Origin of the sequence: Pseudarthrobacter sp. PvP004 (genome assembly GCF_017876035.1) — a bacterium.
Lineage (GTDB): Bacteria > Actinomycetota > Actinomycetes > Actinomycetales > Micrococcaceae > Arthrobacter > Arthrobacter aurescens_A.
This window is the reverse complement of record NZ_JAGINL010000001.1, coordinates 3270855-3328525: the sequence shown is the minus strand read 5'-3', so window position 1 is coordinate 3328525 and position 57671 is coordinate 3270855. Positions and strand designations below refer to the sequence as shown.

The 57671-nt window shown below is 63.0% G+C and carries 51 protein-coding genes, 1 tRNA gene, 1 other RNA gene and 1 pseudogene (2 of these 54 cut by a window edge); 22 read left to right on the top strand and 32 right to left on the bottom strand.

What is annotated here, in order from left to right; genetic code table 11:
• The 3 genes from J3A64_RS14915 to J3A64_RS14905 form a co-directional block, all read right to left on the bottom strand.
• Positions 1–2485: the 5' portion of a DNA polymerase III subunit gamma and tau gene (locus J3A64_RS14915; protein ID WP_083773620.1), read on the bottom strand. It extends 689 nt beyond the left edge of the window; the window shows 2485 of its 3174 coding nt (coding positions 1–2485); the start codon lies at positions 2483–2485; the stop codon falls past the left edge of the window.
• A gap of 33 nt (positions 2486–2518) precedes the next feature.
• Positions 2519–2615: signal recognition particle sRNA small type (ffs, locus tag J3A64_RS14910), an RNA gene on the bottom strand.
• 206 nt (positions 2616–2821) lie between these two features.
• Positions 2822–3145, bottom strand: coding sequence for a hypothetical protein (locus J3A64_RS14905; protein WP_014920704.1), 324 nt, complete (start codon positions 3143–3145; stop codon positions 2822–2824).
• Between the two features lie 305 nt (positions 3146–3450).
• Here J3A64_RS14905 and J3A64_RS14900 point away from each other — a divergent pair.
• Positions 3451–3535: transfer RNA gene (locus tag J3A64_RS14900), tRNA-Ser, on the top strand.
• Between the two features lie 190 nt (positions 3536–3725).
• Positions 3726–4769: an acyltransferase family protein gene (locus J3A64_RS14895; RefSeq protein ID WP_286140247.1), complete on the top strand. Its 1044-nt coding sequence runs from the start codon at positions 3726–3728 to the stop codon at positions 4767–4769.
• Here the strand turns inward: J3A64_RS14895 and J3A64_RS14890 are convergent.
• Complete coding sequence (locus J3A64_RS14890; RefSeq protein WP_210064702.1) at positions 4766–5692, bottom strand: LysR family transcriptional regulator; 927 nt, start codon at positions 5690–5692, stop codon at positions 4766–4768. The genes J3A64_RS14895 and J3A64_RS14890 overlap by 4 nt on opposite strands.
• 123 nt (positions 5693–5815) lie before the next feature.
• On the opposite strand from J3A64_RS14890, the gene J3A64_RS14885 reads away from it, so the two are divergent.
• On the top strand, positions 5816–9289 hold the full coding sequence (locus J3A64_RS14885) for a bifunctional proline dehydrogenase/L-glutamate gamma-semialdehyde dehydrogenase (RefSeq protein WP_210064701.1): 3474 nt from the start codon (positions 5816–5818) through the stop codon (positions 9287–9289).
• An 80-nt stretch (positions 9290–9369) separates the two neighbouring features.
• Here J3A64_RS14885 and J3A64_RS14880 read toward each other — a convergent pair whose 3' ends face one another.
• A complete protein-coding gene (locus J3A64_RS14880) occupies positions 9370–10290 on the bottom strand; it encodes an oxygenase MpaB family protein (protein ID WP_014920708.1) in 921 nt (306 codons plus the stop codon).
• A 45-nt stretch (positions 10291–10335) separates the two neighbouring features.
• Positions 10336–11778, bottom strand: coding sequence for an MFS transporter (locus tag J3A64_RS14875; RefSeq protein ID WP_014920709.1), 1443 nt, complete (start codon positions 11776–11778; stop codon positions 10336–10338).
• A gap of 97 nt (positions 11779–11875) precedes the next feature.
• Between J3A64_RS14875 and J3A64_RS14870 the strand changes: the two genes are divergently transcribed.
• From J3A64_RS14870 to J3A64_RS14855, 4 genes are all read left to right on the top strand, one after another.
• A complete protein-coding gene (locus J3A64_RS14870; RefSeq protein ID WP_011773425.1) occupies positions 11876–12271 on the top strand; it encodes a MarR family winged helix-turn-helix transcriptional regulator in 396 nt (131 codons plus the stop codon).
• Between the two features lie 155 nt (positions 12272–12426).
• Positions 12427–14037, top strand: a complete 1611-nt coding sequence (locus tag J3A64_RS14865) for a M23 family metallopeptidase (RefSeq protein WP_210064700.1) — start codon at positions 12427–12429, stop codon at positions 14035–14037.
• Between the two features lie 77 nt (positions 14038–14114).
• The gene (locus tag J3A64_RS14860; RefSeq protein WP_210064698.1) at positions 14115–14597 is read left to right on the top strand and encodes a glutathione peroxidase; all 483 of its coding nucleotides are present in this window, start codon (positions 14115–14117) and stop codon (positions 14595–14597) included.
• A gap of 142 nt (positions 14598–14739) precedes the next feature.
• A complete protein-coding gene (locus tag J3A64_RS14855; RefSeq protein ID WP_011773428.1) occupies positions 14740–15723 on the top strand; it encodes a phosphodiesterase in 984 nt (327 codons plus the stop codon).
• Here J3A64_RS14855 and J3A64_RS14850 read toward each other — a convergent pair.
• Together J3A64_RS14850 and J3A64_RS14845 are read right to left on the bottom strand one after the other, a co-directional pair.
• Positions 15701–17290, bottom strand: a complete 1590-nt coding sequence (locus J3A64_RS14850; protein ID WP_374100565.1) for a stealth family protein — start codon at positions 17288–17290, stop codon at positions 15701–15703. The genes J3A64_RS14855 and J3A64_RS14850 overlap by 23 nt on opposite strands.
• A gap of 67 nt (positions 17291–17357) precedes the next feature.
• The gene (locus J3A64_RS14845) at positions 17358–18278 is read right to left on the bottom strand and encodes a hypothetical protein (RefSeq protein ID WP_210064697.1); all 921 of its coding nucleotides are present in this window, start codon (positions 18276–18278) and stop codon (positions 17358–17360) included.
• A gap of 265 nt (positions 18279–18543) precedes the next feature.
• Here J3A64_RS14845 and J3A64_RS14840 point away from each other — a divergent pair, with 265 nt between their 5' ends.
• From J3A64_RS14840 to J3A64_RS14830, 3 genes are all read left to right on the top strand, one after another.
• On the top strand, positions 18544–19218 hold the full coding sequence (locus J3A64_RS14840; protein ID WP_238324499.1) for a hypothetical protein: 675 nt from the start codon (positions 18544–18546) through the stop codon (positions 19216–19218).
• Between the two features lie 161 nt (positions 19219–19379).
• Entirely contained in the window at positions 19380–19679 is a 300-nt protein-coding gene (locus tag J3A64_RS14835; protein WP_011773432.1) for a type II toxin-antitoxin system VapB family antitoxin, read from the top strand.
• A 22-nt stretch (positions 19680–19701) separates the two neighbouring features.
• Entirely contained in the window at positions 19702–20349 is a 648-nt protein-coding gene (locus J3A64_RS14830; protein WP_011773433.1) for a LytR C-terminal domain-containing protein, read from the top strand.
• Between the two features lie 126 nt (positions 20350–20475).
• Here J3A64_RS14830 and J3A64_RS14825 read toward each other — a convergent pair whose 3' ends face one another.
• Positions 20476–21162, bottom strand: a complete 687-nt coding sequence (locus tag J3A64_RS14825; RefSeq protein ID WP_014920713.1) for a TetR/AcrR family transcriptional regulator — start codon at positions 21160–21162, stop codon at positions 20476–20478.
• A gap of 107 nt (positions 21163–21269) precedes the next feature.
• Here J3A64_RS14825 and J3A64_RS14820 point away from each other — a divergent pair, with 107 nt between their 5' ends.
• The 5 genes and pseudogenes from J3A64_RS14820 (at position 21270) to J3A64_RS14800 (ending at position 27240) form a co-directional block, all read left to right on the top strand.
• A complete protein-coding gene (locus J3A64_RS14820; protein ID WP_011773435.1) occupies positions 21270–22271 on the top strand; it encodes a LacI family DNA-binding transcriptional regulator in 1002 nt (333 codons plus the stop codon).
• Between the two features lie 185 nt (positions 22272–22456).
• A pseudogene (locus J3A64_RS14815) lies at positions 22457–23790 on the top strand (extracellular solute-binding protein).
• A gap of 36 nt (positions 23791–23826) precedes the next feature.
• Positions 23827–24747 (top strand): carbohydrate ABC transporter permease, encoded by a 921-nt coding sequence (locus J3A64_RS14810; protein ID WP_011773437.1) that lies wholly within the window; start codon positions 23827–23829, stop codon positions 24745–24747.
• A gap of 2 nt (positions 24748–24749) precedes the next feature.
• Complete coding sequence (locus tag J3A64_RS14805) at positions 24750–25652, top strand: carbohydrate ABC transporter permease (RefSeq protein ID WP_011773438.1); 903 nt, start codon at positions 24750–24752, stop codon at positions 25650–25652.
• Between the two features lie 49 nt (positions 25653–25701).
• Positions 25702–27240 carry an alpha-N-arabinofuranosidase gene (locus J3A64_RS14800; RefSeq protein WP_210064695.1) on the top strand — a complete coding sequence of 513 codons (1539 nt, stop codon included), beginning with the start codon at positions 25702–25704 and terminating at the stop codon, positions 27238–27240.
• Positions 27241–27337: 97 nt separating this feature from the next.
• Here the strand turns inward: J3A64_RS14800 and J3A64_RS14795 are convergent, their stop codons facing one another.
• On the bottom strand, positions 27338–28036 hold the full coding sequence (locus J3A64_RS14795; protein ID WP_210064693.1) for a DsbA family oxidoreductase: 699 nt from the start codon (positions 28034–28036) through the stop codon (positions 27338–27340).
• Positions 28037–28183: 147 nt separating this feature from the next.
• Between J3A64_RS14795 and J3A64_RS14790 the strand changes: the two genes are divergently transcribed.
• Complete coding sequence (locus J3A64_RS14790) at positions 28184–29239, top strand: glycosyltransferase family 4 protein (protein WP_011773441.1); 1056 nt, start codon at positions 28184–28186, stop codon at positions 29237–29239.
• Positions 29236–31371, top strand: coding sequence for an amylo-alpha-1,6-glucosidase (locus J3A64_RS14785; RefSeq protein WP_210064691.1), 2136 nt, complete (start codon positions 29236–29238; stop codon positions 31369–31371). Before J3A64_RS14790 ends, J3A64_RS14785 begins: the two co-directional genes overlap by 4 nt.
• Positions 31372–31379: 8 nt before the next feature.
• Here the strand turns inward: J3A64_RS14785 and J3A64_RS14780 are convergent, their stop codons facing one another.
• From J3A64_RS14780 to J3A64_RS14745, 8 genes are all read right to left on the bottom strand, one after another.
• A complete protein-coding gene (locus tag J3A64_RS14780; protein ID WP_011773443.1) occupies positions 31380–31910 on the bottom strand; it encodes a GNAT family N-acetyltransferase in 531 nt (176 codons plus the stop codon).
• A 5-nt stretch (positions 31911–31915) separates the two neighbouring features.
• Positions 31916–33418 carry a glycoside hydrolase family 32 protein gene (locus J3A64_RS14775; protein ID WP_210064689.1) on the bottom strand — a complete coding sequence of 501 codons (1503 nt, stop codon included), beginning with the start codon at positions 33416–33418 and terminating at the stop codon, positions 31916–31918.
• Positions 33411–34364: a carbohydrate kinase gene (locus tag J3A64_RS14770; protein ID WP_210064688.1), complete on the bottom strand. Its 954-nt coding sequence runs from the start codon at positions 34362–34364 to the stop codon at positions 33411–33413. Before J3A64_RS14770 ends, J3A64_RS14775 begins: the two co-directional genes overlap by 8 nt.
• Positions 34365–34410: 46 nt before the next feature.
• Entirely contained in the window at positions 34411–35499 is a 1089-nt protein-coding gene (locus J3A64_RS14765) for a LacI family DNA-binding transcriptional regulator (RefSeq protein WP_210064686.1), read from the bottom strand.
• A 69-nt stretch (positions 35500–35568) separates the two neighbouring features.
• Positions 35569–36966 (bottom strand): NosD domain-containing protein, encoded by a 1398-nt coding sequence (locus J3A64_RS14760; protein WP_210064685.1) that lies wholly within the window; start codon positions 36964–36966, stop codon positions 35569–35571.
• Between the two features lie 10 nt (positions 36967–36976).
• Positions 36977–37942, bottom strand: a complete 966-nt coding sequence (locus J3A64_RS14755; RefSeq protein WP_210064684.1) for a carbohydrate ABC transporter permease — start codon at positions 37940–37942, stop codon at positions 36977–36979.
• Entirely contained in the window at positions 37942–38829 is an 888-nt protein-coding gene (locus J3A64_RS14750) for a carbohydrate ABC transporter permease (RefSeq protein ID WP_011773449.1), read from the bottom strand. The genes J3A64_RS14755 and J3A64_RS14750 overlap by 1 nt, the downstream gene beginning before the upstream one ends.
• A gap of 72 nt (positions 38830–38901) precedes the next feature.
• Positions 38902–40179 carry an ABC transporter substrate-binding protein gene (locus J3A64_RS14745; RefSeq protein ID WP_210064683.1) on the bottom strand — a complete coding sequence of 426 codons (1278 nt, stop codon included), beginning with the start codon at positions 40177–40179 and terminating at the stop codon, positions 38902–38904.
• Between the two features lie 334 nt (positions 40180–40513).
• Between J3A64_RS14745 and J3A64_RS14740 the strand changes: the two genes are divergently transcribed.
• Complete coding sequence (locus J3A64_RS14740) at positions 40514–41866, top strand: NosD domain-containing protein (RefSeq protein ID WP_210064682.1); 1353 nt, start codon at positions 40514–40516, stop codon at positions 41864–41866.
• 68 nt (positions 41867–41934) lie between these two features.
• Here J3A64_RS14740 and J3A64_RS14735 read toward each other — a convergent pair whose 3' ends face one another.
• Genes J3A64_RS14735 through J3A64_RS14720 form a run of 4 tightly spaced genes read right to left on the bottom strand, consistent with a single transcriptional unit; the run spans position 41935 to position 45493 of the window.
• Entirely contained in the window at positions 41935–42327 is a 393-nt protein-coding gene (locus J3A64_RS14735) for a universal stress protein (protein WP_011773451.1), read from the bottom strand.
• A gap of 57 nt (positions 42328–42384) precedes the next feature.
• Positions 42385–43986, bottom strand: coding sequence for a tripartite tricarboxylate transporter permease (locus J3A64_RS14730; RefSeq protein ID WP_210064681.1), 1602 nt, complete (start codon positions 43984–43986; stop codon positions 42385–42387).
• Positions 43986–44489 carry a tripartite tricarboxylate transporter TctB family protein gene (locus J3A64_RS14725; RefSeq protein ID WP_011773453.1) on the bottom strand — a complete coding sequence of 168 codons (504 nt, stop codon included), beginning with the start codon at positions 44487–44489 and terminating at the stop codon, positions 43986–43988. Before J3A64_RS14725 ends, J3A64_RS14730 begins: the two co-directional genes overlap by 1 nt.
• The gene (locus tag J3A64_RS14720; RefSeq protein ID WP_011773454.1) at positions 44486–45493 is read right to left on the bottom strand and encodes a tripartite tricarboxylate transporter substrate binding protein; all 1008 of its coding nucleotides are present in this window, start codon (positions 45491–45493) and stop codon (positions 44486–44488) included. The genes J3A64_RS14725 and J3A64_RS14720 overlap by 4 nt, the downstream gene beginning before the upstream one ends.
• Positions 45494–45784: 291 nt before the next feature.
• Between J3A64_RS14720 and J3A64_RS14715 the strand changes: the two genes are divergently transcribed.
• Positions 45785–47362 carry a sensor histidine kinase gene (locus J3A64_RS14715; RefSeq protein WP_210066174.1) on the top strand — a complete coding sequence of 526 codons (1578 nt, stop codon included), beginning with the start codon at positions 45785–45787 and terminating at the stop codon, positions 47360–47362.
• Positions 47359–48027 (top strand): response regulator, encoded by a 669-nt coding sequence (locus J3A64_RS14710; RefSeq protein ID WP_014920724.1) that lies wholly within the window; start codon positions 47359–47361, stop codon positions 48025–48027. Before J3A64_RS14715 ends, J3A64_RS14710 begins: the two co-directional genes overlap by 4 nt.
• A 13-nt stretch (positions 48028–48040) precedes the next feature.
• Here the strand turns inward: J3A64_RS14710 and J3A64_RS14705 are convergent, their stop codons facing one another.
• The 10 genes from J3A64_RS14705 to J3A64_RS14660 form a co-directional block, all read right to left on the bottom strand.
• A complete protein-coding gene (locus tag J3A64_RS14705) occupies positions 48041–48301 on the bottom strand; it encodes a type II toxin-antitoxin system RelE/ParE family toxin (RefSeq protein ID WP_210064680.1) in 261 nt (86 codons plus the stop codon).
• Positions 48298–48564, bottom strand: a complete 267-nt coding sequence (locus J3A64_RS14700) for a type II toxin-antitoxin system Phd/YefM family antitoxin (RefSeq protein ID WP_011773458.1) — start codon at positions 48562–48564, stop codon at positions 48298–48300. The genes J3A64_RS14705 and J3A64_RS14700 overlap by 4 nt, the downstream gene beginning before the upstream one ends.
• A gap of 54 nt (positions 48565–48618) precedes the next feature.
• Positions 48619–49650 (bottom strand): LLM class flavin-dependent oxidoreductase, encoded by a 1032-nt coding sequence (locus J3A64_RS14695; RefSeq protein WP_210064679.1) that lies wholly within the window; start codon positions 49648–49650, stop codon positions 48619–48621.
• A 128-nt stretch (positions 49651–49778) separates the two neighbouring features.
• Positions 49779–50273, bottom strand: coding sequence for a heme-degrading domain-containing protein (locus tag J3A64_RS14690; RefSeq protein WP_210064677.1), 495 nt, complete (start codon positions 50271–50273; stop codon positions 49779–49781).
• Positions 50274–50276: 3 nt separating this feature from the next.
• Positions 50277–51299: a Gfo/Idh/MocA family protein gene (locus J3A64_RS14685; protein WP_210064675.1), complete on the bottom strand. Its 1023-nt coding sequence runs from the start codon at positions 51297–51299 to the stop codon at positions 50277–50279.
• A 20-nt stretch (positions 51300–51319) separates the two neighbouring features.
• Positions 51320–52039: a PD40 domain-containing protein gene (locus J3A64_RS14680; RefSeq protein WP_210064674.1), complete on the bottom strand. Its 720-nt coding sequence runs from the start codon at positions 52037–52039 to the stop codon at positions 51320–51322.
• Positions 52040–52050: 11 nt separating this feature from the next.
• Positions 52051–53052: a sugar phosphate isomerase/epimerase gene (locus J3A64_RS14675; protein WP_210064673.1), complete on the bottom strand. Its 1002-nt coding sequence runs from the start codon at positions 53050–53052 to the stop codon at positions 52051–52053.
• A 1-nt stretch (position 53053) separates the two neighbouring features.
• The gene (locus J3A64_RS14670; RefSeq protein WP_014920730.1) at positions 53054–54229 is read right to left on the bottom strand and encodes a Gfo/Idh/MocA family protein; all 1176 of its coding nucleotides are present in this window, start codon (positions 54227–54229) and stop codon (positions 53054–53056) included.
• A gap of 17 nt (positions 54230–54246) precedes the next feature.
• Positions 54247–55368: a Gfo/Idh/MocA family protein gene (locus J3A64_RS14665; RefSeq protein ID WP_210064672.1), complete on the bottom strand. Its 1122-nt coding sequence runs from the start codon at positions 55366–55368 to the stop codon at positions 54247–54249.
• Positions 55365–56141 carry a sugar phosphate isomerase/epimerase gene (locus J3A64_RS14660; protein WP_011773468.1) on the bottom strand — a complete coding sequence of 259 codons (777 nt, stop codon included), beginning with the start codon at positions 56139–56141 and terminating at the stop codon, positions 55365–55367. The genes J3A64_RS14665 and J3A64_RS14660 overlap by 4 nt, the downstream gene beginning before the upstream one ends.
• A gap of 174 nt (positions 56142–56315) precedes the next feature.
• Here J3A64_RS14660 and J3A64_RS14655 point away from each other — a divergent pair, with 174 nt between their 5' ends.
• Both J3A64_RS14655 and J3A64_RS14650 read left to right on the top strand, forming a co-directional pair.
• Positions 56316–57521, top strand: a complete 1206-nt coding sequence (locus tag J3A64_RS14655; RefSeq protein ID WP_210064671.1) for an ROK family transcriptional regulator — start codon at positions 56316–56318, stop codon at positions 57519–57521.
• A gap of 82 nt (positions 57522–57603) precedes the next feature.
• Positions 57604–57671, top strand: the start of a protein-coding gene (locus tag J3A64_RS14650; protein ID WP_210064670.1) for a CynX/NimT family MFS transporter. It continues 1126 nt past the right edge of the window; only the first 68 of its 1194 coding nucleotides appear in the window; the start codon lies at positions 57604–57606; the stop codon falls past the right edge of the window.

Below are 57671 nucleotides of genomic sequence, written 5' to 3'. Positions count from 1 at the left end.
CCGCTGTGGAAGCGGTGGCAGAAGGGACGGCCTGGGCCGGCGCTGCTGATGCTCGCGGCGCCGTCGGTGACGGGCTCGAGGAAGGTGATCCGCTTGCCGGGGACTGGGCGGGGGCCGGCGTAGCCGGCTGTGAGCCCGTGCGGCCGTATCCCGACGGGGGTTCCCAATCCGCCGGAGGCTCTTCATCCAAAGGCGGGGCATCCTCGTCGAGCGGCGGACCCCAATCGTCGTCAGGGTACGAGTAATCCGTGGATGGCTCGGCGGGTGCCGAAGTGGCTGGCGCGGGGGCGGCGGGTGCGGGTGCTGCCGGCGATGCTGCCGCCGGGGCGGGTGCTGGCGCGGCCGGCGTCGGGGCAGCCGGGACTTCTGGCGCGGGTACTGCTGCTGGAGCTGGCGATGCTGCTGCCGCTGGTGCCAGCCCCCACGCAGAGTCGACCGCTGATACCGGGGCTGGTGCAGGAGCTGATTCAACAGGCGGCGAAGTGGGGTTCGCGGGGGTGCCTGCTGACGATGCAGCAGCCGGAGTTTCCCGGCTAGTAGGTGCTTTTGGGTTTGGCTCAGAGCTCGCTGAGCTGTTGCCGCCAGCCACGGCGACGATCTGGCAGTCGATGCCGATGGTCTTGTGGATCGCCTGGCGAAGGTTCTCGGAATGATCCGCGCGTCCAAACGCCCCTGCAAGGCCGCCTGTTGTGAAAGCCAAAGTCAGCACTTGGCCATCGAACTGGGCAACTTGGGCATTCGGTTCCACCAGTGCCCAGGTGCTGCGCTTGATCTTGGTCAAGGTCTGCAGGACGTCAGGCCATGCGCGACGCAGGGCCTCTACGTCGCCGCTGCCACCGGAAACCGAAGCTGCAGCAGCAGGCTGCGGAGTGGGGGCAGGTGGCTGCTGGGCTGCCTGCACCGGGGCTGTCGGCTGAACCTGCGGGGCAGCCTCCTGCGAGGGAGGAGGCGTAGGAGCTTGAACAGGCTGGGTTTGCTGTGGTGATGCCGACCCCGGCTGCGGCTGGCTTGAAGCAGCGTGGGATGCGGCAGCCTGGGGGGAGCGGCCGGCAGCCGGACGGTCCTCGACGGGCCAATCGTTGGTGGAGACTCGCGGTGCCGTGATGGCGTCGCGTGATCCTGCTTCAGCGGACGGCTCGGAAACCGCCGGAGCCGAAGCGGGCGTTGGCTGGGCATCGGCCGACGCAACAACAGCGGCCGCAGGCGCAGGCGCAGGGGCGGCAGCGGGCGTCGTCGGGGCTACCGGCGAAGCCGTTGGCGTAGTAGCTGCAGCCGCCGGTGGGGCGGCAGCAACAGCCGGAGCACCGCCGTCGCCCGTGTAATTCAGGCGACGTTCCACGCGGTCGATGCGGGCAGCGATGCCACGCTCCGTCTGTTCGGCGCTGGGCAGGAGGATGCGGGCACACAACAGCTCGAGGTGGAGACGCGGGGACGTGGCCCCGGTCATCTCGGTGAGCGCGGTATTTGTGACGTCGGCTGCCCGGGACAGCTCGGCTGCGCCCAAGTTGGTTGCCTGGTTGCGCATCCGAGCGATCTGATCGGCCGGCATGCCGCGAAGGATGGCCTGCGCGCTCTCGGGCATGGCCTGGACGATGATGAGGTCGCGGAAGCGTTCCAACAGGTCTTCGACGAAGCGCCGGGGGTCGTGACCGGTCTGGATGACTCGGTCCACCGCGCGGAATACGGTGGCAGCATCCGCGGCAGCCACGGCATCCACGATGTCGTCCAGCAAGGAAGCGTGCGTGTAACCGAGCAGCGCAACAGCGAGCTCGTAGTCCAAGCCGTTGGGTCCCGCGCCAGCCATGAGCTGGTCCAGGACGGACAGGGTGTCACGAACAGAACCGCCACCCGCGCGGATGACCAACGAAAGTACGCCGGGAGCGACAGGAACATTCTCCTGCTGGCAGAGCAGCTCAAGGTATTGCATCAGCGGCTCGGGCGGCACCAACCGGAAGGGATAGTGGTGCGTCCGCGAGCGGATGGTCCCAATGACCTTGTCCGGCTCGGTTGTGGCAAAGATGAACTTGATGTGTTCCGGCGGCTCTTCAACAATCTTGAGCAGCGCGTTGAAGCCGGCAGACGTGACCATGTGGGCCTCGTCAATGATGAAGATCTTGTAGCGGTCACGCACCGGGGCGAACGTTGCGCGCTCGCGGAGATCGCGGGCGTCGTCCACGCCACCGTGGCTGGCGGCGTCGATCTCTATGACATCAAGCGAGCCGGAGCCGCCGCGTGCAAGTTCGATGCAACTGGGGCATTTTCCGCAGGGGGTGTCAGTGGGGCCCTCGGCGCAGTTAAGGCAGCGGGCCAGAATGCGCGCAGAGGTGGTTTTGCCGCAACCGCGGGGGCCGGAGAAGAGGTAGGCGTGGTTCACACGGTTCTTGCGGAGCGCCGTCATCAGCGGCTCCGTGACGTGTTCCTGCCCGATAACGTCCGCGAAAGAGTCCGGGCGATACCTTCGATACAGGGCAGTTGTAACAGTCACAAGTGAAACCTACCTATAGAGACTGACATTTAAATAAGTGACCCCTCATGCACCCGCCAGAGCCCATCTACCCTTGCTACCTTCCGGTCCTGGGGGAGTTCAACAGGATGACGCCACATGAGGGGCCGTCGACAAGCTTACCCGAACTTGGGTTGGGGTTCGAATCGGCTCGAAGGGCTGTGGATAAGGCTCGACGGCGTTTGGCTGGCCTTCTCATTTTGTCGGGGCTGGCTGGTAATCGTCGTACTGCAGGAGAGGTTCGTCGGAACGGGTGTGGCTATGGTGCGGGATGGGTAGTGGGGAGTGGGTGGGGTTCGTGTCCTGGCGGTCTCCCCGTCACCGCCAGCCATTCACCGGCCATGTCATGAAAGCCGGCTCCTCGTATGGGTGCGCGGCCCGCAGAGCCAGCACAACGCCGTCGAGCATGTCCTCCTGAACAACGCACTCAACCCGGGTTTCGGGCACCTGCTCCTCGATCCCCACCTCACCGATAGCTGGCCGTGCTCCCGGTAGAGGCGTGAAGCGGCCGGTGCCTGGTGAAGTAAAGGCGCAGTGGGAGTAGTCGCCGATTCTCCCGGCGCCTGCGTCGCCAATGGCCAGGAGGACTTCCTCGATATGCGTCTCAGGAACGTAGACAACGAGGGCATGCAGCTGAGCCATAAGGACATCCTGTCAATAAACTTCGGCTACAAACAGGTCTCAACCATTGCAAAACGAGGGACTGCAGCGGACCATGGGTATGTACACCGATTGGGGCAATCTCAAGGTTGTGAGCTGCGGGGCCTGGGAGCGAGGGGCCGGACCCGGCAGCTCAACGGTGATACCGCAAGAATGGGCGCGTTGGGGGCGTCCATTTTTCCGTTAACGACCGCTTCTCCGAGGGTGCTTCGGCGTGGCAAATCAGCCCGATTACACGATGCCGAAATTCTCAGGTACAGTAGTATCTGCTTTCGAATCGGAAGCAAGGAGAATTCGCCTAGCGGCCTATGGCGCACGCCTGGAACGCGTGTTGGGTTAACGCCCTCGGGGGTTCAAATCCCCCATTCTCCGCCGAAAAAGGCTCCGGGATCCAGCTGATCCCGGAGCCTTTCTCTTTGCCCGAAACCCGAGTCCGGCCATGACGGTTTCCCGCATCACGTCCCGCTCATTCCCAGCGCACCATTTGTCCTATGACGTGCTTGGCCGGACCTTTATGCCCTCCTAGGATTGCTTGGACTTGCTCGCAACCAGAGGGGATCCGGTGTCGGACTTCAGTGTAGGAAGAGTCCGGGGCAGGCACCTTGCAGTCCCGCCGAACCGGCACAGCGCGGCCCCGTCGAACCGGCACAGTGCGGCCCCGTCGAACCGGGCTCGGGCGGCGGATCTGGACGCCATCAGGCTTACCGGTATCGCAGCCGTAGTGGTTGGTCATGTCTGGACATCCGGGCCGTTCACCGATGCCCTGTTTGCGTGGCATGTCCCCGTATTTTTCATCCTGACGGGCTATCTGTGGAAGTCGGGCCGGACGGTGCGGGATGAGATCACCCGCCGCTCCAAGACGCTCCTGGTCCCGTACGTTGCGTGGCTGGCCGTCCTCAGTGTCGCGTTCGCTTCCGTGGAGTATCTGCGTGGCGGATCCCTGCCCGTCGAAGCACTCCGAAATGCGGTCTATGGCGGAGCGTTCGCGGTGCGCCCGTATTCGGCGTTCTGGTTTGTGCCGGTCCTCTTTTTCACGGCCGTGCTGTTCCGCTGGCTGGAGCGATTTCCGCCCTGGATGGCGTGGATCATCGCTGGACTTGGGCTGGCAGCAAGCGTTTTTGCCGGGGAGGTGATGGCAAAGACGCCCTTAGGAATAGCCTTGGCGGTGCCGTGCCTGGTGTTCGTTCTCGTCGGACGCGCTTTGCCTGCCATGGTCCATCGCGTCCGGTACAAGACGGCCGTGGGCGTGGGTCTGGTACTTGCTGGCGTTGCCCTGACGGTCGGCGGTGTGGTTCAGCCGCTGAACATGAAGGACGGCGACTTCGGCACAGTCGCGCTGAGCGTGGTCAACGCCTCTGCAATTAGCCTGGGACTGATCCTCGTCTTCGCAGCGCTGTACCGCATGGTCAGCCCGGCGGTGAATCGCCTGACGATCCAGCTGGCCTCCGCCGGGCTGGTGGTGGTTCTCACCCACGCGTTCTTCCTCTACCTGCTCAACACGCCTGCGTCGGGATCGATCTTTGACGCCGTTGTAGCTTTGGCGGTGCCCTTTGCTCTCGCATTGCTGGTGCTCCGGTCGCCGCTCCGGCGCTGGCTGGTGGGTTAGCCGTCAGCCCGCTGCTCGGTATCTTTCTGCTGAGCGGCAGCCACGCGTTCCAGCACTTCCCGGCAGGCCAGAATTGCCGGGTGGATCCGGCCGGCCGTTCTGGTGGATGTGAACACGGTTCGCTCCGGGAGACCGGGAAGGTCCAGGAGTTGGACCGTGCGGGTGCGCCCGGTCCATACGAGGTCCGGCATGAGTGCCACGGCGTTCCCGGATTCAATGAGCCGGATCTGGGCTTGGAGGTCGGCTGTTTCGTAGCGCACGTCCGGTTCGAAGCCCGCGGACCGGCAGGCCTGCTCCGCCCAGTGCCGGGATGCTGCGCCGCGGGGTTCCATGACCCACGGCATTGAGGCGGTGTCCGCGAGGGTGGCTACGGTTTCGCCGCCAAGTCCTACGGGGGGAGTGGCCAGCCGGATGGCGTCGCTGGTGAGGGTTACCCGGTCCAGCCCGCTGTGGTGCGGGGCCGCGTGGCCTGGGTATTGCTCGGCCACCACAAGGTCGAAGTCCCGCGCCCACGTTTCGTAGAGTGCAGTCTCGGGCTCGCGCTGCGTCATCTCCACGCGGACCTCTGGATACTCCTGGCGCATGATGCTGAGGAAATCGGGCAGCAAAGCCAGTGCCGCGGATTGGAACACGGCCAAGCGCACGGTTCCGGTCACCATGGAGAGCGACGCCGCGAGCTCGGTTTCCGCGCGCTCCAAGGTCTCCAGCAGCGCCGCGGTGTGGGCCACGAGGATCTCCGCTTGCGGAGTCAGTTGCACCCGACGCCCCGCTTTTCGCAGCAGCTCCACCCCGGCTTCCTTCTCCAGCAACGTGAGCTGCTGTGAAACTGATGAGGGGCTGTATTGCATCGCATCGGCCACCTCGGCGAGGGTTCCGCGGATCTTTAACTCGTGCAGCAAACGCAGCCTGCGGACGTCCAGCAAGACGACCTCCAAAGGTTCGGGATGGGTAATCAATATTCGTCAGAAAAGATCGCTTTTCCTAACGTGATTGTAGATCCATACTGATGGAAACAAACAAACTTCTCCGTCTCAGAAGGAGCCCCCATGACCAGCACCCTCCCGGATGCCACCGCCCCGCGCACCCAGGATTCCGGGCAGTTCGATGCTTTGGCTCAGGAAGCCATCGCCTTGGTCCGCCACTGGCTTACCGAAGCCAGCAAGATCCCCGTGGATGTGTCCGCGCAGCGTCTCGCCGGTGTCCTGAAGGACCCGAACGGCCTTGACTTCACTGTCGGATTCGTCGACGGCGTCATCCGCCCCGAGGACCTGTCGGTCGCCGGCCGCAAGCTCGCAGAGCTCGCTCCCAAGGTGCCCAAGTTCCTCCCGTGGTACATGCGCAGCGCTGTGCGCGTGGGTGGCGTCATGGCTCCGATTGTCCCGCAGGTTGTCATCCCGATCGCCCGCCGCGTGCTCCGCGAAATGGTGGGCCACCTGATTGTGGACGCCACCGACGCCAAGCTCGGCCCGGCCATCGCCAAGATCCGCCAGGACGGTGTGCACCTGAACGTCAACCTCCTCGGCGAAGCAGTCCTGGGCGAGCACGAAGCCCAGCGCCGCCTGGAAGGCACGTTGAAGCTCCTTGCCCGCGATGACGTGGACTACGTGTCCATCAAGGAATCCTCCACCGTGGCACCTCACTCCCCGTGGGCCTTCGACGAAGCCGTCGACCACGTGGTGGAGAAGCTCACCCCGCTCTACCGCCTTGCCGCGTCCTTCCCCAAGCCCAAGTTCATCAACCTGGACATGGAGGAATACAAGGACCTCAGCATGACCATTGCGGTGTTCAAGCGCATCCTTGACATGCCCGAATTCAAGAACCTTGAGGCCGGCATCGTCCTCCAGGCCTACCTCCCGGACGCCCTCGGCGCCATGCAGGAACTGCAGGAGTGGGCCTCGGCACGCCGCGCCCAGGGTGGCGCACCCATCAAGGTCCGCGTGGTCAAGGGCGCCAACCTTCCCATGGAACAGGTTGAAGCCTCGCTGCATGACTGGCCGCTGGCTACGTGGGGCACCAAGCAGGACTCGGACACCAGCTACAAGAACGTCATCAACTACGCCCTCACCCCGGAGCGCATTGACGCAGTCCGCATCGGCGTGGCAGGCCACAACCTGTTCGATGTCGCTTTCGCCTGGCTGCTGGCGAAGCAGCGGGGCATTGCCCAGCAGGGACAGGGAGCGATTGAATTCGAGATGCTCCTGGGCATGGCAACCGGTCAGGCCACCGCAGTCCGCAAGGACGTGGGCAGCCTCCTCCTGTACACACCGGTGGTCCACCCGGGCGAGTTCGACGTCGCCATCGCCTACCTGATCCGCCGCCTCGAAGAAGGCGCCAGCCAGGAAAACTTCATGTCCGCAGTGTTTGAGCTGAGCGAAAACGAAGCCCTGTTCAAGCGCGAGCAGCAGCGCTTCCTGGACTCCCTGGCAGGCATGACGGACACGGTTCCCGGCCCCAACCGCCAGCAGGACCGCCGCCTCCCCGCCGAGCCTGCCCCGCTTGAAGGCTTCGCCAACACCCCGGACACCGACCCGGCCCTCCCGGCAAACCGAGCCTGGGGCCGTGACATCCTCAAGCGCATCCCCGGTTCCACCGCCGGCAACAAGATCGTGGAGTCCACCAAGGTTTCCGACGCTGCCCAGCTGGATCGCATCATCGCCACCGCCGTAGACCACGGCAAGGCCTGGGGCGCCCGCCCCGCCGCCGAGCGTGCAGCCATCCTGCACCGCGCCGGCGAGGTCCTCGAAGCCCGCCGCGCGGAACTCCTGGAGGTCATGGCTTCCGAGACCGGTAAGACCATCGACCAAGGCGACCCCGAAGTCAGCGAAGCGATCGACTTCGCGCATTACTACGCCGAGCGTGCCAAGGACCTGGAAACGGTCGACGGCGCCACGTTCGTCCCAGCCAACCTCACCGTGGTGACCCCGCCGTGGAACTTCCCGGTGGCGATTCCCGCAGGCTCAACGCTCGCAGCGCTCGCCTCAGGTTCCGCCGTCGTGATCAAGCCTGCAAAGCAGGCCCGCCGCTCCGGTTCGGTCATGGTGGATGCCCTGTGGGAAGCCGGTGTGCCGCGCGAAGTGCTGGCACTGGTGCAGCTTGAAGAGCGTGAGCTCGGCACCCAGCTGGTTTCGCACCCCAGCGTTGACCGCGTGATCCTTACCGGTGGTTACGAAACCGCTGAGCTGTTCCGTTCCTTCCGCCAGGACCTGCCGCTGCTGGCGGAGACCTCCGGTAAGAACGCCATCATCGTCACCCCGAGTGCCGACCTGGACCTCGCCGCGAAGGACGTGGTGTATTCGGCATTCGGCCACGCAGGCCAGAAGTGCTCGGCTGCCTCGCTGGTGATCCTGGTGGGCTCGGTGGCCAAGAGCGCACGCTTCCACAACCAGCTGATCGACGCCGCACGCTCACTGACCGTGGGCTACCCGGAGAACGCCACCACGCAGATGGGGCCGATCATCGAGCCGGCCAACGGCAAGCTCCTCAACGCCCTCACCACCCTGGGCGACGGCGAAACGTGGGCCATCAAGCCCGAGCGCCTCGACGAAACCGGCCGTTTGTGGGCTCCGGGCATCCGCTCCGGCGTCAAGCGTGGCTCCTACTTCCACCTGACCGAGTTCTTCGGTCCGGTCCTGGGTGTTATGACCGCGGAGACCCTCGAGGAAGCCATCGCCATCCAGAACGAGATCGAGTACGGCCTCACCGCCGGCCTCCACTCACTGGACTCCGCTGAAATGGGCGTCTGGTTGGACACTATCCAGGCCGGAAACCTGTACGTCAACCGCGGCATCACCGGTGCGATCGTCCAGCGCCAGCCGTTCGGTGGATGGAAGAAGTCGGCCGTGGGCGCCGGAACCAAGGCCGGTGGACCGAACTACCTGATCGGCCTGGGCAGCTGGCTTCCCGCCGAGGCCAAGGCCAAGCGCGGCACCGTACTTCAGGGCGCTGCCGCACAAATCCTCACCGCCGCCAAGTCTGCGGACGTGACCGCCGAGGAACTCCAGACCCTCCAGCAGTCGCTCTTCAGCGATGCCGCAGCGTGGGAATCCGAGTTCGGCACCCGCAAGGACGTCTCCGCCCTTTCCGCAGAGCGCAACGTCTTCCGTTACCGTTCCCTCCCCGTCACGGTCCGCCTCTCCGAAGGCGAGCGGCTCGCTGAGCTGCTGCGCGTTGTAGCAGCCGGCGCAGTGGCAGGTTCGGCGCTCAAGGTGAGCTCCGCCGTCGTACTTCCTGACGCTGTGGTTACCGTGTTCGCGAACCTGGGCGTCAGCGTCCGTATCGAGGACGACGCCGCGTGGCTGGCCCGTGCAGCCAAGTTCGACGCCGGACGGATCCGCCTGATCGGGGGCGACTTCGCCGCGCTGAGCGCAGCCATGGGTGGTCGTCCGGATGTCGCGGTTTACCACGGTGCTGTGACCCAGGCCGGCCGGATCGAGATGCTGCCGTTCCTCCGCGAGCAGGCCGTGTCCATCACTGCCCACCGCTTCGGCACCCCGAACCACCTGTCGGATCACCTGATCTAGGACCGTTCGCCGAGGGGTTAGCTTTCGGCGTTACTACCCCGCGAAAGGGGTGAGAGCTCACCCCTCGGCGAAGGCCACGCTCAGGCCGCGTACCCGAGCCTCTGCAACCTCCGCCGGGCAGCCTGCTCGCTGGGCCCGTGGGAGCCCAGGGCAAACCGGACCATGCCCAGGACGGCCCGGGCGGCTGTGATCACGGGCAAAGGAAGCGGACCCAAGCCGGCGCGGCGAATACCCAGCATCTCGCGATACCTGGGTTCGAGGCTTGCGACGGCGGCCGCGAACAGGATGCTGTAACCCGGCTTGAGCAGCGGGCTGAGAGGTGGATAGCGGATAAAGGACACCGTCTCGGCAAGTCGCTCATCAGCCCGAAGTATCCCGGAGGCGTACCACTGCTCAAGTTCTTGGTGGACCTGGGCCTCGGTGAGGGGCGGGTTCTCAACTCCCATCAGCCGCCCTGCTGCTGCCCACTCGCGAACGTAGGCATCGGGCCCGCCGGGGATGGGCCGGCCCCAAATACGGTTGGCGGTAATGAAGGAGTCGGCGTAGGTGACGTGAACCCAGCGCAGGAGTTCCGGATCATTGGCGGCGTACTCGCGCGTGACACCGTTGCCGTCCACGTACGTCCCCCGCACGCGCTCGTGGATCTTCCGCACACGGGCGGTGGCTGCTTCGGCTGCCTCCGTGGAACCGTACGTCACCGTAAAAATCCATCGGACCGTGTTCGCCAGGCGGCCGAGCGGGTCTTTCTGGAAACCGGAGTGCTCGTAGACCCCTGCCAGCGCGCCGGGGTGCAGGGCCTGCATCAACAGGACCCTGATCCCCGCCACGATGGTGGCCACGTGGCCGTGAACCGCCCAGACGGCCGACCCCGGAAGGTGATAGCCGGCGTCGTTCCCCTCTGCGAGGCGCGGCACCCACTCCGGAGGCGTGCCCGACGTTCCTGTGAAGGTGCGCTGCAGTTCGTGCCTGTACTCCGTGAGGTAATTCCTCATAAATCCCATGAGACCTCGCAATTGCGCCGGTGTACAGGGGAAAAACGTGCGGGGTCAGGTGCGGACTCGTCGCCGGGATGGTGCTGCGGCCACCAGCAGGGCGGCGATGGCGACGGCGGCACTCAGGATGAGGCCCGGACGGTACTGTTCCAGCATGGCTTGGGCGCTGACGGTTCCGGCTGCCTGGCCGTGACCGCTCACCAGCGCCGTAGTGACCGCCAAAACCAAGGCGGCTCCTACCTGTGTGCTGGTCTGGATCAACCCGGCAGCCAGCCCCTGCTCCGAATCCTTGATCCCGGCCGTCGCCTGAACGTTGATGGACGGGAAAGCCAGAGCGAATCCGATGCCCAGCAGGACCACCGACGGCAGGATGTCCAGCACGTAATTGGGTGTGGTGCCCACGCGGAGGAACAGGACATAGCCGAGACCAAGGGCCGTGAGCCCTGTCAGAATCAGCTGCGTGGCGCCGAACTTTTCAATGAGCCGGTCCGCGAACGGCGCGCTTGTGGCCACCAACAGACCTGCCGGCAGCAGCGCTAGGGCCATTCCCAGCGGCGTCCAACCCAGCACGGACTGCAGGTACATGGTGACGATGAACTGGAAACTGAGGTAGGAGCCGAAGAGCCCCACCGCGCTGAGATTGGCCCGTGCAACCCAGCCTTCTTTGAGGATGCTGAAGCGGATCAGCGGATGCTTGACCTTGTTCTCAATTACCGCGAAGGCTGCCAGCACGGCGATGGAAACTGCGAATCCGGCGATTGTTGCCACAGATCCCCAGCCCTGCTCCGGTGCTGAAACCAAGGTGTATACCAGGCCGAGCATGCCCAGTGCGAGGGTCACGGCGCCCCAGATATCGTGCCCGCTGTTCTCCGCTGACGGCTTGTCCTTGGGAATGAACTTCATGCCCAGGAAGACAACGACGACGGCGATGGGCACCGAAACCAGGAACGTCCAACGCCAGCTCAGGCTGGTCATCAGGCCGCCCACCACCAGGCCCAGCGAGAAACCGCTGGCGCCGAACGTGGTGAAGATGGACAGCGCTTTGTTGCGCTCGCGGCCTTCCGCGAAGTTGGTGGTGATGATGGAGAAGCCAGTGGGTGCGGTGAACGCGGCGGCCAGTCCCTTGATGAACCGTGTGGCGATCAGGATGGCGGGGTCGTCCACCAGCCCGCCTAGCAGCGAGGCGGCGGCGAAGACGGATAACGCAATGAGGAAGATTCGACGCCGGCCCAACAGATCGGCGAGACGGCCACCAAGGAGCAGGAGGCTCCCGTAGCCCAGAACGTATGCGGAAACGATCCACTGCAGGGAATCCGTTCCGAGGTTGAGCTCCTGTCCGATGGACGGCAAGGCAACGCCGACCATGGAGACGTCCAGCCCGTCCAAAGCCAGGACGGTGCACACAACCATGAGCAGCAGCCACTGGGCCCGTGTCCAGTGAACGGCTGAAACCAAAGGCGGCTCAGTTGAGGTTTTGAGGGTGGTGGGTGATGTCATGGATTCGAATGTACATGACGCGTCATTCAATGACAAGGAATATGATGCGTCATCTTATGACGTGGATTCTAACGCCGTGATGAACTAGAATCGGACCATGGCAACGACGCGTGACCGTCAACTGCATGACCGCCAATTGGTGGAACAGTGGCGCAGCATCCAGAACTCCTACTTCCGCACCGCAGGAGCGATCGACCGCGCCCTCGAAGCCAAGTTCGACATTGGCCTCAACGAGTTCGAAATCCTGGACCTCGTGGCCGAGAGCGAAGAGTCCGCGTGCCGCATGAAGGCCTTGGGGGAGCGCACCCCCATGACCCAGAGTGCTGTGTCAAAGGTGGTGGATCGGCTGGAAAAAGCAGGGCTGGTGTCACGCGAAACCTGCGCCGACGATCGCCGTTCCCTCTTCCTGGAATTGACTGAGGCGGGCCGCGCACTTCACGCCAATGCCGCCGTCGAACACCGTGCCCTGCTGAAGGAAAACCTCGGCTCTTAACCTGCGGACGCAAAGCTCAAGATTCTTGAGCCAAAACTGAGCCAACCTTTCGTTGGATGGCACCCGGTAAGCCTTTATTTTCGCTTCCATTCCCGCAACAATGGTGCTTGCACGCCAGGCTGGGGTTTGGTGCCGCTGGCTTTGGGGAGTGTTTTGTGGGCAAGCATCATGAATCAGACCGGGCAGTAGACCTGATCCGCACCGTAGGCTTCCATCGCGTTCTGATCGCGGGAAGCCTGGCCGTCCTGGCTTTCTTTGCGTTTGGGTTCCAACCTCTAAGTTCCGTCTCCAGCAGCTCCGTTGGTGGAGCACTGGCGCAGGGGGTGGTTGAACCAACGGCCCTAGGCACCTTGGTGCCGCCGGAGGCCGAAACGCTGGTGATCGACACCATGCCCGAACCCCCGGAACAAGTCCCCGGCACGCCCATGGTCTACTTCGACCGCGCCTTGGTCCGTACCGTCAGCAAGGACGGCTCCACGGGCCTTACCGTCGCCTCCGCAGGCCTGTCGCGACCACCCGCAGGGAGCCTGTACTCACCGCTTGAGGTCCTCAACAAGAGCTCCTCCTACGGCTACCGCTACAGCCCCTTGACGGGCCTTGCCGGAGAATTCCACTGGGGCCAGGACTACGCAGCAGCCTGCGGCACCCGCGTCTACGCAGCCGACGCCGGTGTAGTGCGGGCCGTCGGGTGGCATGTATGGGGCGGTGGCAACCGTGTTGAAATCGAGCATGGCAACGGCCTGGTCACCACGTACAACCACCTCCAGGCAATAGGAGTCACGCAAGGCCAGTCGGTGCGGGTGGGCGAGGTCATCGCAGAGGTTGGCACCACGGGCTGGTCCACTGGCTGCCACCTGCACTTTGAGACGATCGTGAACGGGTTGCACACTGACCCCGCCAACTGGTCGTTGTTGCCCATCCGGCAGGTTGATGCGCTGCAAACCATCGCCATGGTGAACTACCAGCCCGGCGTTGGCACCGGCACCTCGGCCACACCGCAGTGGGCCGTTCCCGTATCGGATGGCACCACCCGGGCCGTCATCGGTGGAGAGCACGAACACGACGAACCGCTTCCTGTTCCACCCGCGGCACCGTCCGGCACCACTCCGCCGGCAGCTAACCCCCCGAGCAGCCCTGGCGGCACCCAGACCACTCCGCCAGCAACTACGACGCCGGTTCAAACCACGACGCCGACGCCCTCACCTTCCGTGACGGCAACGCCGACGCCGACGGTCACGGCTCCGCCGACGGTCACGCCGACACCGACGACCACTGTGACGCCAACCCCGACGACCACTGTGACGCCGACTCCGACGGACAGCACGACTCCACCGCCGTCGACGACCACCGCCCCGGAAACCAGTACCGTCCCTCCGGCAGTTGTTGAACCGGCACCGGTTGCTCCGGCCGTTGTTGAGCCTGCCCCGGTTGTGGTGGCTCCTGCACCCGTTGCGCCTGCCGTTGTGGAGCCGGCCCCGGTTGTGGTTGCCCCAGCCCCCGTTGCTCCGGCCCTTGTGGAGCCGGCCCCGGTTGTGGTTGCCCCGGCACCGGTCATCGTGGAGCAGGCTCCGGTAGTGACCCAGACCGTGGTTCCGGCAGCTCCTGCCCCTCCGGTCGCTCCGGCGCCCGCACCGGTTGCTGTCCTCCCGACGTCGCTGCCGGCAGTGGTCCTTCCGCCCGGATACATCCTGATCGCACCAGACCTGGTGCAGCGGCCGGACGGCGTGATCGTGCCGTTGTCCTCGCTCATCATTCCGACGCCCTAGGTTTCTCTACCTGAGTCAGCTCCCGTAAGCTCGATGGCGGCAATCCCGCCAGACGACGTCGTCAGGAAGCGAATCCCATGACCAGCCTGTACAGCATTCCCCTCACCTTCAACGATGGCACCGAAGCGGACTTCGGCCGGTTCGAGGGCAAAGCGGTGCTGGTGGTGAACGTCGCTTCCGAATGTGGCTATACGCGCCAGTACGCGGGCCTGGAAGAGCTGTATGGCAAGTATCGGGCGCAGGGTTTGGAAATCCTCGGCGTGCCCTGCAACCAGTTCGGCGGGCAGGAGCCCGGCGCTGATGACGTGATCGCCGAGTTCTGTGAACGCAATTTTGGTGTGACCTTCCCGCTCACCAGCAAAGCCAACGTCCTTGGCAAGCAGCAGCATCCCTTGTTCGCGGAGCTGACCCGGGACGAGGACGGGCAGCCGGCCAAGGTGAAGTGGAACTTCGAGAAGTTCGTCATAAATCGCGGGGGTGAACTCGTAGCAAGGTTCCCATCCGCAGTGGAGCCTGACTCCGAAGACCTTATGGAAGCAGTGGAAAAGGCGCTGTTGTAAGCCGCCGATTCCGAAAGGAGGAAAAGTAATTTTCCAACATTCCGCCGGAAGTTAGCCGGTTGTTGGCTTGTTGTCTGGTTGGATTGGGACTACTGGATTGATACGGGAGGCGCCGTCTCCCACCAAACGCTAAGGCGAAGCTATGGAGCTCATCGAGGCCGAATACCCCAAACCAGGTCATGTGCTTTTGCACCTGAGCGATCTTCACCTGGTAGGTGGTCCGGGCACGCTCCACGGCTCGGTGGACAGCGCAGCCAGGCTACAGGAGATCTGCGAGCAGATCGTGGCCTCCAGGATCAGGCCCGCGGCCATCATCTTCACCGGAGACCTCGCGGACAAGGGCGAGCTTGAAGCCTACGAGAGTCTCCGCGAGATGATCGAACCTCTTTGCGACTCACTGGGTGCCAAGGCCATCTGGGCCATGGGCAACCACGACAACCGCGCAAATTTCCGGTCCGCGTTCGCTGACGCCTCCGAGGCCAGCAAGCCGCAGGACCCGGTAGACCGCAGCTACTTTGTCAACGGACTCCGCATCATCACCTTGGACACCACGGTTCCGGGGCATCACCACGGTGAGTTGTCGGAATCCCAGCTGGACTGGCTGGCCTCCGAATTAGCCACACCGGCCCCGGACGGCACCATCCTGGCACTGCACCACCCGCCTGTCCCGTGCGTGCAGGACCTCGCCGTGTTGGTGGAGTTGCGCGGCCAAGCCGCACTGGCCGCCGTCGTGCGTAATACGGACGTCCGCACTATCCTGGGTGGCCACCTGCATTACTCGACGACGGCGAGCTTCGCCGGCATCCCGGTTTCGGTTGCCTCCGCCACGTGTTACACCCAGGACCTGGCGGTGCGCGCAGGTGGACAGCGAGGGCGCGACGGAGCGCAGTCCTACAACATGATCCACGTTTACGAACACACGATTGTGCATTCGATAGTGCCGATGTCCGGTGGTGTGACCGTGGGTGAGCCGGTGGACGCAGCAGAGGTACAGCGGCGACTGGCCGAGGCCGGCATCCGCATTCCGCACGAGTCCAGGGTGGGGGCCCACACCTCACCGGGCACGCACACCTCGTCGCTCCCGCTTGTTTCGCCCGGAGCTTTTACTTCTCCCAAGGCGCCTTGACGGGGAAGTACTTCTCCAGGAAGTCGGTCACCAGGTCGGCGCGCTCGTTGGCTTCAACCTCCGGGAAACTGCCGTCATTCAGGCAGAAGAAATCCATGTGGCGCTTTGCCAGAAGCTTGGGCAGGTAGTGGAGCCCGGCCCACATGGTGGAGTCCACGTATCTGACTTTGGCGCTGGTCTGGGTGACGGCACGGCCGGTGAGCAAGGCGTAGTAGTGGTAGAACGAGTTGGTCACCGAGATGTTGTCCGCGGCCCGGAAGCGACTGCCGGCGGTCTTCGCGAACTCGGCCGGGAATTCCTTCTCCATGCGGGCCACGACGCTGCGGCGCAGCGGCGCCGCGGTGTGCTCAAGGTGCCTGGTGGTGATCCTGCCGAAGCGCTCCCATAGGAGCCTGCGGTTCACCCGGGCGGCGTTCTCAAAGCCGCTGCGTTCGGCGTCATTCTCGCCCAGCCCAATGCGGGTGTCCGCTTCGATGAACTTGGTGATGCCGCCGGGCGTGAAGAACATGTCCGGGCCCACGGGACGGCCGAAGAACATGTCGTCATTGGAGTACAGGAAGTGCTCTGAGAGGCCCTTGATGTGGTGCAGCTGGCATTCCACGGCCTGCGAATTATGGGTGGGCAGCACGGAGGGGTCGGCGAAGAATTCCTCGCTGCGCACAATGGTCACCGACGGGTGGTCGGCCAGCCATTCCGGTGCAGGGGAGTCCGTGGCGATGAAGATCCTCCGGATCCACGGCGCGAACATGTGCACCGAACGCAACGCATATTTCAGCTCGTTGATCTGCCGGAAGCGTGCCTCATGATCGTCGCCCTCGCCGAGGACAGCCTCGGCCTGCTGCGCGCGCCTCCTGGCGATGTACTCGGGGTCGCTGCCGTCCACCCACGAGAAGACGATGTCGATGTCAAAGTCGATGTCGCTGGCGTGATCAGCGAACATGTTCTCGATGGTGGGCCAGGTCAGTCCGTGCCGCTGAACTGTGCCGCGCACCGCGTCCTGGCGCAGCATGGTGCGGCGGGTCAGGGAGTTCTCTACGGGCAGTTCCAAGTGATCGCCTTCGAACCGCCACAGCTCCAGCTGCACGCCCAAGGCCGGGCCGTACCAGAGACCGCCACCGATCTCGACGCGCGGCCGATAGAGGCGGAAGATGCGGGCCTTCCGGTTAGCCGTGAGATCGCCGTCGGCCACCAACATGGAGGTCTTCTTCTTGGCGTCCACGGTCATGGAATAGAAGGGCTCATTCCGGAACGCCGTGACCAGTGCCTCACGGACGTCCTTCCGCGACTCCCAGTCAACCGCAATAACAGGCCGCTCATCATTGCCACGCACCAGGATGAAGTCCACACCAGCGGCGTCCAAGGCGGCCCGGACAGCCAGAAGATCGGACACCATGGCCTGTTGCGGGGTCAGGTCGCCGTTGACCAGGGCGTACCGCCCGCGGTGACGGACGACGTCGGACCTGTGCTTAAGATGCGCGACGACGGCAGGCGAGATTGCCTCGGCAATCGTGTCCTCTTCGATGGACGGGCTGCCGTGGTAAATCGGATCGACCTGTGCTTGTGTGATGGCTGTATCTCCGGGATCGTTGCGGTGCGGGTTGCTCTGAAACTCTAAAACTATGTTGCGCTGGAACTTAGATGGAAAGTGCCTCACGCCAGCTGCGGAGGAAAGCGCCGCCGGCGTCGTCGTGGATAACGTCGTCCGTCAGCTCCAGGTCAGCGGCCGTCAGGATGGTGTAAGGCTTCACCGGTACGCCATCTGCGGGCCGGACGTCCACGTGCTTCACATCGTGATCGTTGTGGTGAAGCCAGTCTGCCATGGCGTAGTCCGTACGGGAATCACCCACTGTCCTCCAGGAGAGCGGGGTGATGCCCTGCGCTGCCAGGAGTTCAACGGCGCGGCTGGCTCCGAGGTCCTTGCCCAGGCGGACGGATTCGATGTCCGTGGAGATGATGGTGGGGTCCAGGCGGTAATCCGCGGTGTCATCGGACCCAGGTGCGTGGTGGTCCAGGATGGCGGCGTTGAGGCCATGGCGTCCCATGATGTCCAGGGCATCGGCGTCGAAGAGTTTCTGTTCGGCCAGGTAATCCTCGCTGGCCACGTCCACGTGCTGCTCCACGGAGACCATGGCGCGCTTTGTCTCATCGAAGAACATATGCGCGGAGTAGTCCTCGGCAACGAGCCTGCGGATGTCATCCCCGTATGCCTTGGGCACGGCGAGTTCGTGGTCCACGTGGATGGGGCCAGGGCCGGCCGCGGTGTAGCTGAACCAGACGGCGCCCTTTTCGCAGATGGCGTGGATGACGGTATCAGCCGGCATTCCGGCCTCGATCATCGGCCCCATGACCTGTTCGCTGATGAAGGCATCCGAGCGGCCCGTGTTGAAAATGACGGGGATGCCGGCCGAGGCAAGGGCCACCATGTCCGCAATGATGTCCGGCTTGACGTCGCGCGTCACAGGGCTGGCGATAGGGCCATCGACATCCAGCAGCAACGCCAAAGCTGGCGTGGCGCGGGCAGCGGTCCGGTCAGTACCTTGCAGCGGTTGAGTCATGACCCCATTCTGTCAGTCCCGGAGGTTCGCTTCACAGCTGTGACGTCTGTGACGCCTGTGGAGGAGATTCTTCGGTGACGGCATGCTTACGGTGTGGCACGTTCAGTCGAAGCCGAGATTCAAGCCTTTACAGCGCGCCAACCTTTTCATCGCCGTGCCAGAGATACGGCCCTCTGGTCAGCGGGCGTGTGACAAAGGGCTGTCGTATCCGGCCCGTAGTCTCTGGAGAGACCTTCCAACGATGATGTACGAGAGAGACCGGACTATGGCCCACGAATTCGCCCAGCAGCCCCACGCTACGCCACCCAACTATCCCAAGCGCGAGGCTGACGACGGACAGGAAGAGGGGCCGTTTTTCTTCCCCGACCTAGAGGGCGCCGCGTTCAGGTCCAAAGCCACAACCTTTGCCGTCATCGGGATTTTCTTCTTCGGCGTCATCTTTGGTCCCCTGGCGATCAGGAATGCCGCCAAGGCCGAGGCCCTGGGGGTGCGGGCTCCATTCGGGAGAATCTGTGGCTGGATTGTCCTTATTCTGAACGGCCTGAACATTTGCCTGCTCATGCTCGGAGCCGTTCTCGCCCTGTCAGGAGCCTTCAACGGTTCATCCCCATCGGTCGAGAGCACAGTTAAGTCCGTTGTCGAGAAAGCGCGCGATCTTCAGGGAGAGCTCCCGATGCAAGTGGACTCCGTCACCTCCTTGACTGGAATCGAGGCCGAAGGCGATGCGATCCGTTACGACCTCGTCCTCTCGTCCAGCGTCGACCCGTCCACACTCAGCGCAGAGTCCGTACGCGGCATGGTCCTTCCGACCGTATGTGCAGCCACATCGACGAAAGAAATTCTTGATGCCGGTATCAAGATGAAGTACGTGTACACATTCGAGGGAAGCGCCAAGAGTGTGGACTTCACCGTCACCAAGGCGGCGTGCGCAGCTCTTTGAGCAAGCGCGGGGGGGTAGGTCCTCGCGCGGGACGATGGGAACCGCGTCAGTAGAGTGAGCCCATGGTTGGAGCAGAAGCTGATAGTCACCTTTTGGCTACAACGTGCCTGTGCTGCCGGTCACAAGTTCCGTTCGGGCGGCTTCTTCCATAGGCTTGCAGAGTGATCTTCAAAGCTGTGGGCGAGGGACGCCCGTACCCTGACCATGGATACTCTGCGCCGCGGGACTGGGCTGCCCTTCCCCCGCGCCCTATCCGCCTGGATGAACTGGTTACCACCAAACGGACCCTGGATTTGGAGGCACTGTTGGCTGAGGACTCAACCTTCTTTGGTGATTTGTTCCCGCACGTCGTCCAGTATCAAGGCGTCATGTATCTCGAAGACGGGCTTCACAGGGCGGTTCGCACGGCTCTCCACCAGAGGACGGCCATTCACGCACGTGTATTGGTGATCGATGGCTAGTAAGCGCAGGCGTCCCAAGGATGTGACGCAGCTCCACGGTCACCGCGTGGTGACAGGCCCGGAGCTTCGGGCAACCTTTGCCGAGGACGCCCAGGCGCACAAGGGCCGCTTCGGGCGGCGACTGTTCCATGGGATCGTCCTGGTCCTCCTGGTTGGCGTCATAGCGGCCGGTGCCGTGGGTGCGTGGGCGATCATGAACGGGGTGGTCAAGGTTCCAAGCTCCATTGCCAGCAAAGCGCCCACCAGTCTCTGTCCCACCACCCAGTTCGACTACGTCCCGAACGAGACCGTGACACTCAATGTCTTCAACGCCACGTCACGCGGAGGACTGGCCGGCACGGTGGCAGACCAGTTCACGGCCCGTGGCTACAAGGTGGCGTCGGTGGACAACAGCGATACCGCGTACTCGGGCATCGGCGTGGTGGTCTCCGGAGTCAAGGGCCAGGCGGCGGCGTTCAACGTCCAGCGGAACCTTGCCGGTACGGATTACTTCGAGGACAACCGCGAGGACGAGTCGGTGGACGTCATTCTCACGCCTGGCTTCGAGGGATTGGTGGAAGCCCAGCTGGTGGACCAGACCCCGGGCACACTGCAGTGCCCGCGTGAGGACCTGCGGATCGCGGACAACTCCAAGTGGCCCATTATCCCCACGCTTCCAGCCGCACAGTAGCTAGCCGGGCTTGATGAGTGCTTGATGAGCTTGCCCGTTTCGATGGGTAGCTGCGCCTCGTGCCGTGCGAACGGCATCGTGTGCAGTTAGCCCACGAATCGGAAGGTGTCCGTTGTAACGGGTTGCTCAACCCGCCAGGGCGTCGTGGGTCGGCTCTTCCAGGCGCAATGGCCGGCCGGCTTCGTCGAAGCGGGCCCCTGCGCCCAACTGGATGAACCGCACTGTCTGCGCTGTGCGGGCTTCGACGTCGGAGGTCGGGGCTGGCGGGGGAGTGTCGCCGTCGGGCGTTCGGTTGCGTCGTGCGGCGCTGGCGGACAGTGTCCCGTGAATGAGTCGCGCCAACTGGGCGACGTCGATGTCTGGAAGGTATCCCTGCCGGACCCCGTCCTGGAGGATGTCCTGAAGCAGGACGTTGAGATCGCCCACATGGTCTGCGAGCTTCGCGAAGGACCCGGGGGAGAGGACCGCGGCCATGGCCGGACCCGGAGGCAAGTGGCGGCGGCTGAGATCCTCCACCTGGGCGCGAACATACAGCGCAAGCCTGTCCACGGGGTTTTCCAGGGCGGCCAGCGAATCCCGGAGGTCCACGATGAAACGCTCGGTCTCGTCCAAGGCGTACGCGATGAGCAGTTGTTCCATGTCCGCGTAATAGTTGTAGACCGCGGTGCGTCCAACGCCTGCGTGTCGGGCGACGTCCGTCATGGTGAGCCCGGGGAGGCCATGGGTGAAGAGGAGCTCTCCAAAAGCGGTCAGAATCCGACGTTGGGTCTCGGCACGTTGGGCAGCATTCGTGGCGGCCGTGATCCTGGGCATATAGACACTTTACAGTGATCTGTCAGCAAACGGGTGCCCGACGCGGTGACTGACGAGGCGGGCGGTAACATCGTCAGCAAACGCATAACAAGCATCTAGGGGGCGTCTTGCGCGCAACGGTTAAGGACGTCGCGCGCCGTGCAGGGGTCTCGCCTAAGACGGTATCGAACGTGATGAACGGGATCGTGCCCGTTAGTGGCCCCACGCGGCTCAGGGTAGAGCAGGCCATGGCGGAGCTGGACTACGTCCCCAATCTTTCGGCCCGCGGACTGCGGAACGGCCGCTCAGGTGTCATTGGACTGGCGTTGCCGGATCTGGCTACCCCCTTCTCTGCGGAGATTGCCCAAAGCATTGTGGAGGTTGCCCACGAGCAAGGCTTCAGCGTGCAGATCGAGGAAACCGGCTCTGACCCGCAGCGTGAGCACGAGTTGATGACACGTGCGCGTGCCAACCTCATCGACGGACTGATCCTCAACCCCGTTGTGCTCAAGGAGAGCGCCGTCCAAGTGGGTGTCGCGCTCCCTCCAGTGGTCCTCCTGGGGGAAGTTAAGCAGCAGTTGGCCGACCGTGTCTTCGTGGACAGCTTCGCGGCGGCGCGGGACATGACCCTGGCTCTGGCCAGACCCGGGCGAACGCGTATTGCGGTTCTGGGTGTCAATCGCGGAAGGCAATCCGCCACGGCGATCCAGCGGGCGGGCGGCTACGAAGCCGCACTCCAGATGCTGGGTATTGCCAAGGATGAGTCGTTGCTGATCTCTTGCGACAGTTGGACGCCCGCGTCATCCGCTTCAGCACTGGCAGAGTATCTGGACGCGAATCCCCTGCCCGAGGCTCTGTTCTGTTTCACCGACTCCATGGCTCTGGGCGCCCTGAATACCTTGTGGAAGAGGGGAGTGCGCGTTCCGGATGACATCGCGGTAGCCGGTTTCGACGACGTGATCGACGGGCGCTTTGCGGTACCTTCCTTGACCACGGTGTCCTTCGACAAACGGGCTATTGCCACGGAAGCCCTGCGCCTGCTGACCGAACGCATGTCCGACAGGTCCCACGGTCAGCGCTTGGTGGAGATCGATTACAGCATCGTGGAACGGGACAGCAGCAAGGGCTGAAACGATAGCCCCGCATTAAATTGTGCGCGCTAACAATTTTCCCTTGCCCTGCCTATTACATCGATGTAATGTGAGACCTGCGTCACCCCCGGGCCAACCTTTACCCGAGCGTGGGGACGCAACGGAGCCGGACTTTGAGCAGTAGAGCAGTGACCTTTCAGCGGACCCATCCAAAGGAGTGACGGGTGAAGCAGTTTGAATCTTTGACCGGGAAACAGTTGTCCCGGAGACAGTTATTGACAGGATCGGCCCTTCTGGGCGGCGGCCTCCTGGCCACAGGCCTCACCGGCTGCGGAGGCGCAGCCCAGGCCGCCGCAGTGCAGGACATCGGGTTTTGGCACCTCCTTTCCGGCGGTGATGGCATCAAGATGCAGGCCATGATCAACAGCGCCAACCAGGCCAATGCCGGTTTCAAGGTGCACCCCACAGTGCTTGCATGGGGTCCGCCGTACTACACCAAACTGGCCATGGCCTCCGCTGGCGGGCGTCCTCCAGAGGTAGCCATCATGCATGCCAGCCGGGTTCCCGGGTATGCGCCAGGTGGACTCATTGAGCCGTGGGACCTGGACCTGCTTGCAGAGAATGGCGTCACGGCCTCCGACTTCGCTCCCAGGATCTGGGAGAAGAGCCAACACAACGGCAAGGTCTTCTCCATAGCCCTGGACTCCCACCCATTCGTCATGTTCTATAACACCGACGTAGCCGGCAAAGCGGGACTCTTGGGCAGCAACGGCCAGCTCCAGGAAGTGCGCTCGCCGGAAGAGTTCAAAGCCATGGCGCTGGAAATGCAGAAGGTGACCAAGGCCCACGGCCTATCCTTCGGCTACCTGGGCAGCGGCTCGCAGATGTGGCGCCTGTTCTACACCCTCTACAAGCAGCACGGCGTGGACATGGAACTGACACCGGGCCAGCCCATGAAGGTGGACCGGGACGCGGCCATCGAATCGCTGGAGTTCATGGCCTCCCTCTTTGATGACACCATCGCAGCCCAGGCCGGAGACATCAGCACAGGCATCGCGGAGTTTGCCCGCGGCGGCTCCGGAATGCTGTTCAGTGGCGTATGGGAACTGCCCACCATGAAGAAAGCCGGAATACCCGTTGATGCGGCCACCATTCCCACTCTTTACGGGACCCCGGCCTCCTATGCGGACTCGCACTCCTTTGTCCTCCCGCGCCAATTAAACCTCAACGAGGACAAGCGCAGAGACGTTACAAGTTCGTCACGGACGTCCTCAAGGGTTCGCTGTCCTGGGCAGAAGCGGGACACATCCCCGGCTACCAGCCAGTGGTCCAATCACAGGCCTACCGTGAGCTCACGCCCCAGATCCACTACGCCAACGCGGCGGACATCATCGCCTACGACCCCGAGTCCTGGTTCAGCGGCTCCGGCTCGGACTGGCAGACCTACTTCGCGGAGAACGTGCAGAACGTCCTCCTTGGAAGGGACAAGGCAGCCGCAGGATGGGATGCCTTCGAGCAACGCACCAACACCCTCCTCTCCCGTCCCAACCCGGTCTGACCGGCCCACGTACCGAGCGACCAAAGGAGTTCTTCAATGAGTACCTCTACGCTGTCCCGGCCGAGGCCGGAGAGCCTGCGCAAACCCGGAAGCCGCACCCGAAGCAATCTGAGCGGCTGGGGATTCGCCACCCCGTTCCTTGTTTTCTTCCTCGTTTTCCTCGTCTGGCCGATTATTTACGGCTTCTACATGAGCCTCACGGGAAAGTCCCTCACCGGCGCCAACGACAGTTTGATTGGCTTCGCGAACTACGCCGAAGCCCTGGCCGACGCCGATATGTGGCGTTCCCTGGGCAACACCCTCTACTTCACGGTCATCAGCACCGTCCCGTTGGTCCTCGTTGCCCTGGTCATGGCCGCATTGCTCAACATCGGGCTTCCGGCTCAGTGGCTGTGGCGGCTCTCCTACTTTGCGCCGTACCTCCTGGCCTCCACGGTGGTTTCGTTGTTCTTCACCTGGATGTACAACCCGCAGCTTGGCCTGATCAACGAGTTCCTGACAGGCATCGGGCTCCCCAGGGTTGCCTGGCTGAATGACCCCAACGTGGCCATGTGGGCAATCGTCATCGCCACGCTGTGGTGGACCGTGGGATTCAACTTCCTGCTCTACCTGGCTGCGATGCAGAACATCCCGGCCCAGCACTACGAGGCAGCATCGCTGGACGGCGCCGGAGCATGGCGCCAGTTCTTCTCCATCACGCTCCCGCAGCTGACCCCCACCACCGTGATGATCGTGCTGCTCCAGATCCTGGCGTCACTGAAGATTTTCGACCAGGTGTACCAGATGACCGCCGGAGGCCCCGGTGGTTCCACCCGGCCCGTGGTGCAGTACATCTTCGAAACCGGGTTCACCGGTTACCGGCTGGGCTACTCGGCAGCCATCTCCTACATCTTCTTCGGACTGATCGTGGTCATCTCCATCATGCAGTTCGTCATTACCCGTCGCAGGAGTGCATAACCATGGCAACCCCTACCCTGACCCGTCCCGCACCACGTACAACCACCAGCAACAGCCTCAAGATCCGCCAGCCACGCAAGAAGCTGACGGTCGGCAGGATCGCCGCCATCGTCGTCGCTGCCTTCATTGCGGTGCTGTGGCTGATCCCGTTCGGCTGGGCCACCGCCACCGCTTTCAAAACCGAGACGGATGCCGCAGCCCCGGACGTCACGTGGCTGCCGCCGTCGGGCTTTACTCCCGAAGCGTTCGTGAAGGTGTTCCAGGACGGCAACATCCCGCTGTGGACCTGGAACTCGCTCTACACCTCTGCGGCCATCACGGCCATCACCCTGGTGATCTCTGCTTTGGTTGCCTACGCGCTCTCGAGGATCGACTTCAAGGGCAAGAAGGTGCTGATGACGGCGATCATCGCGTCCATCATCATTCCGCCGCCCGTCCTGATCATCCCGCTGTTCTACCAAATGCTCGCGCTGAACCTGATTGATACCTCGTGGGCCATCATCCTGCCGCAGGTCATTCACCCAGCCATGGTGTTCGTGCTGAAGAAGTTCTTCGATCAGATCCCGCGCGAACTCGAAGAAGCGGCCGTCATGGACGGTGCCAGCCGTTTGAGGATTTTCACACAGATCATCCTGCCGTTGTCCCGGCCCATCCTGGCCGCCGTCGCGATTTTCGTGTTCATCGGCGCGTGGAACAACTTCCTGTGGCCCTTCATCGCCACCAACGACGGCAACCTGCTGACCCTCCCGGTCGGATTGCAAACCATCAAGAGCGCCTACGGCATCCAGTACGCGCAGAACATGGCGTCCGCACTGCTCGCCGCGCTGCCGCTGATCGTCGTATTCCTGTTCTTCCAGCGCCAGATCATCAAGGGCGTCGCGACGACGGGACTCGCCGGAACCTGACCGGCACCTTCCACTTATCAACAGTTTCAGAACACAACCAAGGAGATACATGTCCCGCGCACGCATCACCCTCGACCGCGACTTCACCATTGCCGAGGTACCCCGCCGCCTGTTCGGCTCCTTCGTGGAGCACATGGGCCGCTGTGTCTACACCGGCATCTACGAGCCCGGCCACCCCGAAGCTGACCAGAACGGCTTCCGCCAGGACGTCCTGAAGCTCGTCAAGGAACTGGGCGCCACTGTCATCCGGTACCCCGGCGGCAACTTCGTCTCGGGCTACAACTGGGAAGACGGCATCGGTCCCCGCGAAAACAGGCCACGCCGCCTGGATGGGGCCTGGCACACCGTGGAGACCAACGCCTTCGGCCTGCACGAATTCGTGGACTGGTCCAAGCAAGCCGGTACGGAAATCATGGAAGCCATCAACCTGGGCACCAGGGGAGTGGACGCGGCCCGCGAAATCGTGGAGTACGCCAACCACCCCGGCGGAACCTACTGGTCCGACCTCCGCGCCAAGAACGGCCACAAAGACCCGTTCAACATCAAGCTCTGGTGCCTGGGCAACGAGATGGACGGCCCGTGGCAAATCGGCCACAAGACCGCCGATGAGTACGGACGCCTGGCACAGGAAGCCGCCAAGGCCATGCGCTTTGTGGACCCCTCGCTGGAATTGGTGGCCTGTGGCAGCTCCAACTCCGGAATGCCGACCTTCGGCGCCTGGGAACAGACCGTCCTGACGCACACCTACGACGAAGTGGATTACGTTTCCCTGCACGCCTACTACCAGGAGCACGATGGCGACGTCGGCAGCTTCCTGGCCTCCGCCGTCGACACCGACTACTTCATCGAATCCGTGATCGCTACCGCGGACGCGGTGCGTGCCAAGGGAAAGCACAAGAAGCACATCAACCTGTCCTTCGATGAGTGGAACGTCTGGTACCAGCGCGGCTTGGACACCGAAGACCAGCCGCACAACGTGATCAAGGCCGGTTGGCGTGAGCACCCCCGCGTGATCGAGGACAAGTACAACGTCACCGACGCCGTGGTGGTGGGGACGCTGCTCAATTCGCTGCTCCGCCACGGTGATCGTGTGAAGATCGCCAACCAGGCGCAGCTGGTGAACGTGATCGCGCCGATCCTGTCGGAGGAAAACGGTCCGGCCTGGAAGCAGACCATCTTCCACCCGTTCGCACGGATGGCCGAGCTCGCCAAGGGCCAGATCCTGCGGCTCTCGGTGGACTCGGACAAGTACTCGAATAGTCGCTTCGGGGACACGGACCTGGTGGACGTCAGCGCTACGTGGAACGAGGAAACGGGCCGGGTGGCACTGTTCTTCGCGAACCGCGGCTTGGAAGAGGCTGCCGACGTGGAGGTTGCCTTGCGCGGTTTCGATGCCCGCCAGGTGCTCCGCGCCGAGGTCCTCGAAATCCCCGAAGGGGGCGACCGCCTCACCATCAACACCCAGGATCAGCCGGGCCGTGTTGGCCTGACTGCCTTGGAAGGTGTGAAGGCGACCGGTTCGGAGCTGCGCCTGACGCTGCCCGCATTGTCCTGGGCCGTCGTCGAGCTTGATGTGGTGAAAGGCTAGCCGCGTACCCAGCTGAGTGACGGCAAACGTCGCAGTGAGCGCTCATTGCGACGTTTGCCGTCACCTACGTGGGTTGATGCACGACGGCGGGGGCTACTTAGACTGCGCAGCCGTCCGGGCCGCAGGCCTCGGCATCGGAAGCGCCCACCGGGATCAGCGGGTTGGCTTCCTGCCACGCCTGGTTCAGGGCCTGGCTGAAAAGGTCCGCGGGTTGGGCGCCGGAGATGCCGTACTTGCGGTCTATGACGAAGAACGGGACGCCGGTGACGCCGATGGCGCGGGCCTCGTTGATGTCCTGGTTGACGGCGTCCGTGTACTTGTCAGAGATGAACAGCTCGGCGACTTCATCTGCCGGCAACTGGAGGGAGGCGCCGAGTTCCGTGAGGTACTCCTGGTTCCCGATGTCCTTGCCGTGCTCAAAGTGATCGCTGAGCAACTGTTCCTTGGCCGCGTCCTGGCGTCCGTGGGATGCCGCGAGGTGGATGAGGCGGTGGGCTGTGAAACTGTTGGCCACCACAACCTTGTCGAAGTGATAATCCAGGCCTTCGCCCTTAGCCGTCTCCGTGACGTGCGCGAACATCTGCTTGACCTGCTCAGGGGCCATGCCCTTGCGATTGCTGAGATAGTCCAATTCCGTGCCGTCGTAGTGCTCGGGAACGGAGGGGTCCAGCTGGTAGCTCTTCCACTCGATGTCCACGGAATCGCGGTGCGGGAACTGTGCCAGGGCGGTCTCAAAACGGCGCTTGCCGATGTAGCACCACGGGCACGCGACGTCTGACCAGATCTCAATCTTCATGATCTGGACAACCTGCCAGGACAGCCCGGCATTCCTTACACGACTGTTATTTTGCTCACCCGTTGTTGTTCCACCCGAAGCCCAATATTCTTGAAACGGGTTATGAAGCCAGCCCTTGGACTGGGGGTTTTGCGCGGAGGCTCTAGCATGCGCATCGGACTTATCGTCGGCCCTTGGTTTACCGTGCCGCCCGAAAAATACGGCGGAACCGAACGTGTCGTGGACGCTTTGGCGCGGGCTTTGGTGGACGCAGGACACGACGTTCTGTTGGCGGCGGCATCGGACAGCATCTGCCCTGTCCCGCAGCTTCCGGGCTTTGGACCCAGCGAACCCGAAGAAGTAGGCCTAACGCTGAGCGAGCTGGCTCATGTCATTAAGGCTTACCGAGATATGGGCGGAGTGGACATCATCCACGATCACACCATGGCCGGCCCGCTGTACGCCCACCGCCCGCTGGATATTCCCGTAGTAACCACCATTCACGGGCAGCTCTCGCCACGGGCGGCAACACTGTACCGGGACATGGCCCAGGACACCGCCATCATCGCCATCTCACACGACCAGTGCAGCCGGGTGCAGGACCTCCGGATCTCGGCAGTCATCCATCATGGACTCGACCTTTCCAGTGTTTCTGTCGGAGCAGGGGATGGCGGATACGTGTGCTTCGTGGGGCGGATGTGCCCGGACAAGGGACTCTTGGAGGCGGTGGCTGTTGCCCGGGAAGCCGGAGTGCCACTGCGCATCGCAGCCAAGATGCACGCCAAGGATGAGCAGGAGTACTTCCGGGACATGGTCCAGCCAGTCCTCGGGCCGCAGGAAGAATTGCTCGGTGAGCTTTCCGATCCGGAAAAATACGAGCTCATGCGTGGTGCGTCAGCCCTCATCAACCCTGTCCAGTGGCACGAACCGTTCGGGCTGGTGATGATCGAGGCGTTGGCCACGGGAACTCCAGTGGTGGCCACCCCCATGGGTGCTGCTCCCGAAATTGTCCGGCATGGCGTCACCGGGTACCTCGGTGGGATCGACGAATTACCCGGATTCGTGGAGGCGGCGGCCCAGCTGAGCCGGGCGGAGTGCCGGCGCTCAGTGGATGAATATTTCAACGCCACACGCATGGCGGCAGACCACTTGGACCTCTACGCCAAGGTGATCAAACAATTCAAGCCCTCAAGCAAGACTCCCGAGGAGGCCTTCCGGCCATGACCGCTTGGAACGAAGACACCGAAGCCGGGGCGTCAGAGCTGGGTGCCGTCACCGTCGTGGAAGGTTCATCCTTCTGTATCTCCTCGCACTCGGGTGACATTCACGGAGGCGGTTCCCAAGGCGCCTACTACCAGGACACGAGGATCGTTTCGCGCTGGATCCTACGGATCAACGGGGCGCTCAGGGAGCCATTGGTAGCTCGGAATCCCACCGCGTTCCAGGCTGAGTACGTCGGCCGGGCATGCTCAGCTGACGGCAGGTTCGACAGTCCGCTGGTAGTCCAGCATCAACGGCACGTGGGGGCGGGCCTCCGGGACGACATCACCATCCGGAACTACTCGGGACAGGATGCCCCGTGCGAGATTGAACTGCTGATCGACGCCGACCTCGCCGACCTCTTCGACGTCAAAGGAGGCCGTACCAACAAAGCCGCCACCCCCCTGAAGAAGGCGCACAAGAAGGAGCTCCACATCGATTCGCTCCACTCCAGCGGCCAACGCAGGGGAGTGGCATTCCGGGCCTCCGGCGCCAAAGTGTCCAACGACGGCTTGCGGTTCCACATCAGCATCCCCGCACGCAGCCAATGGTCCACCAGCATCATCGCCCTTCCCCTGGTCAACGGAAAGGGGCCCAACGATCCCTTCACCGAGACCACCCCGCTGCACCACACCCCGGGCGTCCGCCGCCACGTCGCCTGGGAAGAGCATGTTCCCCGGATCGCCGTGACGGACGCCAACGTGGAGGAAGTCCTGGAGCGCAGCCAACGCGACCTGGGCTCGCTGCGCATCTTTGATCCCGAGCATCCGGACCGGGTGGCGGTGGCGGCCGGAGCGCCCTGGTTCATGGCACTGTTCGGACGCGACTCCCTCCTTGCGTCCTACATGTCACTCATGGTGGACCCGCGTCTGGCGGCCGGAACGCTGCAGACCTTGGCCGCGCTCCAAGGCAGCAAAGTGGACATAGATTCCGAGGAAGAACCCGGGCGCATTCCTCACGAGGTCCGTCTCGGCGTGACCGCCGGGCTCTCGCTGGGCGGGACCGCGTACTACGGAACCGCAGATGCGACGCCCCTGTTCGTCTCCACGCTCGGCGAGCTCAGCAGATGGGGCCTCGGCTCGGACATCATCGACTCCCTCCTCCCGCACGCGGACCGTGCCATCGAATGGCTGGAACAGTACGGAGACCGCGACGGCGACGGCTTCATCGAATACCAAAGGCCCAACGAGCACGGACTGATCAACCAAGGCTGGAAAGACTCCTGGGACGGCATCAACTTCGCCGATGGCCGGATGGCGGAAGCGCCAATAGCCCTCTGCGAGGTGCAAGCCTACGCTTACGCAGCCTACGTAGGCCGATCCCTGCTGGCCCGCGCGGCGGGCGATACCGCCGTCGAACGCCGTTGCGCCGACCGCGCCGAAACACTGAAAGCCGCCTTCAACGAGGCGTTCTGGCTCCCCGACCAGGGCTATTTCGCGCTGGCGCTGGACAAGGACAAGAAGCCCGTGGACTCCTGCACGTCCAACATGGGGCACTGCCTGTGGGTGGGCATCGTGGACGAGGACAAGGCACCGCTGGTGGCCGAGCGGCTGATGTCCCCGGAGATGTTCACCGGGTGGGGCATCCGGACATTGGGGTCCGACATGGGCGCGTACAACCCCGTCAGCTACCACAACGGCTCGGTGTGGCCCCACGACACCGCGCTCGTGGCCACAGGACTCATGCGGTACGGCTTCGTGAAGGAAGCCAGCCGGGTTGCGAGCGGACTGTTCGACGCCGCCGAACACTTCGGCGGTCAGCTTCCGGAGCTTTTCTGCGGCTTTGACCGTGGCGACTTTGCGGAGCCGGTACCGTACCCGACGGCGTGTTCCCCCCAAGCGTGGGCGGCTGCGGCACCCGTTCAACTCGCCCGGATCCTGCTGCGGTTCGACCCTGATTTCACCCGGAACGTGCTGCACCTGGCGCCGATCCTGCCGGACGCTTACGGGTCGTTCCGAGCGGAGAACGTGCTGCTGGGGCGCTCGCGGATCACTGTGCAAGCCTCCGGTTCGTCCGGTACGGTAAGTGGGCTACCGGCCGGGCTTGAACTGCGCTCCGATCCTCGACCGCCACTGACGGGGGACTTGTTCGGCTAGTTCCCTTATTAGAGCGCGTGCTCCATCACGAAGTCGTGCTCTACGGAGTCGCCGAGCTTGAACGACTTGGTGCCCACCCGCTGGAAACCGCTCTTTTCGTAGAAACGGATGGCTTTCGCGTTCTCGCTGTTGACGCCGAGCCAGACTCCTGACGCACCTTTATCTGCAGCGTCAGCGATCGAGGCGCTGATGAGTCGCGATGCAGCGCCTTTGCCGTGGTGCTCCGGGTGGACGTAGCACTTGCTCAGCTCCGTGGAGGGGAGCGCCGAGAGCACGGACGCGACGTCGGGGTCGCTGGCCGGTTTGGCAACCAGCATGGTGTACCCGTTGAGCTGCCCGCCGTCGTCGAGCACCAGGATGGTGATGTTCGCATCGGCGAGGTAGTCCGTGAAGTTGGCTTCGCTCAACGTCTTTTCGAGGTGCGCTTGGATGTCCGCCCGTGAGGCGCCCGGCGGGCACGCCAGCGGGAAGGTGACGGCAGCAAGCTCAGCCAGCTTCCCGGCGTCGTGCGTTGTGGCGGTGCGGATGGTCTCGGTCATAGGAGTCAGGATACGGCCGAGACGGTAAGTTTCCGTACTGTTGCTGTGCCACCCTCCGCACTCAGTTCGGTGCCCACGCTCCCTGGGCCGGGGAACACCAGATCGGTCAACGCAACCTTGCCGCCTTGGGCGAAGACCTCCACGGAGCCATGGTCCACGATCACTTGGAGCCTCAGGATGCCGTCCTCCAGAACCACAGGTGCCGATTCAGTGGAAGCGAACTTTTCGTGGAATGTGGTGTGACCGGAGTTTCGGCGATCCAAGGTGAGCTGGTGAGTGGCGGCATCGAAACTGAGGCGGGTGGCCCCGAAAAGTGTCAACGAGACAACCCGGGCCGTACCCGGCAGGATGTCGGCATCGATCACTTGGGCGGTGTCAAAGTCCGGCAGGGCGAGAGGGGAAGAACCAACCTCCATGTCCTGCACGGTGTGGATGTTCCTCCCGAAACCTGGGGACAGAACAGGGCGCTGGACCAAGCGGGGTAGTCCATTGATCGTGGTCAGTTCCACCTCACGTGCCAGTGACATGCTTGACCGCCACGGCTGCGTTGGGAGGGAGTTGGCGTAATCCCAGTTGTTCATCCATCCGATCATGATCCGGCGGTTGTTGGGAGCGTTACTGAAAGAGACGGCCGCATAGTAGTCGCGGCCCCAATCCAACCAAAGACAATCCGGGAGGTTCACCGTTCCGTCTGCACTGGCTTGAACCAGGGAATCGGGATCAGCGATGAATCGGACGCCATCGAAGTGGCCCACAAAGTACTGCCCTCCCGATCCGCCTGCCACGGCACCGGGATTGATATTGACCACCAGCACCCACTTGAGCTGATGGGGATCCCCGTCCACGGGAAGGGGGAACAGATCAGGACATTCCCATTCGCCGCCGGTGGCATTGGCGGGGCCGAACGTGCTCAGGTACTCCCATGCTTTGAGGTCGTCGGAACGGTACAGGACAACCTGCTGATGCTGGGCCTCCACCGCAACCATCACCCAGAAAGCACCGTCGGAGCCCTCATGGCGAAACACCTTGGGATCCCTGAAATGTGCCGAGCCCCGGTTGAGGACAGGATTGCCCGCGTACTTCTGCCACGTCATGCCCGAGTCGGTGGAGAAGGCGAGCGACTGTGCCTGGGTCCCCTGCAGCCCTGAGCCTTCCTTGAAAGCACTGGTGTAGATGGCAACCAGCGGAGGGTTCTCCAGTGTGCCCAAACCGGACGTGTTATCTTCGTCCACCACCACGCTGCCGGAGAACACGTCCTCCTGCTCGTCGCAGGCGATGGCAACCGGGTGTTCGGTCCAGTGCAGTAGATCCTCTGAGGTGGCGTGACCCCAGGACATGTTGCCCCAGACGTTATCGAACGGGTTGTTTTGGTAGAAGAGGTGATAAACACCCTGGTAGTACACCAGCCCATTGGGATCGTTCAGCCAGGTGTTGGTGGCCGTGTAGTGGAGTGCGGGCCGGCTCATAAGTTGGGCGGCACCGGCAGGGTGAGTGGTTGTATCAGTCATTGGAGTTCTTTCGGGACGTGTGTGCCAGTTCCAGCGATCCGCTCAGTTCGGCCCGCGTTGGCGGGTTGGCTCCGTGCCGTCCCACGGTGATGGCCGCAGCGAGGGAAGCCGCCGTTCCCAGCCTGGTGAGGTCGGCGTCGTCGAAAACGGCCTGCGGGTTCTCCACCAGTCCTGCGATCAGGGCGGACATGTAGGAATCGCCCGCGCCGACAGTATCTTTAACCGCCACAGCTGGCGCCGGCACATGGACCTCGGCGGTCTTGGACCATAGATAGGACCCTGACCCGCCATCGGTGATGATGGCCGCTTCCGGCCCCAGGCCAAGAAGGTGGCGCCCGACGGCGGCAGGAGACCACCGCGGGTAGAGCCAGAGGGCGTCTTCCGAACTGAGTTTCACCACGGTAGCCAGTGCCGCGGTGCGCTCGAAGGTTTGCAGGGCTGCAGCGTGGTCCGGGAGGAGCGTGGGGCGAATATTGGGATCGTAGGTGATGGTGCAGCGGCCGGAGAACAGTTCCAGGACGGAGCGGACCTGAGTTGCCCCGGGCTCCATGAACGCGGCCAAAGACCCTGTGTGCAGTACCTTCGGGAGGAACGTCGGACTGATAGCGGGGAGATCCCACTGGAAGTCGAACTCGTACTCCGCGGAGCCGTCCCTGTCCAGGATCGCCCTGGCAGTTGACGTCCTGGGGAGGTGTTCGGCTCCCGGCATCATGGACACGCCAGCGCTCGCCAAGTGCTCCTGAATCCGCGCGCTGCGGTGGTCCTTGCCCAATGCTGTGAGAAACGCAGTGCTGATACCCAGGCGACCGAGCCCGAAGGCAACGTTGAGCCCGGAACCGCCCGGGAACTCGACGGCTCCTGCCGCTGTGTCAATGACGTCGATGAGGGCTTCGCCAACTACTACGACGTCCGTTTCAGGGCAGGAGGGGACAGGGCGGCTGTGCATTGATGATCCTTCGTGGTGGGCGCGTCCGAGCCGGACGCGGTGGAAGTCAGGTGGTGGTGCGCGCAATCTGTTCTGCACTGCCTTCGCGAGGCCCGGGCTGCGGGGACGCGACGGAATTGCGCAGGACCAACGGGCAGGGAAGAACGGTGGGATGGGCCGTCAACAGTTGCAAGTCCGCTTTTCCCTCGATGGCATCGATCAGGTTTTTGGTTGCCCACGCGCCCATTTCATAGTGCGGAAGGGCCACAGTGGTCAGCGATGGGTAAAGATTTTCCGCGATGAGCTGCTGGTTATCGAATCCCACAATGGAGAGGTCCTCCGGTATTCGCAGCCCAAGTTCCCCGGCTGCCCTGTAAGCACCCATGGCCATACGGTCGTTGTAGCAGAAGATGGCCGTGGGGCGGTGAGGCGATTGCAGAACCCGCAGTGCCGCTTCATGGCCACCTGGCACCTCGGACAGTTCCGAGTGGACCAGCTCTTCATGGAACGTCAGCCCGGCGTCGGCCAGCGTGTCTTGGAAAGCCTTGAGCCTGGAGTGCGTTGCCGGTACGTCATCGGTGTTGTTGATCATGCCGATCCGCGTGTGACCGGCGTCGATCAGGGTTTGCACCGCGAGGCGTGCACCGCCGGCTTCGTCGGGGATGACTGCTGAAACGGAGCGGTTGATGTCCTCGGAGTCCACGAGGACCGCCGGAACACCGGTGAGATTCTTGGGAAGGGACAGCTTCCGGTGATACATGGTGGCGTACAGGATGCCATCCACTTGCCGGTCCAACAGATCAGCGACGTCGCTTTCGCGTGAGTCCTGGGAACCGGTGCTGGTGGAGTTGATGATCATGATGTTGTACCCACGTGCCCGTGCTGTTTCCTCGGCCCCGAGGATGATCCGGCCTGCGTGCGGAGTGGTGGCGATCTCTTCGCTGATGAAACCGATCATCCCCGAACGTTGGGTGCGAAGGGCCTGGGCCAGTCGGTTGGGCCCGTAACCGAGCTGTTGAGCCGCTTGGTGGACCCGTTCCCTCGTTTCGGTGCCTACGCGGGCGTAGGCAACGTCATTGAGGACATGGGAGACGGTGGTGACAGAGACACCGGCTGCGGCGGCCACGTCTTTGATACCGACAGATCTTTTGGTCATTGCTTTCCCACGTCCTCAAGGTGTTGATGATTGTTGCTGATCCTACGTCCGCTTACTGGTCTCAGTAGGCTATCGAGGAATACCCGCGCCCTGGCTGCTTTGGGTGGCCTCTGCTGCCTCAAAGCCCACGGTGGGCGTGGCCCTCACAGCATTGGCACCCCTGTCCGCGATGACCTCGGCGTCATTCCCGGAGTCAAGGATGGTATTCCGTGCCGAGGTGGAGTCGACCAGCACCGCCGTTACTGCGAGTCCGTCCGAAGCTCCGGTGGTCAACAAGGCATCCACTTGGGCCGAGAAGCAGGAGTCACTCGACTCAGAGCGAACGTCCATGGCCACCACGTGGTTGTTGGAGACGAAGTTTCCTGTCCCTTCGGCCAAACGAATGATCACCGGCGTGGCCCCTGACGGCCGGATGCTTTGTGCGTCCACAACCTCGGAGAAGTGGTTGCCGATCACTGAGTTATTGCTGCCACTGATGCGGAGGATCCCGTAAAGGTCATCGCGCCCGTTGTCGACTCCCAGGAACGGCGTCCACGGCTCGTGGTCACGAAGGAAATGGTTGGTGGACACAAGGTTCTCTGAGCTGCTCTCCGCAAGAACCACCATTCCGGGGTAAAACGAATGCAGGCGGTTGTTGGAGACGCTTGAACGTGTGACACCTTCGAAGTGGATGCTGCTGGCGCCGCGGGGGAAGATGTTGTTCGCGGCGATCAGGAGACCGCCATGGTTCTGGGCGTAGATCGAGTGCCCTTTGAAGCCGGCCCCTATCAAGTTGTCCGTGATCTTTGAGGCCTGGCCCCAACCGCGGAGTTCTATGCAGCTTCCGCATTCAGCAATGAAGTTGTCGTGGACGGACAGGGCGTCTGCCTTGCAGATGGTGAGCGCGTTCTCAAGGTAGACGAAACCCATTCCATTGACCCGGAATGAGTCATTGGCGCTCGCCACATAAATGCCGGTCTTGCCGTTGACGTAACTGTTCTCCGCAGGCAGTTCGGACCCGTCCAAGGTGAAGTGCAAGCCGTCGATGCAGAAGTTGGAGAACTCAACGGAACTGATCCTTGGGCTTCCGCTTCGTTCAACGTAGAAGGCGGCACCCTGGGATTCGTCGTCCCTGAGTAAGTCGTCGCGGAGCGGAATGTCGACCATGACGCGGCTCCCGCCAGGCCACAACTCATGAAGATCGGGCCATTCGGCCTCGGGAACGTTGAAGCGGATGCTCGAGGACGTGAAGCCGTGACCTGAGCCCTCAATCCTGAGGAAGCTGACGTCGATGACTACCTGTGTCCGGAGGCGATAATCGCCGGGCGGAAGATAAATCACCGCTCCCGGCTTGCCGCCGTCGTTCTCATCCGTGGCCGTTTGCCGGTCCTTGATGTCCGCGATGATGCTGTTGATGACTTCACCAACGTCCGTGAACGGATCGCCGATGGGCCAGGTGGTGACGTTGTAATAATTGCTGTTGGACATGGTTCCTTCCTTAGCCCTTAACCGCGCCGAGCGTCATGCCGGCAACGATCTTGCGCTGCAGCAGCAGTGTCAGGAGGATAACGGGAATGGAGTAGACGGCCGCGAGTGCGGTCATGGAGCCCCAGTCCAGTCCGAACTGGGTTTGGAAGTTCGCGATGACCACGGGCGTTGTTTGCGAGCGGATTGCGGTCATGAGGAGCGCGAACAGGAATTCGTTCCACGACGCCAGGAAGGCGAAGATCGCGGTGACGGCGATGCCACCGGAGACCACCGGGATGACTACCCGCCAGAGCGCACCCAGTCTGCTGCAACCATCCACCGTTGCCGCTTCCTCCAAGTCGCGGGGGACCGCCTCGAAGAAGCTGGACATCAGCCAGATGGACAACGGCAGGGAGATGGTGGTGTGGGCGATGGACAGGGCGATGGGTGTGTCCGCCAGGCCTACGGAGGACATCATGGATGCCAGCGGAATACCGATGGCCACCGGCGGGACCATCCGTGTTACCAGTGCCGCCATGATGAACACGCGGCCGCTGGGAGTCTTATAGCGCGTGATGCCGTAGGCGGCCGGGATAGCCAGGACCAATGACAGCAGGGTGCTGATGACGGCGGTCTGAATGCTGTTGATGAACGAGGCCAAAACTCCACTCCGGCCCAACGCGTTGGCGTAGTTCTCCAGCGTCCATTCCGTGGGGAGGATGGTGGGCGGGACGGCGATGGTGTCGATCGGCGTCTTGAAGGACGTAAACAGCAGGTACAGGAACGGGAAGCCATATAGCACCATGGCCACGGCCAGCAGGATCCACAGAATGATCCGGGTGCTTCGGCGCCCTGCTTCCAGGCCCTCGCGGTTGACTCCGCGGCGCTTGCGCGGGCCGTTCAACGCGGCGGCGTTCGACGTCGGTTGTTCGCCCTGGCTTGTCACGTCGCCCTCTGTTGTGGCTTGGTTCCGTTTGATCGCGGTCCGGGAGGTCATCAGTTGTCCTTTCCTGGCCGCCAGATGGTGGCCACCGCGAAGAATGCGACGGCGAGCATCGCCAGCAGGTAGATGGTGCCCATGGCGCTGGCCAGGCCGGGATCGCCGAAGCGGATCATGGTGCGGTAGATCAGCAGGCTCATGGTTTCGGATGCGGACTGGGGGCCGCCGTTGGTTTGGATCAGGATGGTGTCGAAGGCGCGTGCGGCGTCGATCCCGCGAACTACCAACGCCACTGCGATCACCGGGCGGAGGAGCGGAAGAATGATCTGGAACAGGAGGGCAGGGGCCCTGGCGCCGTCCAGGCGTGCAGCTTCAATCAGATCACCGGGGATGTTCTGCAGTCCGGCGAACAAGACGAGGCACATGAAGGAGGTGGTGAGCCAGATGTCTGGAACGGCCACTGAGAACAGCACGATGTTCGGATCTGACAACCAACCGATCTGGTTCGGATTGGAAAGAATACCCGCCTGATGCAGGAGGGTTCCTATGAGGCCGAAGTTATCGATCATGAGGAACTTCCACAGCAAACCTGCAACGATCGGCGCGATCATCAGGGGGTACAGGAAGACGGTTCGCCAGATTTGGGATTTGCGTCCGAGGGTGGTGAACAGGAGCGCCATTCCCAGGCCGAGGGCGAACTCGAGGGTTACGACCACCACGGTGTAAGCCAGGGTCCGCCATCCTGCGCCCATGAAGGCTTCGGAGGCGAAGGCCGTGACGTAGTTCTGGAATCCGACGAAGTCCCGGGGGCCGCCGGCAATGGGGGAGATTTTGTAGAAGCTGTCGGCGATAAGGCGGAACAGCGGGTAAGCCACGAAGACGCCAAGGAACAAAGCCGCCGGGGTCATCAGGTATAGGGCGAAGCGGCGATCGGAGATGCGCACGATTTTCTCTTCTGCTGGTTGGGGCCGCGGCCGGCACGGGGTTTATGGTTCCGGGTGCCGGCCGCGGAGTCTTTACTTGAGGAGGTCCTGGATCTGCTTCTTGGCGTCGGCCAGGAGGGTTGCGGAGTCACCGCCGGCCACTGCCTTCTGCAGGAGCGGCACCAGGACGGTGTCAACGATTTGCTGCCACTTGGCCGTTGCCGGGCGGGTGGCTGTGGCTTTGCCGTTGAGGGTCTCGATCAGCGGCTTGAAGCTCTCGTATCCGGGCTGGTCCTGGTACTTCTCGAACGCGGAAACTCGGGAGGCCAGGCCAAGGCTGGATTCGATACCCAGAGAGTTGTGGTCGTAGGCGCACTTGATGAACTTCTTCGCAGAGTCTGCGTTTTTGGTGGCCTTCGGTACGGACAGGTACCAGGGTCCGGGGACGCCTGCGACGCCGGCGCTGCCGCCAATCATTGCTGCCGTTCCCACTTTTCCTGCCACTGGTGAATCCTTGGGGATCTGGCGGTAAGCGTGGGCCCAGAAGCGGGTCATGGCGGTTTTGCCTTGGTTGAACAGGTTCTGGGCTGCAGCCCAGTCAACCTGTGCTGCACCTGGAGGCGCAGACTTTGTGAGGCTGACGTAGAAGTCGAGTGCTTCCTTGTGGGCTGCGTTGTCGATCACCACGTTGTCGCCGTCGAGGACCATGGGGGAGCCCGCTTGCAGGACGTGGGCCAGCCATTCGGTTTCCACGGCTCCCTTGACGTCGGTGCCGTACATGCCGTCCTTGGTGAAGAACTCCGAGATGTCCTGGTACTGCTTCCACGTGGTGGGCGCAGCGAGTTCATAGCCGTACTTCGCCTGGAAGTCGGCCTTGTTTTTGGCGTCTTCGAAGAGGTCCTTGCGGTAGAGGATGATCTCGGCGTTGGTCCACGCAGGCAGGCCGATGAAGTGACCATCCACGTTGGCTTCCTTGACCAGGGCGGGGAAGATGTCCTTCTTGGCCTCATCGGTGAAGATTTCGTCGATTGGTTGGACCGCGTCCTTGAAGCTTGGGAGCCACACGGAGTCCAGGGCGGCGACGTCGAAGGAAACGTTGCCGGAAGAGAATTCGCTGGAGAGCCGGTTGAACATGCCGTCGTACGGCAGCTCGACGAAGTTGACGTCGATTCCGGTGTCCTTCTTGCATTGTTCGGCCACGCCGGTGAGTTCGGCGTGACCGCCGGCTTCCACCAGGACGTTGACGGTGCCGGCGGCGCTGCCCGACGTCGGTGCCGGGCCCCCTGCGCCGCATCCGGTAGCTGCGAGTGCGACGGCGGTGCAGATGCCGCCAAGGGTGACGAGCCTGGAGATGGTTTTTCGAGTGGACATCGCTGTCGACTCACTTTCTCTTGAACGGGTGAAAGGAGTGATTTGGTTGAAGAATCGTTTTGCCAAAACGTCTTGGCAACACTGTAGGGCCGAAAGTTTGGAAGTGTCAAGAGTCACTTGGAGTGGTGTTAGGTGCCAAAATTGCTGCCCGGATTTTGTCGTTGACAGTGATCTTCAGCGCAGCTTAGTGTTTCTCTCAGCTTCAGATAAAACGATTTGGCACATTTTTGGCATCAACACCGTGGCATAGACGCCAATGCCGGGGCACCACCGCATGGACGCCGGAGCGCTGCCCCGGACAAACCAATGGACCAAGGATTGGCAGGAGAACCCTATGGGAATTGATACGACGCTTGATATGAACAACACCAGCCGGCGGAAGCTGGTGGGTGCGGGAGCCGTGGGCACGCTGGCAGCTGCCCTGAGCCTGGGGATGTCTCCAAAGGCAGAAGCTGCCGAAGGCGCGAAAGTCAGCCCGTTGAACTCGCCGAATGTCTATGACGTCACGGCCTGGCGAATCAAGGGCCAGCCCAAGGTCACGGCAGAGTCGGATATAGGCGCCGTCATCAACGACATCATCGCGGACATCAAGAAACGCCAATCCACACCGGAAACCAGACCGGGAGCCGTGGTGATCATCCCGCCGGGGGACTACGACCTCCACACTCAAGTGGTGGTGGACGTGGATTACCTCACCATCGCCGGTTTTGGCCATGGCTTCTTCTCCCGCAGCATCAAAGACAACGTGGACACCACGGGCTGGCTGAACCTTCAGCCGGGTGGCAGCCACATCCGCGTCCTCACGCCCCCATCCTCGCCCCAGGCATTCCTTGTGCGGCGGGACGGGAGTCCGCGCCTGTCCGGGATTGTGTTCAAGGACTTCTGCCTTGACGGAGTCAACTTCGTCCCGGACGGAAACAGCTATAAGAACGGTAAGACCGGCATTGACGTCGCCTCCGACAATGACTCCATCCACATCACCGGAATGGGGTTCGTCTATCTTGAACACGCTCTGATAGTTCGAGGTGCGGACGCCCTCCGGGTCCACGACAACATGATTGCCGAATGCGGGAACTGCGTTGAACTGACCGGTGCCGGACAGGCAACAATTGTCAGCGACAACCTGATGGGTGCCGGCCCCGAAGGTGTGACGCTTCTCGCCGAAAACCACGAGGGCCTCTTGGTCACAGGGAACAACTTCTTTCCTCGAGGACGCAGTCTCCTTGAGTTCAGCGGCTGCAACCGCTGCAGCGTGACATCAAACAGGTTCCAAGGCTTCTACCCCGGCATGATGCGGCTGCTGAATGGCTGCAAGGAAAACCTCATCACGTCCAACCATTTCCGCCGGGGCACGGAAGGGTTCCCTCCGTTCATTGACCGCACCAACGGATTGGATGACCTCTACGGCGTCATCCACGCGCTGGGGGACAACAACCTGATCTCGAACAACCTGTTTGCCTACGACGTCCCGCCGAACAAGGTTGCCCCTGCGGGAGCCCAGCCCACCATCATGTTGATCGCAGGCGGGGACGGCAACGTCATAGCCACCAATCACGTCATCAGCAACGTGGACTCCCAACACGTGGTTCTTGATGGATCGGCAACCCGGTCCAAGGTCCTGGACAGCGGCGCCGCCTCCACCATCACGTCCTACAGCCCGGACACAGCCATTCGGCCCACGCCCTGACGTATGGCCGCAAACGCACGACGGCGGCTGGTCGCCAAGGTGACCAGCCGCCGTCGTGCTTTCTGAAGTTAGTCCGCCTTGACTGCGAGCACCGGGCAGTCGGCCTCCAGCAGGATCCGTTGGGAGACGCTGCCCATGATGAGCTTGCCCACCGGGCTGCGGCGGCGAAGGCCGATGACAATCAGGCTGGCGTCATTGTCGTCGGCGGCGTCCAGAACCTCGGCCGCTGCGTCGTGACCGCGGACGGGTTGCTTGATGATGTGCTGGATGCCGTGCTCGGCGAGGCGCTCCTCGATGCTCTGGATATCCGGTTCCTGGGCATATCGGTTATCCACCAAGGCGTCGCCCTTGGACGAGTTGATGACCAGCAGGGTGTCGTTGCTTTTCTTGGCTTCGGCGATGGCTTGCGTCAGTGCCGCTTCGCCTTCAGGTGTGGGGACGTATCCCACCACGATGGTCATGGTTTCTCCTCGTTGTACTGGTTATTGGGGAGGCGGTAGGCAGGACAAGCCGCCAGGCTAGCCATCGCCGTCGCCGTCTGCCGTTCCGTCGGCGCGGTGGCTGCCGTGGCTTACACCGCCGGCTTCCCTCGGGACAGTCGCCCCGGAGTTGCCTGGGATCACTGTTGCTGCAGCAGGACGGTTGCGGCGGATGAGCTTGTAGATGAACGGCCATGCCAGGATGATCGCCACGATGATGTAGACCACTATCGCGATGGGTTCGCTGAAGAGGCCGGCAGGATCGCCCGCGCTCAACTGCAGAGTCTTGCGGAGCTGACCTTCGATGCGCGGCCCCAGGATCACACCGAGGATCAGCGGCAGGACCGGAAGTCCGAACCGCCGCATCATGAACCCGAGTGCGCCGAGAACCAGCAGGATCACCAGGTCGAAAGCCTGCAGGTTGACCGAGTAGGCACCCAAAGTAGCGAAGAACAAGATGCCTGCGTAGAGGTACGGGCGGGGGAGCTGCAGCAGCTTCGCCCAGACCGGCGCCAGGGGCAGGTTGATGAGCAGGAGCAGGAAGTTGCCGATGAAGAGGCTTGCGATCAGCGCCCACACCAAGGGTCCCTGGCTGGAGAACAGCTGCGGACCGGGCTGGATGCCGTAGGACGTGAAGGCCGCGAGCATGACGGCGGCCGTCGCGTTGGTGGGCAGGCCGAGGGCGAGCATCGGGGTCAGCGTCCCTGCAGCGGCCGCATTGTTGGCTGCTTCAGGTCCGGCGACGCCCTCAATGGCGCCCTTGCCGAACTCCTCCGGGTGCTTGCTGAGACGTTTCTCCGTGACATAGGAGAGGAAGGTGGGAATTTCCGCGCCACCGGCGGGCAAAGCGCCGAACGGGAAACCAAATGCTGTGCCGCGCAACCAGGGCTTCCAGGAGCGGGCCCAGTCCTTCTTGCCCATCCACGGACGGCCCACGGGAATGATGTGCAAGGGAGTCCGGCGCAGGTGGGCGGCAACCCAGAGGGCTTCACCTACGGCGAAGATGGCAACAGCCACCACCACAATGTCCAGGCCGTCCACCAGCAGCGGCTGGCCGAAGGTCAGGCGGCGTTGGCCGGTCACCGAGTCGATGCCCACCAGTCCGATGGCCAGGCCCAGGGCCAGCGAGGCGAAACCCCGTAGCCTGGACGAACCGAGGACGGCAGTCACCGCAAGGAGGGCCAGAATCATGATGGCGAAGTAGCTTGGCGCACCGAGGCTGACAGCGAATTGCACCACGATGGGTGCAAAGACGGCCAGCAGCGCAGTGCCGATGGTACCTGCAATGAAGGAGCCGATGGCCGCGGTGGCTAGAGCCTGCGCGGCCCTGCCGGCTTTAGCCATCTTGTTGCCTTCAATGGCTGTCACCACCGACGACGATTCTCCTGGTGTGTTGAGCAGGATGGAGGTGGTGGAACCGCCGAACATGCCGCCATAGTAGATGCCGGCGAACATGATGAACGCGCTGGTGGGCTCCAATGCGGCAGTCACCGGAAGCAGCAAAGCCACAGTCATGGCCGGGCCAAGTCCGGGAAGAACGCCGACGGCGGTGCCCAGGAGCACGCCGATCACGGCGAATAAAAGGTTCATGGGGGTCAGGGCGGTGGCGAAACCGTCCATCAGGGAGGACCAGACGTCCATTAGAGGATTCCTTCCAGGAGCCCGGCTGGAAGGGCGATGCCCAGGCCGAGGTAGAAGCCGTAGAAGGTCAGCAAGGAGAGTGCGACGGAAATCAGGCCGTCACGGATGTAGCGGCGGCTGCCGAGGGCCAACACGCTGCCCCAGAACAGGACGGTTCCGGAAATGACCCAGCCGGCCCAGTCGATGAGCAGGATGTTCAGGATGAAAGCTCCGGCCAACGGGAGGACGGTCTTCCAATCGGCAGGGTGTGCCAGGTCAACGTCTTCGCCGCCTTCGGCTTCGCCCTTGCCGCCACGGAGGACGTTGATGGCAAGGAGAATGGCGCAGACAATCAGTAGTCCGGAAACAATGAACGGAACGGTCTTGGGACCCACCGGGTCCGACTGCGAGTACGGGGTGACCAAGCCGTTCGCGTCCAAGAAGACCAGAACGCCGACCACGCCGAGCAGGAGGGAGACCCCCAGCTCGGCGCGGCCTTTGAGGCCTGTGGCTAAGGAGCTCACGCCAACCCGAGCTTGCTCAGGACGTCTGCCACCCGCTTGTCCTGGTCGGTCAGGAACGTCTGGAACTCGTCACCGGTGACGAAGGCATCGGACCAGCTGTGGGTCTTGAGCGCTTCCTTCCAGCCTGCGGAGGCGTGCATCTTCTCAAGTGCTGCAATCAGGGACTTCTTGTCGTCGTCGCTGATACCCGGAGGGGCCACAATGCCGCGCCAGTTGGTGAAGACCAGGTCAATGTTGGATTCCTTCAGCGTGGGTGCGTCCACGCCTTCCAGACGGTTCTCGCCACTGGTGGCCAAGACCCGGATCTCACCGGACTTGATCTGCTGCAAGTACTCTCCGGCACCTGAAGCGGCGAAGCCGAGCTTGTTGCCGAGGATGGCTGGGAGGAGGTCGCCACCGCCGTCGTAAGAGACGAAGTTGACCTTGGTAGCGTCGATGCCAACAGCGCCGGCCAACTGCATCGGCAGGAGGTGGTCCGGGCCGCCCGGCGAGGAACCGCCGCCAACGGCAATGGAACCCGGGTTGGCCTTCCACGCCGTCACAAGGTCATCGATGGTCTTGTAGGGTGAGTCCTTGCTGACCATGATGGCGCCGGGCTCCTCGATGAGCTTTGCCAAGGGAGTGGTCTCGGTCAGCTTCGACTCGGATTTGTTGGTGTAGCTGGCTCCAACAACACCCAGGCCCATCAGCATAGTGAGGTCGCCGTTGCCCTTTTCATTGACGATGCGGGCGAGGCCCACTGTCCCGCCGGCACCAGCAAGGTTGAAGACCTCGGTGTTGGTGGAGATCTTCTCGTCGTCCAGTACCTTGGCGGCCGCGCGGGCGGTGGTGTCATAGCCGCCACCCGGAGTGTTCGGAACCATGATCTGGAGTCCGGTGATGGGTCCTGCTGCTGCGCCGGTGCTGTCAGAACCGGTGGACTTACCTGTGGCACCGCAGCCGGTGGCCATCAGGGCGATGCCGGCAGCGACGGCGGCGACTCGCAATGCGCGGATCTGGCGCATGGTGTTCCTCTTCTCATCATTGAAAATTCAGTGCAGGGCGATCAGCGTTGTGCCCCGTTGATTTGATGCTAGGCGCGTCAGTGACAGGGATCACTCTTGTGTTCGCAGTGATCTTTAAGTTCATTGCGTTCACGGGTTTCTGCGGTCTGAGCTGGTCTTTCGTGCCGCTGGGGTCTTCTGTGCCGCTGGGGTATAGTTCCGATACGCCACGGGGGAAGCTGTTGTCCGCCCCTCCGATCTCCGGCACCACCAAAGGAACCAGCAGTGACTCGACTGACTCGAAGAAGAGGCATGTCCTTGGCAGGGCAGTACCTTGTGCTGCAGTTGCTGATCGTCCTCGCAGTTCTTGTTGCCGTTGTTGCCATTTCTTTGGCTCAATCCGCCGCCACCTTCGAGCGGACTGAAGGACGCCGTGCGCTGCTGGCCGCTGAAGCCTTGGGCAGCAACCCCACCGTCCGCGCATTGTTGCCGGAGGCCGAACCGCGCGTCGGTTCAGCCCTTCCGGCCGTGGCCGAATCCGTGCGCACCGTTTCGGGATCATCACATGTGGCACTCGCCAAACTTGACGGCACCGTGGTGGCATCATCGGATCCCAGCCTGTTGGGCCAACCCCTGCCGCTGGGTGAGAGCCAGGTGATGGAAGGGCGCGCCTGGACAGGTGTGCTGCCAGGAAGCAGCGGTGCCGTGCTGTCCGCCCACGTCCCGGTCCTGAACGATTCCGGAAAAGTCATTGGCGTCGCATCAATCAGCAGGAACTACCCATCCACCATTGAGCGACTCGGCGACGCCGTTCCCAACCTGCTCACCTATCTGGGTGTCGCCAGCATCCTGGGCGTCGCCGGATCCCTCCTGTTGTCCCGCCGCGTCAAACGGCAAACCCTCGGCATGGAACCCCGCGAAATCACGGGCCTCGTGGAGAATCGTGAAGCGATGCTGCAGGGCCTGAAGGAAGGCGTGGTCGCCTTGGATCCCCACGAGCGCATCACGGTGGCCAACCAGAGCGCCCGGCAACTCCTCGGCCTGCCACCGGATTGTGTGGGAAAGAAGTTGCGATCCCTCCACGTGGATCCGGCCCTGAAGATAGTCCTCACCCGCGAACAGTCAGACGCGGATCAATTGGTACTCGTGGGGGAGCGGCTAGTGGTTATGAACCGCGTTGCCCTGCGTTCCCACGGACGCGACATCGGCTCCGTCACCACGCTGAGGGACCGGACCGAACTGTCCTCTCTCGAAAGCGAACTCGGTGCCACCCGCACCGTCACCGATACCCTGAGGGCCCAGGCCCACGAGTTCGCCAACCAACTCCACGTCATCTCCGGCCTCATCCAAATCGGCGAATACGACTCCGTGGTCCAGTTCGTCAACGGCGCCACCGTAGACCGGACACGGCTCAACGACGACGTCACCAGCCGCATCGAGGACCCCGCGCTCGCAGCCCTGCTGATCGCCAAAGCCAGCCTGGCAACGGAGCGCGGTGTGGACCTGAAACTGGACCCGAGGTCCGCGCTGCCACGCGTCAACGAGGAACTGTCACGCGACCTCACCACCGTGGTGGGGAACCTGGTAGATAACGCGTTCGACGCCGTCACTGGGCTTCCTGGGGCGTCGGTCCAAGTGTTGGTGGTTAACTCGGGTGACGACGTCACAGTCACAGTCAGGGACAACGGTCCCGGTGTTCCTTCCGGCTCCGCAGAGGATATTTTCCAACAAGGCTTCTCCACGAAAGAGCCTGGACCGGGCGATGCGCGGGGGTTTGGGTTGGCGTTGTCCCGGGTGATCTGCCGGCGCTCCGGGGGAGACTTGACGGTGGTCAACGACGACGGAGCCGTCTTCACGGCTCGATTCACGAAAGGGGCCTCCCAGCCATGATCCAAGTACTGATTGTTGACGATGACTTCATGGTGGCCAAGGTCCACGCCGGATTCATCCAAAGGACCCCAGGCTTCGGAGTGGTGGGCGTGGCACACACGGGTGCGCAGGCCCTAGTTGAAACGCAAAGGCTCCAGCCCGACCTCGTGTTGCTGGACATCCATCTCCCGGACATCAACGGACTGGAGCTCATGCACCAGCTGCGTGATGTTGCACCGGACCTCGATGTCCTGGTGATCAGCGCTGCCCGCGAGGTGGAAACCGTCCGAAAGGCCTTGCGCGGCGGGATCGTCCATTACCTCATCAAACCCTTCTCCCAGTCTGACCTGCAGGAACGGTTGGAGCATTACCTCAGTGCCTACCAAGGCCTGGACGCTTCCAAGGTGGAGGCCGAACAGTCTGATGTGAACAAGGTCTTTGGGCTGTCTGCTTCCGAACGGACACTGCCCAAGGGTTGCAGCGTGGAAACCCTCGGACTGGTTGAATCAGCCCTGAAAACAGCGCCTGGGGATCTCTCCGCAGCGGAGCTGGCCGAGCAACTTGGCACGTCCCGTGTCAGCGCCCGCCGTTACCTGGAGTACCTCCACGACGAAGGGGCGCTGGAGGTCAGACTCAAGTACGGCGTCGGGCGTCCTGAAAGGCGATATGTGCTGAAGGGGCGGTAAGCCGGACGCTCACCTAGTGCTGGTAGATGTCCCGCCTGTGGCCCATGGCTACCACCAAAACAATGAGTTGTGCGTCGCGGATCTCATAGATGATCCGATAGTTACCAGTCTGGACGCGCCAGTCTCCGCTGCTTCCGGAGAGCTTCTTTGCCCCGGGAGGACGAGGTGTTTCGGCGAGGATTTCGATGGCGGCCTGGATGCGCCGGCGTGCTTCCGGTGGGATCTTTCGCAATTGGCGGACCGCCGCGGGCGCAACCTGAACGGCGTAACTCAAGCCAGGCCCAGCTCCGCTTTGACTTCCTCCCATGGCACGGCGGCATCGCCGGTCTCGGTCATTTCGGTCCGTGCAGCGTTGGCTGCGCGGAGGTCGTTGAGGTCCTCAGCTGCCTCAATCAGCTTGGCGAGATCTTCTGCGTCGATCAGTGCTGCCACGCGGCGGCCACGGCGCAACAAATACACCGGTTCATGGCTTACTCGTGCCGTGTCAACCGCTTCGGAAAGTCGGCTCCGGGCCACGGTGACTGTCATCTCGGTCATGCTGCGATTTTACGCGTCGTCGAGCGCTGAAATGTACATAAAGGCGCTTTTGGCTCATATGCTGGCTTTCCACCCCAAGGCTGGCCCCAATTTCCCTGCGATGTCAGTGAGGATCTGCACGTAGTCCTCGTGGTCGAAGCTGAAGGGCAGGGCGAACGCCACCTCGTCCACTTCCTGGAATCCTGCGTGTGAATATAGTTGCTCGGCGATTTCGTCGCTGGTGCCTATGAGATCCCTGGCAAACATCATGCCCTTCGGTCCCTGCGGTGACTGTGTGCGGGGAGTGCGTTCATCGACGTAGCGCTGGTACTTCGCACGCTGGCCGCTGGAAGCAGAATCTGTGGGGATGACCACCAAACCTTGCGATGCCCGGGCGGTGTTTCCGGCTGCGGCGGCTGCTTCGCGGTACGCGCGGATCTGCGATTGCTGGACCTTGGCGAAGTCCGGCTCCTGGTCCTTGTCCGGGAAGATCACGCTGCTGGAGAGCAGGTTGAAGCCGTTTTCTCCGGCCCAGACGGCTGATTTCATGCTGCCTGCCCCGTACCAGAGGCGGCTGCGCAGTCCGGGGGAGTGCGGCTCCACCCGGTTGGAGAATTCCTCCACAACGCCCTGTTTGCCGGAGAAGTCCCGAACTTTGTCGCCTCTGACCAGACGGGCGAAGCGTTCCACGCGGGCGTATGAGAAGTCCTCTGATTCTGTGGAATCCGGGTACAGCTCATGCTTCACGGTGTCGTAGTGCATCGGTTCTCCCACGCTCAACCCCGGATTGATCCGTCCGCCTGCGAGCAGATCCACGGTGGCCAGGTCCTCGGCCAGCCGCAACGGGTTTTCCCAACCCAGCGGGGTTACCGCGGTTCCGAGCTCAATCCTTGACGTGCGCTGGCTGGCGGCCGCCATGACTGCTACCGGGGAGGAGATTCCGAACTGCAAATGACGGTGCCGGAGCCAGGCACTGTCGAACCCCAACTGCTCACCGAGCTCGATGATCTCCAGCGTGGACCGGTGGCCAGCCGCCGGGTCCGCAGCGTCGAACAGGCCGATGGTGAGGAAACCAAGCTTGCGGAGGGGCTGTTCGGGGCGGGGCATGGACGTCCTTCGGGTTGGGTCGGCAGTTACTGCCCAGAATAGGCGGCGGTACCGGGGACGACGGCGGGAGGTTACCTTTTGTGATGGGAGCGGGCAAGCCGCCGTATCTCACTGGCGGGACGAAGCCCTCAGCCTGGGAGCTGAACCTGATTCCCTACCGTCTTCAGGTAGTTCCGGATCCCGTCCACCACCATCTGGTGGTCTTCATCGGACGTCAGCCCGGATACGGTGATCGCGCCGATCACGCCTGCTCCGCGGACGCGGATGGGGAACGATCCTCCGGCCAAGGTGTAGTCCTCATGCGCAAGCCAGCCACCACCCAAAGGGCTATGACCGCGGGCAGAAAACTGCTCGGACAACAACGCCGTGCTGTGCTCAAAGCGCAGCACGGAAGCAGACTTGCGGCGGATCCACTCCTCTTGGTCTGAGGTGGCTCCCGGCAAAACGCAGCGGAAGAGCACGAGGTTGTGGCGGCGGATATCGATCGCCACTCCAAACCCGGACGCGATGGCGTGGTTGGCGATCAGCGAACCAAGCCGCCAGGCGTCGTGGTTGTCGAACGATGCGAAGACCAGCTCTTCTTCCTGCTGGCGGAGTTCAGCGTGCCGCGGTGACTCAGTCATTGTTCATTTCCCTTCCACTGCAGCGTCAGCCTCGTAGCTCAACCCGATCTGGCGTCGGATCTCATCCATCGCGGCCATGATGGACACGGTCTCACCCGGCGGCAAGATGGTTCCGGCGGTCTCTCCTGCGCGGATCAGGCGTTCCAGCTCAGCAGCTTGGAACTGCATTCCACGGCTGCCGACGGGCTGGTCATACCGTTCAACAACACTGCCATCAACGGCATGAACCGTGAACGGCACAGGGTTGTACCAAGTGTGTTCAATGTCGATCCACCCATCCGTCCCGATGACCATGGCGCGGTTGGCACTGGCGGCGTCGAGCTCGCAATCAACAATCGCCTGAGCACCGTCTGCGTACTCAAAGATCGCTGCCGTTTGACGGTCCACGCCGGTGGGCGACATGGTGGCGCTGGCCCGGACTGCGGCCGGGGTGCCGAGAATGTCGAACGCGAAGGAGATCGGGTAGATGCCTAAGTCCAGCAGCGCTCCGCCACCGAGCGCGGGATCGTTGAGCCGGTGTGCAGGGTCCTGGGGGAGGCTCTGGTTGTGGGTGGCCACCACCTTGCGGACCTCACCAATAGCGCCGGCAGCGATGAGTTCGCGGATGCGGATCATGTGCGGCAGGAATCGCGTCCACATCGCTTCGAGGGCAACGAGTCCCTTGGACTCAGCGAGGTCAACGATGTCCTGTGCTTCGCGCGCATTCATGGTGAACGACTTCTCCACCAGCACGTGCTTGCCCGCATTTAACGCCAACAGGGCGTTCGCGTGGTGGAAGGGGTGAGGCGTGGCGATGTAGACCACGTCAACCAGCGGGTCTGCCACCAGATCTTCATAGCTCCCGTGAGCGGTGGTCACGCCATACTGCTCCGCGAACGACTTGCTTGAGTCCGATGAGCGCGAACCCACCGCCTGCACCGCAAAGCCATTCTCTTTCAGGTCCTGCGTTTGGAGCCCGGCAATAAATCCTGTGCCGAGGATTCCCCAGCGGATTGTTCCGTCGGAGGTGCCATTGCTGAGGGTCACGTGCTTAGTCCTTTGTTGAGTCAGAAATTGGGTACGCCACAAACGCAAAGCGCACGGAATCCGGCGACCAGCTGTTGACGTTGAGGGTACCTTGGCCGCCGAAAAGTGGCCATGTATGGAGGGGAGTGGTCCAGTCCTCGGTCGAAACAAGGACGACGTCGACCGGCAAGTCGGCGGGGTGGCCTTCCGTTCCGGTAGAGCCACTTCCCATCCGGCGAGTACTCCGGGCCGTCGCAGTGACCGGACCCGACATCAACGCGGGCGATAGCGCCGCCGTCGGACGTTATGGTCATGAGGCGACCCGGCTGCGTAAAGTCGCCCGCCTCGATGCCCACGTAGGCCAGTTCCTTGCCGTCCGGGCTGACGCCGTGGAGGAAATGGAAAGAGCCGTCGTCGTCCGTGATCCTGGTGGCGGGGCCACCGGAAAGCGAGGCGCGGTAGATGTGGCCGTCGTTGGCGGAGAGGAAGATGCTCTCTCCATCAGGTGCCAGCACATGATCGTTATTGAGGTCAGGGATACCGGTGAGCGGAACTTCCACGGGATGACCACCGGTCACGTCCAGCGTCCACAGCTTTCCGTCCCCGTTGAGGACAAGCGCGTGGCCCGATCCCTTCGAAGTCAGGGTCCAGTTGGGTGCTTCGAAGAGTACGTCGTCAGTGCTGTAGAGCAGCTCGGCCTCGCCAGCAACCGACGCGACCCACACCTCGCAGCGCTGACCTGGTTGAAAGGTGCGGATCACGTCGGTTGGTCCTAGTCCTTGCTGCTGAAGGCGGCGTCGAAGCTGGTTTGCGACGCCGGGAAGTCGAACTTCTTCAGCGCCGCGAGGGCTTCGGGGGCGCCGTGGAGGCGGTCCATGCCTGCGTCTTCCCATTCCACGCTGATGGGTCCGGTGTAGCCGATCGCAGTCAGGGCCCGGAAGGACGATTCCCAGGGCACGTCACCGCGTCCGGCGGAGACAAAGTCCCAGCCTCGGCGGGGGTCGCCCCAAGGCAGGTGCGAGCCCATCACGGTGTTCCGGCCGGTGGGGCGGAGCTTGGTGTCCTTGCAGTCCACGTGGTAAATCCGGTCCTTGAAGTCCCAGATGAAGGACACGGGATCGATGCCTTGCCACATGAAGTGGGACGGGTCCCAGTTCAGGCCGAACGCTTCCCGGTGTCCGATCGCTTCGAGGGTCCGGACGGTGGTCCAGTAGTCGTAGGCGATCTCACTCGGGTGGACTTCGTGGGCGAAGCGGACCCCGCATTCATCGAACACGTCCAGAATGGGGTTCCAACGGTCGGCGAAGTCCTGGTATCCGGCCTCGATGACCTTTTCCGGGACGGGCGGGAACATCGCGACGTATTGCCAGATGGAGGAGCCGGTGAAGCCGACCACGGTGTCCACGCCCAGGGCGCGGGCGAGGCGGGCGGTGTGTTTCATTTCCTCTGCGGCGCGTTGCCGGACACCTTCGGGTTCCCCGTCGCCCCACACACGGGAGCCGACGATCGCTTCATGGCGGAAGTCGATGGGGTCATCGCACACGGCCTGGCCCTTGAGGTGGTTGGAGATGGCCCAGACCTTCAGGTTGTACTTTTCCAGGATGGCGAGTTTGGATTCGACGTAACCGGGTTCGTCCCAGCGCCAGGCGTCCAGGTGGTCTCCGGAGACGGCGATTTCCAGGCCGTCGTAGCCCCAGCCCGAGGCAAGGCGCGCGACTTCCTCGAAGGGAAGGTCGGCCCACTGGCCGGTGAACAGGGTGTACGGGCGGGGCATGTCAGGCTCCTTCAGTAGCGGTGCTGGTTGCCCTTGCGGACAGCTGGATCAGTGAGCTTTTAGCTGCGGCGGACTCTTCCACTGCAGCCAAGATCTGTTGGATGTTCAGGCCGTCCTCGAACGACGGCGACGGAGCAACACCTGTGGCGATGGCAGTCAGGAAGTCCCGGATCTGGTGCGTAAACGTGTGCTCCCAACCGATGATGTGCCCCTGCGGCCACCACGCTTCGAGGTAGGGGTGTTCGGGTTCGCTGACCAGGATCCGTCGGAATCCTTGCTCCCGGACGGGCACTGTGGTGTCCATGAACTTGAGTTCGTTGAGGTTTTCCAGATCGAACGTCAGCGATCCGAGCGAACCGTAGATTTCGAGCCTGAGGGAGTTCTTCTGGCCGGTCGCTACGCGGGAGGCCTCCACTGAGGCGATTGCTCCGGAGGCGAGCGTCAGATTGACCCAGGCGGCGTCGTCGACCGTGACATCCTCCAGCCCATCAGCGCCTGGGCGCTGATCAACAAAGGTCTGCAGGCGGCCGGATACCTCCGTGACGGGATCGTCCAAGAGGTACAGGATCTGGTCGATGGCGTGCGAGGCGATGTCGCCCAGCGCACCGGATCCGGCGGTTTCCTTGCGGAGGCGCCAGGTCATGGGGGACTCGGCGTCGGTCAACCAGTCCTGCAAGTACGCGGCGCGGACGTGGCGGACAGTGCCGAGGCGACCTTCGGCGATGAGCTCGCGGGCCAGTGCCAGGGCAGGGACCCGGCGGTAGTTGAAGCCGATCATCGATTGGACGCCGTTGGCCCGGGCTGAAGCGGCGGCGGCCACCATCGCCTCGGCCTCGCCCAGAGTGTTGGCCAGCGGCTTCTCCACGAGGACGTGCTTGCCTGCTTCCAGCGCGGCAGTGGCGATTTCGGCGTGCATCCATCCCGGCGCGCAAATATCGACGATGTGGATGTCGTCCCGTTCAAGCACGGCACGCCAATCCGTGGCGGACTCGGCCCAGCCATATTTGGCGGCGGCCTCCGCGACGGCACCGGCGTCCCGGCCCACGAGCACTTTCTGCTCGAAAGCGGGGACGTCGAAGAAACTGCCCACGTTCCGCCAGGCATTCGAGTGGGCCTTGCCCATGAAGGCATAGCCGATTACCGCCACTCCCAGCGGGGAGGAGTTGGAAATAGTCATCAGGTTCCTCGCCGGTTCTAAAGGGTCGCGGTTTCGGGTGCCCAGTCCTCAGGGAGGGCAGCCGAGACGGGGGCGTTGCTGGTGACGTCCACGAACGTTCCCGATTCCACGGATTCGGCGATCGAGACCATGCTGTCCAGCACGTGGTAGGCGAGATCACCTGTGGCGCGGTGGGCGGTGCCGGCACGGAGGGCGCGGGCCATGTCCAGAACACCCAGGCCGCGGCCGTTGGCCGGACCCGTTGCAGGGATGATTTCCGGTTCTTCCGCTCCGGGACGCCAGAGCTTCAGGTCGCCGTCGAAATAGTTCGGATCCGGGAGGGACAGCGTCGCCTCTGAGCCAGTGATTTCCACGAAGCCCATCCGCAGGCGCGGGGACTCGAAACTGAACACGCTGTGCGAGGACTGGCCACCTTCGAACTGCGCCATCGCGGACACATGCGTGGGAACCTCGACGGCGAATTCCTCGCCCGCCTTGGGACCGGAACCGATCACGCGGGTCGCCGTGGCAGAGGAGCCGACGGCGGCCACCTTACGGATGGACCCGAAGGTCTGGATCAGCGCAGTGAGGTAGTACGGTCCCATGTCGAACAGCGGACCAGCACCGTGCTGGAAAAGGAACGCCGGGTTCGGGTGCCAGGATTCCGGGCCGGGGGTCTGGAACGTGGTCATGCCGGTCAACGGCGTCCCGATGTCCCCACGTTCGATGATCCGGCGGGCCGTCTGCAAACCGGCTCCGAGGAACGTGTCCGGTGCGGTGCCCAGGCGGATGCCGGCGGCGTCTGCGGCCTTGAGCAGGCCAAGCCCGGACTCGCGGTCTAGCGAGAAGGGCTTCTCAGTCCAGACGTGCTTGCCCGCGTTCACCGCAGCCGTGGCAACCTCGACGTGCGCTGCCGGGATGGTCAGGTTCACGATGATTTCGACGTCGGGATGGTTCAGTGCCAGCTCGGGCGCACCAAACTCCGGGATCCCGTATTCCTTGGCCCGTGCTTCGGCGGCCTCGACGAAGAGGTCTGCGATCACCAAGACCTTCAGATCCGGGAAGACCGTGAGGTTGTCCAGATACTGCTTGCTGATGTTGCCCGCGCCGATGACGGCGACGCCAACCGGGCCTTTGCGGGTTGAAGGTGCGAAGCTCATGCGCCGGCCTCCCGGGAAACGGTGCCCTCGGCGGCGTTGGCGCTGGCAGCGGCGGTCAGGAATTGCAGGCTCTCGGTGATGCCTTGGAAGATGTCGCCGGAGTAGTCATCAAACTCCACGACGCCTACTTCCAGGGACTTGGCTGCGGCGATAACGTCCAGCACCGGAATGGTGCCCTGGCCTGCAGGCTGCTGTGCCTTGGTGTCGGTGTTACCCGGGCCGTCCTTGATATGGATGAGCTTCACGCGGTCACCCAAGCGGGCCAAGAGCTCCACGGGATCCTGGCCGCCGACCGCCACCCAGTACGTGTCCACTTCCAGGACAAGTTCCGGATCCAGCAGTCCTTCGAAGTATTCCAGGGCGGTCTTGCCCTCAATGGTGGACTCCAGCTCCCACGCGTGGTTGTGATAGCCCACCCGGATGCCGTACTCAGCGCCCTTTTTGGCTGCAGCGTTGAGCTTGGCTGCCGTTGCCTGGATGGTTTCGGCGTCCTGCCAATGCTCAGCCGGAAGGAAGGGATCGATCACCGTGGTGATGCCCAGTTCCTTGGCCGCTGCGAAAATCTGGTCCTGGTCCTGTGACAGCAGCGGCGCGTGGCCCGATGGAGCGGTGAGGCCGTTCTCCTTCAATGCAGCACCGAGTTCCTTGGCCGTGGCCACGAAGTTGTACGGCTCAACCTGCGTGAAACCAATCTCGGCAACCTTCTTGATGGTTCCCGGCAGGTCTTCCTGCAGAGCGTCCCGCAAGGTGTAGAGCTGGATCGAGTAAGACATTGGTTTCCTTTTCCGGAGAGGGCTGTTCAGGAATATTGGCGAGATGGCGTCAGTCTAGTGAGCGCACTCATTTCAGCCTAGAGGGACTTTTACCGAGCGTCTAGCAAAAGTTGTAAATATTCCGCGGAACTTCCGGCGGATGACATGCATAAGCAATCATGCTTCACTAAATGCATGACAACAGCGGCCGGAAACACCGCCGCGCCAGAGGCCGGCAATCTCTCGCGCGCCGGGAATCTCTTCCAACTCCTCCGCGACGGAAAGGCCCGCACCCGTGCTGAGCTCGCCGAAACCACCGGGTTGGCCCGGTCCACGGTGGCCTCACGCATTGACGCGCTCATTAACTCCGGGCTCGTCGGGACCGCCGGTGAAGCGACCTCCACAGGCGGCAGGCCGCCGTCGCGCATTGCCTTCAACCCGGCAGCGCGGGTGGTCCTTGCCGTCGACGTCGGAGCTACCCACGTGATTGTTGCCGTCACCGACCTCGGTGGCAACGTTTTGGCGGAGCGACGCTTGGGGCAGGAAGTCGCCGATGGTCCGGACGTGGTCCTGGGCCGCGTGGTGTCAGCGGGCCGGGAACTCCTGGCCGAAGCCGGCCGGGAACTTGGCGACCTTGCCGGGATGGGCATTGGACTGCCCGGCCCCGTTGAGCACGATTCCGGTCGACCGGTGAAGCCGCCCATCATGCCTGGCTGGGACGGATTCGACGTCGTCACTTACGTTCAGCGCTCCCTGCCCGTTCCCGTCCTGGTGGACAACGACGTCAACATCATGGCGCTCGGCGAACGGACCGCGTACTGGCCGGACCATGACAACTTCCTGTTCATCAAAGTGGCCACCGGCGTCGGCGCGGGCATCATCAGCAGCGGTCAGTTGCAGCGTGGTGCCAACGGCACAGCCGGCGACCTCGGCCACGTCCGTGTTCCGCGCGGCGACGACGTCCTCTGCCGTTGCGGCAATAACGGCTGCCTGGAGGCGCTCGCGTCAGGTCCCGCCGTCGCACGTCAACTGCAAGCGCAAGGTTTGGAAGCTTCCAACGGTGCTGATGTCCTGCGCCTCGTGGGCGAAGGGAACCTTCAGGCCATCCAGGCGCTGCGGCAGGCCGGACGCGACGTCGGCGATGTACTGGCCACCGTGGTCAACCTGCTCAATCCGTCCATGATCATCATCGGGGGCAGCGTGGGGGAGGCCGGCGAACACCTCGTGGCCGGAATCCGCGAAGTGGTTTACCGGCGATCCCTGCCCCTGGCCACAACGCACCTGCGCATCGGCATTTCCATAGCCGGCCAGCGCGCCGCCATCCTCGGCGCCAGCCACATGGTCACCCAGCACGTCTTGTCACCGGCAGTGATTGAGGCCACGCTCCAAGCAGCGGGATGAGCCTCGCTGGATGCCGGTTGCCGGGTAGCGCCGTGATAGCAATGAAACTGATGTTTATTTTCCTTGCTTCGTCGTGCGCCCAATGAGCCGTCTATTCGCCAAGATTCCCCGCGGCTGGCTGATCCTTGCGTGCATCGGGCTGATTGCCCT

Bases quoted from the DNA above. Each gene is read 5' to 3' on its own strand.
- J3A64_RS14905 (WP_014920704.1), bottom strand. From the start codon at position 3,145: ATGGCTCAGCTGCATGCCCTCGTTGTCTACGTTCCTGAGACGCATATC.
- J3A64_RS14885 (WP_210064701.1), top strand. From the start codon at position 5,816: ATGACCAGCACCCTCCCGGATGCCACCGCCCCGCGCACCCAGGATTCC.
- J3A64_RS14880 (WP_014920708.1), bottom strand. From the start codon at position 10,290: ATGGGATTTATGAGGAATTACCTCACGGAGTACAGGCACGAACTGCAG.
- J3A64_RS14875 (WP_014920709.1), bottom strand. From the start codon at position 11,778: ATGACATCACCCACCACCCTCAAAACCTCAACTGAGCCGCCTTTGGTT.
- J3A64_RS14870 (WP_011773425.1), top strand. From the start codon at position 11,876: ATGGCAACGACGCGTGACCGTCAACTGCATGACCGCCAATTGGTGGAA.
- J3A64_RS14860 (WP_210064698.1), top strand. From the start codon at position 14,115: ATGACCAGCCTGTACAGCATTCCCCTCACCTTCAACGATGGCACCGAA.
- J3A64_RS14855 (WP_011773428.1), top strand. From the start codon at position 14,740: ATGGAGCTCATCGAGGCCGAATACCCCAAACCAGGTCATGTGCTTTTG.
- J3A64_RS14845 (WP_210064697.1), bottom strand. From the start codon at position 18,278: ATGACTCAACCGCTGCAAGGTACTGACCGGACCGCTGCCCGCGCCACG.
- J3A64_RS14840 (WP_238324499.1), top strand. From the start codon at position 18,544: ATGGCCCACGAATTCGCCCAGCAGCCCCACGCTACGCCACCCAACTAT.
- J3A64_RS14825 (WP_014920713.1), bottom strand. From the start codon at position 21,162: ATGCCCAGGATCACGGCCGCCACGAATGCTGCCCAACGTGCCGAGACC.
- J3A64_RS14810 (WP_011773437.1), top strand. From the start codon at position 23,827: ATGAGTACCTCTACGCTGTCCCGGCCGAGGCCGGAGAGCCTGCGCAAA.
- J3A64_RS14805 (WP_011773438.1), top strand. From the start codon at position 24,750: ATGGCAACCCCTACCCTGACCCGTCCCGCACCACGTACAACCACCAGC.
- J3A64_RS14800 (WP_210064695.1), top strand. From the start codon at position 25,702: ATGTCCCGCGCACGCATCACCCTCGACCGCGACTTCACCATTGCCGAG.
- J3A64_RS14795 (WP_210064693.1), bottom strand. From the start codon at position 28,036: ATGAAGATTGAGATCTGGTCAGACGTCGCGTGCCCGTGGTGCTACATC.
- J3A64_RS14790 (WP_011773441.1), top strand. From the start codon at position 28,184: ATGCGCATCGGACTTATCGTCGGCCCTTGGTTTACCGTGCCGCCCGAA.
- J3A64_RS14785 (WP_210064691.1), top strand. From the start codon at position 29,236: ATGACCGCTTGGAACGAAGACACCGAAGCCGGGGCGTCAGAGCTGGGT.
- J3A64_RS14780 (WP_011773443.1), bottom strand. From the start codon at position 31,910: ATGACCGAGACCATCCGCACCGCCACAACGCACGACGCCGGGAAGCTG.
- J3A64_RS14775 (WP_210064689.1), bottom strand. From the start codon at position 33,418: ATGACTGATACAACCACTCACCCTGCCGGTGCCGCCCAACTTATGAGC.
- J3A64_RS14770 (WP_210064688.1), bottom strand. From the start codon at position 34,364: ATGCACAGCCGCCCTGTCCCCTCCTGCCCTGAAACGGACGTCGTAGTA.
- J3A64_RS14765 (WP_210064686.1), bottom strand. From the start codon at position 35,499: ATGACCAAAAGATCTGTCGGTATCAAAGACGTGGCCGCCGCAGCCGGT.
- J3A64_RS14760 (WP_210064685.1), bottom strand. From the start codon at position 36,966: ATGTCCAACAGCAATTATTACAACGTCACCACCTGGCCCATCGGCGAT.
- J3A64_RS14755 (WP_210064684.1), bottom strand. From the start codon at position 37,942: ATGACCTCCCGGACCGCGATCAAACGGAACCAAGCCACAACAGAGGGC.
- J3A64_RS14745 (WP_210064683.1), bottom strand. From the start codon at position 40,179: ATGTCCACTCGAAAAACCATCTCCAGGCTCGTCACCCTTGGCGGCATC.
- J3A64_RS14740 (WP_210064682.1), top strand. From the start codon at position 40,514: ATGGGAATTGATACGACGCTTGATATGAACAACACCAGCCGGCGGAAG.
- J3A64_RS14735 (WP_011773451.1), bottom strand. From the start codon at position 42,327: ATGACCATCGTGGTGGGATACGTCCCCACACCTGAAGGCGAAGCGGCA.
- J3A64_RS14730 (WP_210064681.1), bottom strand. From the start codon at position 43,986: ATGGACGTCTGGTCCTCCCTGATGGACGGTTTCGCCACCGCCCTGACC.
- J3A64_RS14720 (WP_011773454.1), bottom strand. From the start codon at position 45,493: ATGCGCCAGATCCGCGCATTGCGAGTCGCCGCCGTCGCTGCCGGCATC.
- J3A64_RS14715 (WP_210066174.1), top strand. From the start codon at position 45,785: ATGTCCTTGGCAGGGCAGTACCTTGTGCTGCAGTTGCTGATCGTCCTC.
- J3A64_RS14710 (WP_014920724.1), top strand. From the start codon at position 47,359: ATGATCCAAGTACTGATTGTTGACGATGACTTCATGGTGGCCAAGGTC.
- J3A64_RS14700 (WP_011773458.1), bottom strand. From the start codon at position 48,564: ATGACCGAGATGACAGTCACCGTGGCCCGGAGCCGACTTTCCGAAGCG.
- J3A64_RS14695 (WP_210064679.1), bottom strand. From the start codon at position 49,650: ATGCCCCGCCCCGAACAGCCCCTCCGCAAGCTTGGTTTCCTCACCATC.
- J3A64_RS14690 (WP_210064677.1), bottom strand. From the start codon at position 50,273: ATGACTGAGTCACCGCGGCACGCTGAACTCCGCCAGCAGGAAGAAGAG.
- J3A64_RS14675 (WP_210064673.1), bottom strand. From the start codon at position 53,052: ATGCCCCGCCCGTACACCCTGTTCACCGGCCAGTGGGCCGACCTTCCC.
- J3A64_RS14670 (WP_014920730.1), bottom strand. From the start codon at position 54,229: ATGACTATTTCCAACTCCTCCCCGCTGGGAGTGGCGGTAATCGGCTAT.
- J3A64_RS14665 (WP_210064672.1), bottom strand. From the start codon at position 55,368: ATGAGCTTCGCACCTTCAACCCGCAAAGGCCCGGTTGGCGTCGCCGTC.
- J3A64_RS14660 (WP_011773468.1), bottom strand. From the start codon at position 56,141: ATGTCTTACTCGATCCAGCTCTACACCTTGCGGGACGCTCTGCAGGAA.
- J3A64_RS14655 (WP_210064671.1), top strand. From the start codon at position 56,316: ATGACAACAGCGGCCGGAAACACCGCCGCGCCAGAGGCCGGCAATCTC.